The 57,671-nt window shown below is 43.8% G+C and carries 43 protein-coding genes, 1 tRNA gene and 1 riboswitch; of the genes, 8 read left to right on the forward strand and 36 right to left on the reverse strand.

What is annotated here, in order from left to right:
• Window positions 1-104: 104 nt before the first annotated feature.
• The 6 genes from H5993_RS01280 to H5993_RS01305 form a co-directional block, all read right to left on the reverse strand.
• Window positions 105-1,325: a CPBP family intramembrane glutamic endopeptidase gene (locus H5993_RS01280; protein ID WP_204775926.1), complete on the reverse strand. Its 1,221-nt coding sequence runs from the start codon at window positions 1,323-1,325 to the stop codon at window positions 105-107.
• Window positions 1,326-1,434: 109 nt separating this feature from the next.
• On the reverse strand, window positions 1,435-2,127 hold the full coding sequence (locus tag H5993_RS01285; protein ID WP_204775927.1) for a DUF554 domain-containing protein: 693 nt from the start codon (window positions 2,125-2,127) through the stop codon (window positions 1,435-1,437).
• A gap of 142 nt (window positions 2,128-2,269) precedes the next feature.
• The gene (locus tag H5993_RS01290; protein ID WP_204775928.1) at window positions 2,270-2,917 is read right to left on the reverse strand and encodes an NAD(P)H-binding protein; all 648 of its coding nucleotides are present in this window, start codon (window positions 2,915-2,917) and stop codon (window positions 2,270-2,272) included.
• Between the two features lie 99 nt (window positions 2,918-3,016).
• Complete coding sequence (gene rnjA, locus H5993_RS01295; RefSeq protein WP_204775929.1) at window positions 3,017-4,831, reverse strand: ribonuclease J1; 1,815 nt, start codon at window positions 4,829-4,831, stop codon at window positions 3,017-3,019.
• A gap of 373 nt (window positions 4,832-5,204) precedes the next feature.
• A complete protein-coding gene (locus H5993_RS01300) occupies window positions 5,205-5,534 on the reverse strand; it encodes a hypothetical protein (RefSeq protein ID WP_204775930.1) in 330 nt (109 codons plus the stop codon).
• Between the two features lie 60 nt (window positions 5,535-5,594).
• Window positions 5,595-6,038 carry a MerR family transcriptional regulator gene (locus tag H5993_RS01305; protein WP_204775931.1) on the reverse strand — a complete coding sequence of 148 codons (444 nt, stop codon included), beginning with the start codon at window positions 6,036-6,038 and terminating at the stop codon, window positions 5,595-5,597.
• 161 nt (window positions 6,039-6,199) lie between these two features.
• On the opposite strand from H5993_RS01305, the gene H5993_RS01310 reads away from it, so the two are divergent.
• The 3 genes from H5993_RS01310 (at window position 6,200) to H5993_RS01320 (ending at window position 9,370) form a co-directional block, all read left to right on the forward strand.
• A complete protein-coding gene (locus tag H5993_RS01310; protein ID WP_204775932.1) occupies window positions 6,200-7,684 on the forward strand; it encodes an MDR family MFS transporter in 1,485 nt (494 codons plus the stop codon).
• Window positions 7,685-7,687: 3 nt separating this feature from the next.
• Window positions 7,688-8,389, forward strand: coding sequence for a DUF4811 domain-containing protein (locus H5993_RS01315; protein ID WP_204775933.1), 702 nt, complete (start codon window positions 7,688-7,690; stop codon window positions 8,387-8,389).
• A gap of 129 nt (window positions 8,390-8,518) precedes the next feature.
• A complete protein-coding gene (locus H5993_RS01320) occupies window positions 8,519-9,370 on the forward strand; it encodes an aldo/keto reductase (protein ID WP_204775934.1) in 852 nt (283 codons plus the stop codon).
• 304 nt (window positions 9,371-9,674) lie between these two features.
• On the opposite strand, the gene H5993_RS01325 is transcribed toward H5993_RS01320, so the two are convergent.
• The 3 genes from H5993_RS01325 to H5993_RS01335 all read right to left on the reverse strand — a co-directional run bounded on the left by H5993_RS01325 (window position 9,675) and on the right by H5993_RS01335 (window position 11,504).
• A complete protein-coding gene (locus H5993_RS01325; protein ID WP_204775935.1) occupies window positions 9,675-10,316 on the reverse strand; it encodes a TenA family protein in 642 nt (213 codons plus the stop codon).
• Window positions 10,317-10,358: 42 nt separating this feature from the next.
• Window positions 10,359-10,465, reverse strand: a riboswitch (TPP riboswitch).
• Window positions 10,466-10,473: 8 nt separating this feature from the next.
• Window positions 10,474-11,358: an RluA family pseudouridine synthase gene (locus H5993_RS01330; RefSeq protein ID WP_204775936.1), complete on the reverse strand. Its 885-nt coding sequence runs from the start codon at window positions 11,356-11,358 to the stop codon at window positions 10,474-10,476.
• Between the two features lie 71 nt (window positions 11,359-11,429).
• Window positions 11,430-11,504, reverse strand: a tRNA-Asp gene (locus H5993_RS01335).
• Window positions 11,505-11,659: 155 nt separating this feature from the next.
• On the opposite strand from H5993_RS01335, the gene mprF reads away from it, so the two are divergent.
• The gene (mprF, locus tag H5993_RS01340; RefSeq protein WP_204775937.1) at window positions 11,660-14,254 is read left to right on the forward strand and encodes a bifunctional lysylphosphatidylglycerol flippase/synthetase MprF; all 2,595 of its coding nucleotides are present in this window, start codon (window positions 11,660-11,662) and stop codon (window positions 14,252-14,254) included.
• 56 nt (window positions 14,255-14,310) lie between these two features.
• Here the strand turns inward: mprF and H5993_RS01345 are convergent, their stop codons facing one another.
• The 6 genes from H5993_RS01345 to H5993_RS01370 form a co-directional block, all read right to left on the reverse strand.
• On the reverse strand, window positions 14,311-14,457 hold the full coding sequence (locus H5993_RS01345) for a hypothetical protein (RefSeq protein WP_180870627.1): 147 nt from the start codon (window positions 14,455-14,457) through the stop codon (window positions 14,311-14,313).
• Window positions 14,458-14,591: 134 nt separating this feature from the next.
• Window positions 14,592-15,164 carry a DJ-1 family glyoxalase III gene (locus tag H5993_RS01350; protein ID WP_204775938.1) on the reverse strand — a complete coding sequence of 191 codons (573 nt, stop codon included), beginning with the start codon at window positions 15,162-15,164 and terminating at the stop codon, window positions 14,592-14,594.
• The gene (locus tag H5993_RS01355; protein WP_204775939.1) at window positions 15,161-16,150 is read right to left on the reverse strand and encodes an alpha/beta hydrolase fold domain-containing protein; all 990 of its coding nucleotides are present in this window, start codon (window positions 16,148-16,150) and stop codon (window positions 15,161-15,163) included. The genes H5993_RS01350 and H5993_RS01355 overlap by 4 nt, the downstream gene beginning before the upstream one ends.
• A 28-nt stretch (window positions 16,151-16,178) precedes the next feature.
• Entirely contained in the window at window positions 16,179-17,666 is a 1,488-nt protein-coding gene (locus H5993_RS01360) for an MFS transporter (protein WP_204775940.1), read from the reverse strand.
• Entirely contained in the window at window positions 17,663-18,322 is a 660-nt protein-coding gene (locus H5993_RS01365; protein WP_180870634.1) for a uracil-DNA glycosylase, read from the reverse strand. Before H5993_RS01365 ends, H5993_RS01360 begins: the two co-directional genes overlap by 4 nt.
• Before the next feature lies 1 nt (window position 18,323).
• The gene (locus tag H5993_RS01370) at window positions 18,324-19,658 is read right to left on the reverse strand and encodes a threonine/serine exporter family protein (protein ID WP_180870635.1); all 1,335 of its coding nucleotides are present in this window, start codon (window positions 19,656-19,658) and stop codon (window positions 18,324-18,326) included.
• Window positions 19,659-19,938: 280 nt separating this feature from the next.
• Here H5993_RS01370 and adhP point away from each other — a divergent pair, with 280 nt between their 5' ends.
• A complete protein-coding gene (adhP, locus tag H5993_RS01375) occupies window positions 19,939-20,961 on the forward strand; it encodes an alcohol dehydrogenase AdhP (protein WP_180870637.1) in 1,023 nt (340 codons plus the stop codon).
• A 466-nt stretch (window positions 20,962-21,427) separates the two neighbouring features.
• On the opposite strand, the gene H5993_RS01380 is transcribed toward adhP, so the two are convergent.
• The 8 genes from H5993_RS01380 to H5993_RS01415 all read right to left on the reverse strand — a co-directional run bounded on the left by H5993_RS01380 (window position 21,428) and on the right by H5993_RS01415 (window position 29,707).
• Complete coding sequence (locus H5993_RS01380) at window positions 21,428-22,375, reverse strand: L-lactate dehydrogenase (protein WP_180870639.1); 948 nt, start codon at window positions 22,373-22,375, stop codon at window positions 21,428-21,430.
• A gap of 106 nt (window positions 22,376-22,481) precedes the next feature.
• Window positions 22,482-23,267 carry an alpha/beta fold hydrolase gene (locus H5993_RS01385; protein WP_180870641.1) on the reverse strand — a complete coding sequence of 262 codons (786 nt, stop codon included), beginning with the start codon at window positions 23,265-23,267 and terminating at the stop codon, window positions 22,482-22,484.
• Window positions 23,268-24,671: a triphosphoribosyl-dephospho-CoA synthase CitG gene (gene citG, locus H5993_RS01390; RefSeq protein ID WP_204775941.1), complete on the reverse strand. Its 1,404-nt coding sequence runs from the start codon at window positions 24,669-24,671 to the stop codon at window positions 23,268-23,270. It lies immediately after the preceding gene.
• Between the two features lie 123 nt (window positions 24,672-24,794).
• Window positions 24,795-26,327, reverse strand: a complete 1,533-nt coding sequence (citF, locus tag H5993_RS01395; RefSeq protein ID WP_204775942.1) for a citrate lyase subunit alpha — start codon at window positions 26,325-26,327, stop codon at window positions 24,795-24,797.
• On the reverse strand, window positions 26,317-27,222 hold the full coding sequence (gene citE / locus H5993_RS01400; protein WP_204775943.1) for a citrate (pro-3S)-lyase subunit beta: 906 nt from the start codon (window positions 27,220-27,222) through the stop codon (window positions 26,317-26,319). Before citE ends, citF begins: the two co-directional genes overlap by 11 nt.
• Window positions 27,223-27,224: 2 nt before the next feature.
• The gene (citD, locus tag H5993_RS01405; RefSeq protein WP_204775944.1) at window positions 27,225-27,518 is read right to left on the reverse strand and encodes a citrate lyase acyl carrier protein; all 294 of its coding nucleotides are present in this window, start codon (window positions 27,516-27,518) and stop codon (window positions 27,225-27,227) included.
• 6 nt (window positions 27,519-27,524) lie between these two features.
• On the reverse strand, window positions 27,525-28,529 hold the full coding sequence (gene citC / locus H5993_RS01410; RefSeq protein ID WP_338033117.1) for a [citrate (pro-3S)-lyase] ligase: 1,005 nt from the start codon (window positions 28,527-28,529) through the stop codon (window positions 27,525-27,527).
• Between the two features lie 26 nt (window positions 28,530-28,555).
• Window positions 28,556-29,707 (reverse strand): NAD(P)-dependent malic enzyme, encoded by a 1,152-nt coding sequence (locus tag H5993_RS01415; RefSeq protein ID WP_204775946.1) that lies wholly within the window; start codon window positions 29,705-29,707, stop codon window positions 28,556-28,558.
• 180 nt (window positions 29,708-29,887) lie between these two features.
• Here H5993_RS01415 and H5993_RS01420 point away from each other — a divergent pair, with 180 nt between their 5' ends.
• Entirely contained in the window at window positions 29,888-30,829 is a 942-nt protein-coding gene (locus H5993_RS01420; RefSeq protein WP_204775947.1) for a sugar-binding transcriptional regulator, read from the forward strand.
• Window positions 30,830-30,897: 68 nt separating this feature from the next.
• Here the strand turns inward: H5993_RS01420 and H5993_RS01425 are convergent, their stop codons facing one another.
• The 5 genes from H5993_RS01425 to H5993_RS01445 form a co-directional block, all read right to left on the reverse strand.
• Window positions 30,898-32,316 carry a DASS family sodium-coupled anion symporter gene (locus H5993_RS01425; protein ID WP_204775948.1) on the reverse strand — a complete coding sequence of 473 codons (1,419 nt, stop codon included), beginning with the start codon at window positions 32,314-32,316 and terminating at the stop codon, window positions 30,898-30,900.
• A 421-nt stretch (window positions 32,317-32,737) separates the two neighbouring features.
• Window positions 32,738-33,349: a L(+)-tartrate dehydratase subunit beta gene (gene ttdB, locus H5993_RS01430; RefSeq protein ID WP_204775949.1), complete on the reverse strand. Its 612-nt coding sequence runs from the start codon at window positions 33,347-33,349 to the stop codon at window positions 32,738-32,740.
• A complete protein-coding gene (gene ttdA, locus H5993_RS01435) occupies window positions 33,349-34,272 on the reverse strand; it encodes a L(+)-tartrate dehydratase subunit alpha (protein WP_204775950.1) in 924 nt (307 codons plus the stop codon). The genes ttdB and ttdA overlap by 1 nt, the downstream gene beginning before the upstream one ends.
• A gap of 235 nt (window positions 34,273-34,507) precedes the next feature.
• Window positions 34,508-35,509, reverse strand: coding sequence for an AraC family transcriptional regulator (locus tag H5993_RS01440; RefSeq protein ID WP_204775951.1), 1,002 nt, complete (start codon window positions 35,507-35,509; stop codon window positions 34,508-34,510).
• A gap of 240 nt (window positions 35,510-35,749) precedes the next feature.
• Complete coding sequence (locus H5993_RS01445) at window positions 35,750-37,375, reverse strand: malolactic enzyme (protein WP_204775952.1); 1,626 nt, start codon at window positions 37,373-37,375, stop codon at window positions 35,750-35,752.
• Between the two features lie 140 nt (window positions 37,376-37,515).
• Here H5993_RS01445 and H5993_RS01450 point away from each other — a divergent pair, with 140 nt between their 5' ends.
• The gene (locus H5993_RS01450) at window positions 37,516-38,409 is read left to right on the forward strand and encodes a LysR family transcriptional regulator (RefSeq protein WP_204775953.1); all 894 of its coding nucleotides are present in this window, start codon (window positions 37,516-37,518) and stop codon (window positions 38,407-38,409) included.
• 197 nt (window positions 38,410-38,606) lie between these two features.
• Here H5993_RS01450 and H5993_RS01455 read toward each other — a convergent pair whose 3' ends face one another.
• The 4 genes from H5993_RS01455 to H5993_RS01470 form a co-directional block, all read right to left on the reverse strand.
• Entirely contained in the window at window positions 38,607-39,191 is a 585-nt protein-coding gene (locus tag H5993_RS01455) for a peptidylprolyl isomerase (protein WP_204775954.1), read from the reverse strand.
• Window positions 39,192-39,246: 55 nt separating this feature from the next.
• Window positions 39,247-40,278 (reverse strand): zinc-dependent alcohol dehydrogenase family protein, encoded by a 1,032-nt coding sequence (locus tag H5993_RS01460; RefSeq protein WP_204775955.1) that lies wholly within the window; start codon window positions 40,276-40,278, stop codon window positions 39,247-39,249.
• A gap of 114 nt (window positions 40,279-40,392) precedes the next feature.
• A complete protein-coding gene (gene tkt, locus H5993_RS01465; RefSeq protein WP_204775956.1) occupies window positions 40,393-42,426 on the reverse strand; it encodes a transketolase in 2,034 nt (677 codons plus the stop codon).
• 2 nt (window positions 42,427-42,428) lie between these two features.
• Window positions 42,429-43,169, reverse strand: a complete 741-nt coding sequence (locus H5993_RS01470) for a transaldolase family protein (RefSeq protein WP_180872176.1) — start codon at window positions 43,167-43,169, stop codon at window positions 42,429-42,431.
• Between the two features lie 452 nt (window positions 43,170-43,621).
• Here H5993_RS01470 and H5993_RS01475 point away from each other — a divergent pair, with 452 nt between their 5' ends.
• Window positions 43,622-44,845, forward strand: a complete 1,224-nt coding sequence (locus tag H5993_RS01475; RefSeq protein WP_204775957.1) for an MFS transporter — start codon at window positions 43,622-43,624, stop codon at window positions 44,843-44,845.
• Between the two features lie 87 nt (window positions 44,846-44,932).
• Here H5993_RS01475 and H5993_RS01480 read toward each other — a convergent pair whose 3' ends face one another.
• The 4 genes from H5993_RS01480 to H5993_RS01495 all read right to left on the reverse strand — a co-directional run bounded on the left by H5993_RS01480 (window position 44,933) and on the right by H5993_RS01495 (window position 57,605).
• Window positions 44,933-45,331 (reverse strand): iron-sulfur cluster biosynthesis family protein, encoded by a 399-nt coding sequence (locus tag H5993_RS01480; RefSeq protein ID WP_204775958.1) that lies wholly within the window; start codon window positions 45,329-45,331, stop codon window positions 44,933-44,935.
• 138 nt (window positions 45,332-45,469) lie between these two features.
• A complete protein-coding gene (locus tag H5993_RS09635; RefSeq protein WP_338033118.1) occupies window positions 45,470-48,454 on the reverse strand; it encodes a mucin-binding protein in 2,985 nt (994 codons plus the stop codon).
• Window positions 48,455-56,566 (reverse strand): mucin-binding protein, encoded by an 8,112-nt coding sequence (locus tag H5993_RS01490; RefSeq protein WP_204775960.1) that lies wholly within the window; start codon window positions 56,564-56,566, stop codon window positions 48,455-48,457. It lies immediately after the preceding gene.
• A gap of 478 nt (window positions 56,567-57,044) precedes the next feature.
• A complete protein-coding gene (locus tag H5993_RS01495) occupies window positions 57,045-57,605 on the reverse strand; it encodes a KxYKxGKxW signal peptide domain-containing protein (RefSeq protein ID WP_204775961.1) in 561 nt (186 codons plus the stop codon).
• Between the last annotated feature and the right edge of the window lie 66 nt (window positions 57,606-57,671).

Below are 57,671 nucleotides of genomic sequence, written 5' to 3' on the forward strand. Positions count from 1 at the left end.
AAGAAGCCGGACGATGAACCAAGATTTGATTCATCGTCCGGCTTTCATTTTGGACTGAGAGTTTTTTCCCAGCCTCTCGCTTTTTATCCTTTTACTAGATACTACTAAAAATCCAACCGGAAATTAAAACGTTGCTCATCCCCAGCAAAGCGGCGAGCATGCCGATCAATTACTTGTCGACGATCACCAAACATCATCCATGCCGTTACGCCACCGAAGAAGAGAACTTCAACAGTAAGCAAGTACCAATCGGCAATCGTTGGTGAACCCGTCATAACAACCGAGCCACTCGCCGAAAAGGCCAGCCAATCTAACAAGAAATGCATTAACATCGACAACCATAATTGGCCGGTATATAGATAAACCACCGCAAAGTAAAGACCCAATGCCATTGCTGAAATAGCTTGTAAAAGGGTAATCATAAACGGTTGGACCAGGGCATTACCAAAATGTAAGAGCCCAAACAAAAACGAACTTACTAAAATTGCCCATAAAGCTTGGTTCCGGGAATTTCGGAAAACGGAGAGCAAGACCCCTAAGAATGCAAACCGACAAAGCGTTTCTTCTGCTACCCCGGCTTCAAAAGCCGTTAAGAGATACTCCCGTGTAGCATAGGGCAAATGTAGGTCATAACTAGTTAAAATATTGCTCCAACGATTGCCATTTGAGAACGAATTAATAAAAATAAAGAGACATCCAAGACCCAATAAAATAATTAAACTTAGCCAACTAAAGCTCCGGCCAAATTTGGGATTAATCCCAGGCCAGGATAAATGCCAAGCCCGCATTGAAGCAACTATCATCAAGAAGAAAGCCACTGCCCCTAGGGCTCCAGTAGTTAGAATGAGGGCAAAGGTCCGTGGGCCCGTAAACTTAGCAGGGTAAATACTCCCAACTAAAGTAACAACAATTACAAACCACCAGGCTGGATAAAGAATCCGGGCAACCGACGTCTTTAACTTACCGCCTACAATTCCCGCCATTGGGGTAAACATGACAATAAAGTAAGCCATCGTGATCACCATTACTCCCCGGGCTGGTAATTGAAGCCGGACAATTATTTCCCGGGTCATAATTGACCAAACCACGATCAAAATAATTGGTTGCACAATGCATTGAAGCCACCGGTTAATTGCTGTCAACCACGGTGGTAAATCCAAACCTTCATCCAGCCAGGCAAAGATGAGGACTAATGCCATCACTGCCAACCAACCAACATACGGCAATTGGTGATAAATTTCCCAACCGCCAATCACTAGCACACAGAAAAGGGCAATTGAAATCTGTGCCCGATACCAAATTTGGAGATAGTCTGTTCCAGACATCATGTTTCCTCCAGTCAATACTTATTCAATGTTTATGGTACCAAACTCCCGGGTTTGAAAAAAGGGATCCAGAAAATAAAGTCGGCACCAAAGCTTTCAGATCATTATCCTAGAAATACCTGATAAGGTCCTTAACTAAGAAAAATAAAACTGGCACTAAGAGGGACGGTAAAAAGTCTAAGGTCTTAATATCACGCAATTTTAGTAGCGAGATCCCAGTTGTTGCAATCAAAAAGCCCCCCACAATCGAAATTTCCGTAACTAAGGGAGCACTAAAAAAGTCAGCTGAGAAAAACTTAGCAACTAAGTAAATTCCACCCTGCCAACAGAATAAAACTGGGGCACAAAACAGCATCCCCCAACCAAAACTAGCCCCAAAGACCATTGAGCTAACCAAGTCGAGCGTCGCATTAGTAAAGAGCATCGTCTGATCACCCTTAACAGCCGCCATCACCGGCCCCACGATCGATAAAGCTCCAATACAATAGAGTAAAATACCAGTTACTAAGCCCTTACTCAGTTGTGATTTACCACCACGACTGGCAACCAATTGGTTAAAATGGGCATCAACTTGCCAGGAGGTCCCAAGAACAGCCCCGATTGCCAGGCTAACGATAAAAAGAACTGGATAATGGCTTTTAGGTAAATTATTAATCGCGTTTTCCAGTCCAATTCCAAGTGCCGCTAAACCCATTGCCGTAAAGAGAGCTCCCTCGTACTTTTTATTAATCCCCCCTTTTAGCAAACATCCAATTGAAGTCCCGATTAAAATTGCCCCGGCATTTACAAGCGTTCCAATCATAATCTTCCTCCTAGTCTAAAAGGCATAGCTGGATAATCATCTTATCCAACTATGCCCTTTTGCATAATCCTCTGATGTTTACTCATTATTTTATAATAAGGCTAGTAATTGTCAATGTTGGAACTTATCTAATCTTCCCAAGCTATGCCTTATTAACTACCGTAATCCGCCCGTGATGAGCTGGGGTCTTTATTTCACTAACAATCAATTTGGCCATTGTCCCAGCCGTAGTGACTGATTTATCCGGCGTTGTTCCTAATAAATCATCCTGACCAAGCTCATAATCTGTGGCCGGGCCAGCCTTAAAGGTTATCGATGGCGAAATGCCAAGCCAATCAACGTTATCAACGCCCTGTAAGAAATCAAGTTCTCGCTTTTGTTGCCGGGGCGTGTTAATCCAGGTTTCCGCATTTGGCGTCTTAGCCAAATCTTCCATTACTAGGTGGCGATCTTCACCAGTATGAAGACTTCCGGCCCCCAAAATAAAGATTAACTTGACTTGCGATTGGTGAGCGACTTCAACTAATTTCTTAGCTAAAGTAACTTGCTGGCCAGCATAAACTGGCGCTGTCCCGAAGGCATCCACAATGACATCAAACCCGGTTAATTGTTCGATGGGCATTGCCAAAACATCAGCAACAAACAAATGCGCAGTTTTGCCTAAAACTTTATGGGCTTTTTGATCATCCCGGACAATCCCCGTGACTATCCAGTCATTTTCTTGATCTGCTAGCCGATAAATTTCCCGACCAGCCATTCCAGAAGCACCAATAATTGCTACTTTTTTCATTAGTAAGTCCCCCTTCTTATCGTTATCGTTTCTATTATAGGATTTTCTCCCGATTAAGATAAGGAAAAACGAGGGTAGGAGGCCTTTTACCTAAACTTTTTACTTAGCCGTAACCGCTTCTTTAGGTGCCACCTTGTGCTTTCGGTGGTTATTTCGGCTCCGGTGAGCCCGATGTTCATTCTTAGGATGTTTATCGTGGTCATCATTCTTTGGTTGACTATTCGCATTTAAAATCGTCACCATTGGGATAATAACTGGCCGCCGCCCTGTCCGTTCATAGAGTAACCGTTGAAGTCGAGAAACAATCGTCCGGTTAATAGCGCGTCGATCAACTTTCTTGTGGTTTTTAAAGGTATTTAGAATAGCCCAGAAGACTTCGTGATTTGCGGCCTTAATTAATTCTTGGGATTCATGCATGTAAACAAAGCCCCGCGAAACAATGTCCGGCCCTGCAACGATCTGGAAATCCTTTAAGTCAACGACCGCAATTGCAGTTACCACCCCTTCTTCAGAAAGAAGGCGCCGTTCCCTAATTTCGGGGCTCCCAACGGCATCGTCAACATCGCGCCCATCAATGTAGACATCTCCCATGGAATCAATGTGGTCAGCAATCCGGCAAGTATCTTTAGTGAGTGCTAAAACATCTCCATTTGCCAAAATAAAGGAGTTTTCCCGCGGAACCCCCGTTAGTTCAGCTAACTTAGTATGAATCTTTTGCATTCGGTATTCACCGTGGACCGGTGCGAAGAATTTCGGCTTCATCAAGCGTAACATTAATTCTTCATCAATTTGGCCCCCGTGACCAGAAGTATGGATGTTGTTAACATAACCGTGAATAACTTCGGCGCCACCTTCTTCTAACTTGTTAATTAAAGCATTAACTGAGGTCGTATTTCCAGGAATTGGGTTGGAAGAGAAGACAACCGTATCACCAGGTTGAATACTAATTTGCCGGTGGGTACCGTTAGCAATCCGGGAGAGAGCCGCCATTGGTTCCCCCTGTGACCCAGTACACATAATCATTACTTGTTCTGGTGGATAGGAGTTAATTTCGTTTGGATCAATTAAGGAATCTTCTGGAATCTTCAAGTAACCAAGAGCTTGCCCAGCTGCAATGGCGTTTTCCATACTCCGCCCAAAGACGGCAATCTTCCGGCCTTGTTTAATAGCAGCGTCACTAGCTTCACGAAGCCGGTAAACATTGGAGGCAAAGGAAGCAAAGATGATTCGGCCCTTAATCCGTTCAAAGATCCGCCGAATATGAATATCAACCCACCGTTCTGACTTCGTAAATTGTGGTCGTTCGGCGTTTGTAGAGTCCGAAGTCAAAAGGAGAACCCCATCTTCACCTAACTTAGCCATTTGCTGGAAGTTTGGTGCTGGTAGGTTACCAACCGGAGTCAAGTCAAACTTGAAGTCTCCAGTTTGCACAATGGTCCCTTGTGGTGTGTGGACCGCTACCCCTAGAGTATCGGGAATCGAGTGTGTTGTCCGGAAAAAGCTAACCCAAAGTTTCTTAAAGTGCACCGTATCAAATTCGTTAATTTCGTGGAGTTCTGCATCCCGCAAAAGGTGCTTTTCATCGAGTTTGCCCTTGATTAAAGACATTGCAAATGGTCCCGCATAAATTGGTACATTTACCTTTTGTAAGAAGAAAGGCAACCCGCCAATGTGGTCTTCGTGACCGTGAGTGATAAAAATTGCCTTAATTTTATCCTTATTTTCAACTAAGTAATCATAGTTTTGGATTACATAATCCACTCCGAGAAGTTCATCTTCGGGGAAAAGTACCCCGCAATCAATAATTACAATTTCGTCTTGGAATTGAACACAGTACATATTCTTTCCAATTTCGCCAAGACCCCCCACTGCATAGAAGGCCACTTCGTTATTCTTAATATTTAGTTTTGTCATAAGTCCCTTTCTTTTCCTTTATTTTATTTCGATAACGGTCCTGTCACTCCCCAACAAAGTTAGTGATAATTTTGGGTTAAATATTATCTTTTTTGATAATCATGGTATCGATTATCAAGCTAACCCGCCGGTTTTGATAACCAATAGGGCTCGTTATTTTATACGTTCAGAGTAATCTGAGAATATTTTAGCACATTGTAAAAGGAATCGTCCATTAATCATGCGTGAGAATAGGAAAACGGGGCTGAGAAGAAACTCATGTTTCTTCCCAGCCCCGTTGGCATCTCCGCATGTTACTTAGAAACTATGGCCAAGGCAAGAACCAAGTAGATATTGCCTTCCTTGCGGTCATCGAGTTTTTTTCTTACCGCTTCTAGAACGTCCGTAAAACTGCGTGCCGCTTAGCCATCCAAGTTTCCCAACTTTCAGCTGGAACCCCGTTGGCATCAAATTCCATCTCTGTCTTTTCCAATAAGTTAATAAAAATAGCTTGCGTCAATCGTTGACTAATTTCCACCAAGCGATCAACCGTCAAAAAGTTGTACTTCCGTAAAACATGATTGATCATTGCCATCTCACTATCGGAACCCAATTCAGTTAAAATTTCCAAGTCATCACGTTTAAAGTGAGCAATGTAAAAAGTCATGAAACCTTGTTGTGCCCGATCCTGTGCTTCTGCAGATAATGATTGATATGCTACCATGAGTTTCTCCCATCCTCTTCATTTCTATAATTCTAGAATAGCACTCCGGGAGCGTTTTCGTTAATCTAAAGGTTGATGTTTTTTCAAAATTATTTTTACCGGCTGACCGACTTCGACTTTAGCCACTACAACCTTCGTTTCATCATTATCTAAAGGTCCTAAGTTAATCTCAACTGTCTTACCCTTTTCTTCGGTAGCGAGTAACCGCTCAGCAATAAACCGGTGAATACTCAGAGCAATATTTTTCCGCCCCTTTTGTTTTTCGACAGCTGCTTGAAGGGTAAAACCTTGGTCGAGATATTCTTTAATTTCCAAGACCTTGGTCAAAGTAAAAAAATTAAATTTATGGCTTTGATTTTTTTGCGCTTGGTGCGATGTCAAAAAACCCTTTGCTTCCCAATACCGTATTTGTCGCGGTGAAACCCCGGTAACCCGAGAAATCTCAGAGAGAGGTATTTGGATTTGGGCCATGGCTTCTTTAAAGATATTTGGTAATGCCCGCACAACGGCGCCTCCTTTGAAAAACATTCTACTAGATCTTTTTAGTTCACAATAGGTAGTGTTACATTTTTTGATATTTTTGTCAAATTATTTGACAAAAGAGTAAGAAAGAGTTACATTAGTCCCTGTTTGAATTTACTTATAAAAAGAAAGAAGGGGTCTAAATGTCGTCCAAAGACGCAATCTTGGACATTCACGGGAACCCTTATAACCGAACTTTACTGGTCACGGTTTTAACGATTGGTTCCTTCTTTACCATGTTAACCGGGACGTTTTTAGCAACGGCTTACCCGGCAATCATGAAGTCCTTTGACGTTTCCACTGCGACCGTTCAGTGGCTAACTACTTCCTTTATGTTAACTAACGGAATTATGATTCCAGTTTCCGCTTGGTTAATTAACAAGTTTAACTCACGGATGATGTACATCGGTGCCATGGCTGTTTTTCTATTAGGAACAGTGGTTTCATTCTTCGCCCCCACTTTTGCAATTCTAATTGTTGGACGGATTATCCAAGCCCTCGCGGTTGGGATTACAATGCCGCTTAACCAAACAATCATGCTCTCAGTCTTCCCGCCCGAACAACGGGGGAGCGCCATGGGGATGGTCGGGATCGCGATGGGGTTAGCCCCAGCGGTTGGTCCAACCCTTTCCGGAATTATCGTTGACAACTATTCCTGGCGTGATCTCTTTGGAATCATTATTCCATTTATTGCCATTATTTTAATTTTGGCCTTTATCGTGATGAAGCCTGTTTTGCATGTCCACCAACAACCAATGGATGTTTGGTCCATCATTACCTCAACGATTGGTTTTGGGGGCTTACTTTACGGGGTTTCTGAAGCATCTAGTCGGGGCTGGGGAGACACTTTGGTCCTTAGCTTTATAATCGTTGGGATTATCTTTATCATTTTATTTACCCACCGGCAATTGAAACTTGATGATCCTTTCTTGGATATCCGGGTCTTCAAGCATCCTGAATTCGCGATTGCGGCGGTTCTTTCATCCACGGTTAACTTAGCGATGATTGGGGTGGAAATGCTTTTGCCTACTTACATCCAAAATCTTCGGGGTGAAACAGCCTTCCATTCTGGGTTAATGCTTTTACCGGGGGCCCTTATGTTGGGATTTATGCAACCCCTCACTGGTCGGCTTTTTGATAAATACGGGGCCCGGCGGTTGGCCGTTGTTGGGTTGACCCTTCTCTTAATCGGGACGGTACCATTTTTAACCTTGACGCAACAAACTCCAATTCTGTCCATCGTTGTCTTTTATGCCATTCGACTTTTTGGGGTTTCAATGGTCTTCATGCCAGTCACGACTTCTGGGATGAACGTCTTACCACTTGACGAAATGTCTCACGGGACGGCGGTTAACAATACCTTCCGCCAAGTCATGAGTTCAATTGGGACAGCCATCATGACGACCGTCTTGACCAACGTCCAAGATGCTATGAAGCCAGCCCATCATCTCCTAACAACTAGTCCACTAGTTTACAAGGACCATGCAATTAACGCCGCTTTAGGTGGTTTCCACGCTGCTTTTGGGGTTTCCGCCCTCTTCGCCGTAATCGCCTTGGCTTTGACCTACTTCTTAAAGAAGGGTAACACCACCCGAACCGTAAACATTAACGCTGGAAAGGAGGACTAAGCGATGATTATCTTATTAGTAATTTTAAGTGCCGTTTGTTTCTACCTTTTCGGAGCAGTTTATGTAGAAAAGAAGGGCCATACCTTCTGGTCGATTATCTCGTTGATTGTGCTGATCCTTTCCGTAACAGTTTTCGCTTTACACGATGTTAACCACTTAGGAATGAAGGTTAAAACCCGAACCGAAACCATGTCGCTAGCTTCCACCAGCAACAAAGCTAACCTCTTATTATATAAGCAACTAGGCACGGGATCAGAAAAGATTTACATCTACAAAACTGATATTCACCAAACCAAGGCAAAGCATACTTGGATTGATTCCCAAGCCAAGTCCAAGGTGGTCACTACTAAATCACAACCAAAGCTGGTGATTAAAAAGCATCAATATGTTTACGACAGCGCTTTATCCAAAGCGATGTTTGGAATTTTAGGCGACAACAACGAAACTAAGTCCATTGATTACCGTTTCGAAATTAATCCAACTTGGTCCGTCTTAAGCACTAACCAAGCGGCAAAGTTACAAACCGCTTTAAAGCAACCCGCTACGCAAATGAAACTAAAGCAAATGGTTGCGAGTCAAGTTAAAACCGGATTAATGCAAGCGATGAAGAAGAACCCCCAGATGTCAACTGCTGACCAAGGTAAGCTCCAAATTCAATTAACGAATGAAGCTAAAGCCCGGGCAATTGAACAACTAGTTAAGTAGCATCGGGAGCAAAACTTTTTCACGGCCAATAAACAATATTTGAAAATCAAAAAGAGCTGAGTAACCAACATCTCAGCTCTTTTTCTATTGTTGTATACTAAAAGTATCAAATTAATTGGAGGAATTATAATGACAACCATTCAAGATCATTGGTTAACTCTTGCGGATGGTAATAAAATGCCACAGGAAGGGTTAGGAACATATAAGTTAACTGATCAAGCGGCTATGACTCAAGCGCTTCAAGGAGCCTACGAGACTGGCTACCGGCTAATTGATACGGCACAACTTTATGAAAATGAAACCGTCCTTGGTAATGCCATCAAGAGCTTAGGGGCTCCGCGGGATCAATACTTTATAACCACCAAGGTGGCGGAAAAGAATCAAGGCTATCAAACTGCCATTGACTCAGTTAAGGAATCTTTGAAAAAGCTGCAACTTGATTACGTTGATCTCCTTTTGGTTCACTGGCCAATTCAAAGTCACTTCTTTGAAACCTGGCGGGCTTTTGAAGATATGAAAAAACAAGGTTTGACCAAGTCAATTGGGGTTTCTAACTTTGGAATTGCCCATCTTGAACTTTTAACCACCCAAGCTAACGAACGCCCAGTTGTTAACCAAGTCGAACGGCACCCTGGCTTAAACCAACTCGCCCTCTTGAATTATCACCGAAACCACGGGATTATTACCCAAGCCTGGTCGCCATTAGCCCGGGGAAAATATCAAGATACCCCAGTCCTAAAGGCAATTGCTGAGCACCATCACAAATCGGTTGCTCAAGTCATCCTACGCTGGCACTTACAAGACGGTGTGGCAATCATCCCTAAATCATCCCATCTTGAACGAATTCAAGCAAATGCAGATCTTTATGACTTTGAACTTTCAAATGCCGAAATGAATCAAATTAACCAATTAAATCGCTTTGCCCGGACTGGTCGCGAACCAGAACTGGTCTTTGAAAACAACGAACAGTATCAACGATAGCCAAAAAGAACCTGAGATTGGGAAAAAAGCTCCTTGACGGCCTGGTTGGGATAAGAAGGACGAAGGTTGATTCATCAGAATCGACCTTTCGTTCGCGCTTATCCGCTAAGGCCGTGATTTGGAGCGAACCAGCCAACTGGTTTAGCGTTTGTGAGCCCATGCAAGGCTGAATAGGTTGGTGCGACCGTAGGGAAGCAACTGCCATTCAGCTACTGCTTTGACCTTAGTTACTGAGTAACATTCGGAGATGACAAAGAGGCCGGAAAGAAACATTAGTTTCTTCCCGGCTTCCCAACCTCTCTTATTACCAATTTTCCTTTGTCAAAGCCATTTGCCAGAAATGAACTTCATAGTAGCAAGACTTCGCAAAGGCTCCTCGCATCAAAGTTTGCGTTGGTTGATCAACTTGTAAGGCTAGCCGATCAACGATTTCCCGCATTTGGGTTGTACTCGTCGTAAAATCTTCTCCACCATAACTATCAAAGAAAGCCTGATAGAGTGGATCTGGACTTTGTTTTTGGGCAAGCCCTTTGCCGACCTCATTATAAAGCCAATAACACGGCAACAAGCCAGCTGTTGCCACTGCAACCCCAAACTTTGTTAATTGATAGTACATGTGAGTAATATAGGCATAGTTCGTTGGTGCCGGACTAGTTTGATCAAGTTCGGCTAAAGTAATCTGTAATGCTTGGTGCAATGCTTGACGGGCTTGATCTTCTCCGGCTCCCAAACTAAGCAATAACTTAGCATCATCAGCCGGTAAATGTTTGGCGACTAATTCATGGAGATGCTGGAAATTACGCAAGTATTGGTGATCTTGACATAAGTAATACCGAAAAGTTTCCTTAGGTAAACTCCCATCCACAAGCTGCTGAATAAAAGGATGGTGGACACTCTGGTCGTGACAAGCCATAATGGTTGTTTTAAGGGTATCAGTAAACTTCATTTTGCTTCCTTTCCGGACGAAAAAAGGCGCTATCCTCGCTGGATAACGCCTTCCGTAACGTCCCTACGCGAGTTCTAACTCACAGGTTCCAAGGATCCACGTGTTTGCACGCATCTCAGCCCGGCCCACGGGCACTCCAGTTACAATTTATCTGTCTTTAGTTTAGTTGATCCCATAATTCTTGTAAAGCTTGGGGTAAATCTGCCTTAAATGAAAGTTCTTTTTCCGTAAAAGGATCCCTAAATTCCAGCCTAGTTGCGTGTAAGGCCTGGTGTTCTACCCGGTCTAATTCACCACCATACAGGTGATCCCCCACTAAGGGGTTTCCTAACCAACTTAAATGAACCCGAATTTGGTGGGTCCGGCCAGAATGGAGGCGCAAGCGAACCAGACTATGGTTAGCCTTGGTTTCTTCCACCCAGTATTCCGTTTTAGCGGGTTGACCATCCGGACTTATTTCCCGGGAAATTTGATCCTTAATCCGGGCAATTGGTTGATTGATCATACCATGGTCAACTGGCAAATGACCACTGACGATTGCCAAGTATTCCTTCTTAACTTGGTGGGTTTGCACCTGTTGACTAATCATACTAGACGCCACCCGATGCTTTGCAACTAACATTAGGCCACTAGTAAAGCGATCGAGCCGGGTAATTAAATGGGGACGTTGGTCTTCAGCACCTTTTTGAATCAAGTTCCCTTTTACCCGATTAAGGACGGTGTCATTTTGTTCGGTTGGTCCAGGCACGGAGGATAGACCAGCTGGCTTATTAACTACCAACCAATTTGCGTCTTCATAGACAATCGTTAAAGGACCGTCAGACACCGCAACCGTTGGATCAACTGGTTCCGGATCGACCTTAATCGTTAAGGGTTGGTTAGGCAAGATCTTCGTCGTTGGCCGCACCTCACGATGGTCAACCATCAATATCCCAGCCCCATTTTTAATATCGTTAAATAACCGGTGCCCCATCCCCAAACTTTGGAGATACCGTTTAATCTTGACCGGCTCAGTCCCGTGGTAATACCAAGTATTTTCCATATTTTCCTCCATTTTCTGATACAAGAAAGCCCGGAAAGAAACAACTGCTTCCTTCCGGGCTCTTTAATTAGCGGTCCATGCGGGACTCGAACCCGCGATCTCATCCGTGACAGGGATGCGTCCTAAACCAACTAGACCAATGGACCAATAAAGCACAAATAATAATATACCGGAACTTACTTCAATCGTCAACTATTTTCACGATTTCTTGCTAAATTTTCGAAAAAAATGTAACTTAGAAGGGAATACATCGTTGTGAAGAAATCATTTTTCTTACTATATTTTCAAATTGGGGGTAGCTATGCAAACCTTTTGGCAAATTGCAGAACGTTTTTGGCAACATTATGCCCGGATCTTAAAGCTTATTTTTATTACCTCAGTCATCCTCTTCGTCGTGATTACGTTGGGAAACTTTTTTAAAACTGTTGATTGGGGAGCAGTTGATGCAGAACTAACTACCCTCCCCCTTAGTACGCTTCTCCTTTTAACTTTCGGAGGCCTAGTCGCGATCTTACCAATGACGGGTTATGACATTGCTATCACCCACCTCTTGCCAGGTAAATTTAACCGGTTTTACATTTTTCGGAGTGGTTGGATTACTAATACTCTAACCAACGTCGCTGGTTTTGGCGGCTTGTTAGGAGCAACTCTCCGAGCTCATTTTTATGGAAAACAAGCTAGTCGAAGCCAAATAATTGGAGCAATTGCTAAAATTGCAGTCTTCTTATTAGCTGGGCTTTCCTTGCTTTGTTGGTTAGCATTGATTATTATGTTTGGCTTCCACCAAGGTGGCCACTTTAATCGTTATGCAATCTGGCTTGTTGGGGGTGGTTTATACTTTCCGCTGGTACTTTGGTTAACTCACCGACAAGCAAGCAAACTTTTTAGTGAGATGTCCTTGCGATTTAAATTTTTCGTCTCTTTAACCTCAACCTTTGAATGGTTATTTGTGGCTGGCTTCTTCATCTTGGTCGGCATGGTAACTGGTATCCGTGCAAACTATTGGGCGGTTTTCCCCTTATATGTTGTTGCCCAGGTTCTTGGGGTCGTTTCGATGTTACCGGGAGCGATCGGCTCTTTTGATGTCATCATGCTTCTTGAACTCTCTTTGTTAGGGGTGCCTCGGTCATCGGCAATTGTTTGGCTCCTTTTATTCCGGGTATTCTACTATATCGTTCCCCTCTTTTTGGCCCTCGTCTTCTTCATTCACTATTTATTTGACCGGATCAATGATTTTTTTGACCACATTCCGGCCGCCATGATCCGGCAGGGCTCCCAAATTATTATCACCGTCTTCATGTACGTTTCTGGGATCTTTATGCTTCTTGCAGCTTCGGTTCCAGATTTAACTGAATCAAACCAGTTTTTACAACGTTTTTACCCCTTCACTTTTTTCTTCTTACATCAACTGACAACCATTCTCTTTGCGATTGCCATGTTAGCTTGTGCGCGGGGAATCCAAGCTAAAGTTAAAACAGCTTACTGGCCAACGGTGATCCTCTTGTTAATTGGGATTATTAACACCTTCATAAACCTTGGGACACCGTCATTGGCAATCTACCTAGTTGTTTTATTGCTATTGATGATTTTAATGCGGAACACAATTTACCGAGAAAAGCTTCAATACTCAATTGGTAAATTGATTTTTGACGGCTCTATCTATGCGGGAAGTCTGATCCTTTACTCCTTAGTTGGCCTTTTTAATTCTCCTAATTACGCTGGTAAGCACAGGGTCCCGACCTTTTTCTTCTTCCCGGGAGAAAAAATTTGGCTTTCTGGCTTCATTGGCATGCTGTTAGGTTTATTGCTCATGATTCTTATTATCCGCTACTTTATGCGCGGGAGCGATCCTTTTGGCATTCGACAACCCTTAGCTACTGATCGGGTGCAAGCAATTATTAATGAATATGGGGGTAACGAAACTTGCCATTTAGCCTTCTTAGGTGACAAAAATATTTACTACTACAAAGCCGATGGTAAAGATCAACTTTTCTTTATGTATCAAGCTAAAAATGGCCGGCTAGTGGTTATGGGCGACCCCGTGGGTAATCGGGAAGTTTGGCGCGATGCGGTCCACCAGTTTATGGTTGATGCTGATCGCTTTGGCTACCAACTTGTTTTCTATGAAGTTGGCGAAGAAATGACTCTCCTCCTTCACGAATACGGCTTTGACTTCTTAAAGACCGGAGAAGATGGAATGGTAAAATTAGCTGACTTTACCCTGGTCGGGAAGAAGCAACGTTCCCAACGGGCCTTAATGCATAAGTTTGATCGTGAAGGCTATACCTTTGAAATCCTCCAACCACCGTTCAATCAAGTAACGATGGCAAAGTTAAAAGCAATTTCAGATGAGTGGTTAGGGAACCAAGTTGAAAAAGGCTTCTCGCTAGGCTACTTTGATCCCGATTACCTAAACACCGCTCCCGTCGGGGTCGTTAAGGACGCTAATGGTGCGATGGTGGCCTTCGCAACCTTCATGCCAACAGGGGGGAAAGAGATTTTAACCATTGACCTGATGCGGCACACTAAGAATGCCCCCTCGGGGATCATGGATAAAATCTTTATCTCCATGTTTGAATATGGCCAAGCCAATGATTATCAGTATTTTGACCTTGGAATGGCGCCCCTCGCCAATGTTGGCCATTCTCAATATGCCTTCAACGCTGAAAAAATTGCCCATTTCATTTATGAATACGGTTCTGAACTCTATTCCTTCCAAGGTTTACGGCGGTACAAAGAAAAATACGCCTCCCTGTGGCGACCAAAGTACACCGTTTACTTTAAGCAAGGTTCCTTAATCGCCGCTATGATCGCTGTCGTTGCGGTTGTTAACCAACGGGTCGATCAAACTAAACCTAAGCCAGTCCTTGATTGGATGTTGTGGTGGAAAAAGTAAGCAGGCTCGCTTGATAATTTGAAGAGAGCGGATGAAAAAACTCCGTAACAGCCTGATTAGGATAAGCAGAAAGAAGGTTGGTTCATTAGCATTGGCCTTTCGTTCTTATCCGCTAAGGCCGTACTTTGGAGCACTTGTTTGGCGTTTGTGAGCCCATGCAAGGCTGAATCGGTTAGTGCAACCGCCAGGGAAGCAACTGCCATTCAGCTCCTACTTTGACCGTAGTTGCTGAGTAACATTCGGCGATGAAAATAAACTGACCGGCGTGAAAATTGGCTAAAGCCTGTTTTCACGCCGGTCTTGTTGATTATCACTAAATTTTAAACACAGCTTGTTATTATATTTCCTGCTTCAAATAAGTATAGAGCATGTCATCTTGCATATCGGTGGTGGCAACTCCGAGCACTTGGGCAATCTTAAAGGCGAAGGCCATTGCGGTTGCGGGACCACGGCTTGTAATTAAATGCCCCGCTTCATCCACCACTGTAATCGCTGGTGAGAAGATTGCAGTGGGGTTAGTATGAGCAATTTCTTTTTCAATCCCTGGGAAGCAAGTAAATTGATGACCATCTAAAAGGCCATACCGAGCAAAAGCTAATGGAGCTGCACACATTGCAGCATTCCACTGACCGTTCGCTTGTCGTTTTCGCATGATTTCCATCAATTCATTACTTTCTCGTAGATTGGCAGCGCCAGTTGAACCACCCGGAAAGACAACTGCATCATAATCTAGTAACGCTGGGCTAATCGTGGTCTGCATCTCCAACGGAATCTCATGGGCTCCCATAATATGGAGCTTGTCTAAACCCACCATCGTTACTTCGATCCCTAACCGCCGCATTACATCAACGGGAGTTAAAGCTTCAATTTCTTCACATCCATCAGCAAAAACAACAGCTACTTTTGTCATTTGCAAGCTCCTTTCACAACTTTGGTAATCTCTTCTAACGCCGCCTTCCCTTCCGGGGTTGAATAAAGTGGATAGGCATGGTATAAGCCCCGCCCAATCACTAAGTTTGCTGAGACCTTAGCTTGGGCAAGGCGATTAGCAAATTCAATCGTGTCTAAACACATCAATTCCTTAGTACCAACAAAAAGGTGCACATCTCGTAAACCTTTAACTGGCCCTTTTAGGGGGTTAGCCCGGTAATCATTCGTGTGTAAATCGCCAACAAACTGCTTGCCAAAGATTTGTAACCCGGCCCGATCTAAAACTAAATCTGCTTGATTATATGACTTTAAAGCCGGATTTTGTAAACTAAAGTCTAACCACGGCGAAAGTAAAACTAAGTGTCCCGGGACAGGTAGCCCCTGTTTAGTAAGCCCTTCAACCAGTGCCGTAGCCAATCCACCGCCAGCTGAATCCCCAAGAACGGTGATTTCACTGGCTGGTGTCTGGTTATACATACTCTCATAGACCTGCTGTAAGTAGGCCACTGCTTGGTCGACCGTCCCGGTTGGTAAATGAGGATAGTCCGGGATAATAATCTCCGCGCCACTACCTTGCGCAAGGCGGTCGTAAAACTGCCAATGTTCCTTTGATGGTGGTAAAACTAGGGCACCACCATATAACGCTAAGACCACTGTCCGTGGATTAGCCTGGGGATTCAATACTACTCCTTGGCGACCACTAAAGTTACGTTCTTGAACTTCGCTAACTAAAGTTACATTTTGCGGTACCATCAACTTCGTCTTCGAAGCGGCTTGTAATAAAGCTTCGCGCTTTTGCGGATCCGCTAATTGCCGCTTGAGGCCAGACAACTGCAGGCCTAAGCCAACCATGGTTGCTTGTCGTGACAAATGATCACCACACTGCGTTAGCTCAATCACGCTATTTTTTAAATTCTTAGCCATCGCCCGCAAAGTTTGCTGGTCAAATTGGTACGTTTTCTTCATAATTTACCATTCCTTTGCCAACATCGTATCACGTCCGGGCAACGGGTGCACTTTTCTTTCTCAACCACCCATGTTTGATCATCACAATTACCACTAAAATGAGCGCAATTACGATCAAAACAAAGGCGGCCACCATAATATTATGGTACCCATGATACAAAATTTGCCGCATTAGCGGTAATTGAGTCCTTGGTAAGTGCCAAGCAGTTTTAGCATTGCTTAACTGGTTTAACATTTTAAGCGTAATCTGATGATAGTGCCGCACCCCTTGGGTTAAAGCGAGGTTTAAGATAACCCCATAGATCGCCGACATCAAGGTTTGGCTTAAGATTCGAACTAGGTAGGCCAAGGAAGTCGCAATCGGGACATCACTTAGTTCCACATCGGTTTGGACGCTTACTTGCAAAACATTAAAGATCAAACCGACCCCAAAGCCTTCAAAGGATCCGAGAATTAATAAAACCCAGAATGGGGTCCTCTGGCCAAAGATTAAGAGGCCCGCAATGGCAATTAATATGGTTAATACCCCGATTGCGACCAAACCGTACTTACTAATCTTTTGTTGGACATACGGGACCATCTCAGAGCCCAAGAAATTAGTGATTGCTCCCGGAATTTGGGTTAAGCCTCCAACTAAGGCCGAGAGTCCTAAAATTCCCTGTGCCCACATGGGAATGTAGGTAATAAAAGCAATAAAGGAGCCCCAAATAATCACAAAAAGAATTAGATCGGTGACTAGTTCATGATTTTGAAAGAGTCGACTGGGAATGATTGGATCTTCAGCTACCCGATCAACCCGATACATCCAAATAATTAACAAGGCCCCCACCATAAAGAAGGCAAAGTCGAGCCAGCCGTTAACAATCCCAATTAATTGGATAGCAAACAGAATTAACCCTAAGCCGGCAATTAAAAGACTCCCCCCAAGATAATCAATTTGCCGCCCAGCCGCTACTTTGGGGCCACGATAGAAACCACCGATAATCACAATTGCGATTAAAGCAACTGGCAAGTTAACGTAAAAGACCCAGTGCCAAGTTAAATTATCAACGATCCACCCCCCAAGTAAGGGGCCGATGATCGAAGCCGTCCCAAAACAAGCACTGGCCAAGCCGACAACTTGAGAGCGTTGCTTTAAATCTGGATAGAGGTTGGCAAAAACAATGAAGGGAATCGTGTTCATCCCGCCGGCACCGATTCCCATCACCATCCGCGCGATAATAAACCAGATAATTGACGGGGCTAGAGCTTGGAAAAGGGCCCCAATTGCAAAGAGCGAAGTGGCCATCACATAGGCCACTCGATTACCTTTGTGTTCCCCATACTTACTCCAAAAAGGAGTTGCGACAGACATCCCAAATAAGAAGGTCGCAACAATCCACCCAGTATATTGCAAACCATGAAGGTCACTAGTAATGGCTGGTAAAGCGGTATTGACAATTGTTCCGTCCATCCCCGCCATAATATTAGAAAGAAGGAGCGCAAAGGTAATTAAAGGACGATGAGCTGTTTTCATAACGATTTCTCCTTCAAATTACGATTTAGCCACTGACCGAACCCTTGCCAATCTGCTTTGATCGTAGGTTCAAGTCGCCGGGCATAGAGGTAGGCGGCCGGATGATACATCGGGACAATGATATAGCATTTATTTCCCGGGGAATATTTTCCATTAATCATCGTTAAAACTGGTTGTTCGAGGATTTGACCGTGCAAATCACCAATTAAAGCGGTTTTCCCCAGCAGACGTTGTAAAGCTGTATTTCCCAAGGGAATGATTACTTCTGGATTAATGGTCGTTAATTCCCAGTCAAACAAAGGTGCAAAGGCGGCTACTTCCCGTTTAGTTGGAGTGCGATTGGGCCGTTTTTCAATCATTTGACCAGTCATTTTATCCATTACCTGGCGAATTGAAAAAGGCCGACTCCGGACAACGCTAGTAATATAAACCTCTTCCCTGGTTAATCCGGCAAGGGCCAACAGCTTCGTCAATTCTTTTCCGGAAGCCCCGACAAAGGGATGCCCCGTTTTAATTTCAGTCCGCCCGGGCGCTTCTCCGACCAACATGACTTGGGGATGAGCTGCCCCTTCCCCTGGAACAAAACCTTCCAGGCGCTTTTGTTTTGTGGCCGCTTGGACTTGGGCCACCAGTGTTTTTGGATATTGAATTTGCATCTTAACTCTTGTACCGCCACTTTGGATCGGCAATAATCCGGGCAGCGATTAGTCCTAATGGTAAGAAAACAACGATTAAAGCGGCTTTAGCAGCCCACATTCCCCCAACGCTGAGGGAATTAAGCCCGATATTGTAAACCGCCGAGTACATATACAAGCCTGGAACCATAATCACGATTGATGGGACCGTAATGGCAATCCGGGGGTACCCAACCCGATTCCGGGCAAGTGAGGCTAATAACCCCGCTAAAAGGGCTCCGGCAAAAGCAGCTGGACCAGCTGGAACATGCAAGAGGTCAACCATTTCCAAGCGCAAAGTATTAGCGAAGGCCCCAATAATGCCAGCTGTTGCGGCCATTTTAATACTACTATTAAACATGATTGAAAAGCCAAACACCCCACAGAAGGAAGCAATTAACCGGAGAACTAAGTACGTCATTGGTGATAGCGCCAACGGAATAAAGTCTTCTGGCTGAAGATTAACGACCATCGCTACGACCCATCCAACAAGCGTTGCCACGGTAATCACAACGAGGGCAAAGGCACCTCGTTCCAAGCCTGAACGCATATCAAGCTTCGATAAGTCCAATCCACTCGTGATAAATGGAAATCCCGGAATTACAAACAGCATCGCCCCAATATAGCCGGCTTCATGGTGCGAATTAACGTGGAATAAATAAATTACCACGTTAAATAAGAGGTCGTAACATAAACAGGCCACGGCAACTGCCACCGCGATCCCCGCAAACAAGGTAATTGATTTGTCACCCATCTTCCGGCGGACATAGTTCCCCATACCAGCGCCAAAAAAGGAACAAAGCATTTCCACTGGGCCCCCACCCAGCAAGAAAACGAAGGCGCTACAAGCTAAAGCTGCTGCTAACCCTACCATCCACGGAGCGTATAAGCCCCCGATGTGTTCGATTCGGTTTAATTCCTTATGAATCTCACCAGTCGTCCAGTTTTTCCCGTTCTTTTCAAATTTTTTCATATAGTTTTCTAAGGCATTCAAACGGGCCGTATTGACTCCCGTACTTGGGATCGAGAGCGCTTGGGTATAACTCCGGTGTTTATCCATACAGGTGTATTCAATCGAAACTAAACCAATATCAGCTGAACAAGTAATTCCTAAGGTTTGGGCCGCCACGTTCATGGAATTACGAACCCGCCAAGCTCCAGTTCCGCAAGCTAACATCATCAAACCTATCCGCCCAACAATGCTTGCTCGTTCTACTAAATTTGCATACCGGGCTGGAGTAACGTTATCATCGGTCACAAAGTCATGCCACGGAATTGCCATATGATGATGGTAATGATTCACTTCTTCATCCGCCATTTTTCTTTTTTCTCCCTTTCGTATAACTAGCCTCTATTATACTGAAATTTTCAAAAATGACTCAAAAAAATGAAAGAATAAGGTTTGAATTTCCAATTCGAATAAAGTTCTTTAATTACTACTTTCTTTAATTTATCAATCAAATCAAGTTTTAACCCGCTAACAAGAGAATTAATGCAAATTTCATTAAACTTTTCAGCAAATAAATAAAACATTAGTTATATTTAGTGGTATGCTAAGGGCGTAAAGTTGTTTTGTCTTTTTTGAAGGGGAGGATACTATGAAAGCAGCTGTTATGCATACGCCAGCTGACGGATACGTAGATGTTAAAGACGTAACACTTCGGGACCTCCGCCCTGGGGAAGCTTTAGTTGATATGGAATATTGTGGTCTCTGCCATACTGATCTGCACGTTGCTGCAGGCGAATTTGGGGAAGAACCCAATCGAATTATTGGTCACGAAGGCATCGGCCGGGTTTCAAAAGTTGCTCCAGGAGTAACGAGCTTAAAAGTTGGTGATCGGGTATCCATCGCTTGGTTCTACCAGGGATGCGGTCACTGTGAATACTGTTTGACCGGACGCGAAACCTTCTGTCGCCATGTCCTTAATGCTGGTTACAATGTTGACGGCGCAATGGCGGAACAATGCATTGTAAAGGCCGACTACGCCGTTAAAGTTCCCGAAGGCTTAGATCCAGTCGAAGCCTCCTCTCTTACATGTGCCGGGGTTACGGTTTACAAAGGCCTAAAGGTCGCCGGAATTAAACCTGGTCAATGGGTTTCAATTGTTGGGGCTGGTGGTTTAGGTAACCTCGCTGTCCAATTTGCCCACAATGTTTTCAACGCTCACGTTGCCGTTGTTGATGGCAAAGCAGATAAGCTACAAGCGGCTAAAGAAAATGGGGCCGAAGTGTTGGTCGACTGGCATGATGGTAACGTTGCTGAACAAATCCAGGCTAAAACTGGTGGAGTCCACGCTGCTTTGGTAACTGCCGTTGCCCCATCTGCCTTTAACCAAGCTGTCTATTCCCTCCGGCCAGGTGGCAAGTTAGTTGCAATTGCCTTACCTCAAGGTGATATGAAACTTAATATTGCTAAGACAGTCCTCGACGGAATTATCGTTGCTGGTTCACTTGTAGGGACCCGGGCTGACCTTGCCGAATGTTTCCAATTTGGGGCCGAAGGTAAAGTTCACCCAATTGTTCATACCCGGCGTTTAGATGAAATTAACGATATGATCCAAGAACTAAAAGATGGTCATGTAGTTGGACGGAACGTAGTCGACTTTGTTCATTCTGTATAATCTACTAATTCTCAGATTACTAATAATGTTTTAGTTAATAACTAAAACGTTCACATCTACCATTCATTATTAAGTAAAGAGGAAGAGGTTGGGAAAAAATCTCCTTGACGGCCTGGTTGGGATAAAAAAGACGAAGGTTGATTCATTAGAATCGACCTTTCGTTCGTACTTATCCGCTAAAGCCGTGATTTGGAGCGAACCAGCCAACTGGTTTGGCGTTTGTGAGCCCATGCAAGGCTGAATCGGTTGGTGCGACCGTTAGGGAAGCAACTGCCATTCAGCTACTGCTTTGACCTTAGTTACTGAGTAACATTCGGAGATAACAAAGAGGAAGCCGGGAAGAAACGCTTGTTTCTCCCCGGCCTTTCTTTAATCTCTGAATGTTACTCGGAAGCTACGATCGAAAATAGTTACCAAATGGTCATTCCCTTCTTTTAAGCTGTTGAGAAGGGAAAGCCGACTTTTTTTAGTTTTCACTTGACTCTAAGGAGTCTAAAACTTTTTGCATCTTAGTAGCTGATGCTTGGAATTGCGCTAATTCACTCTCGGAAAGCTTCGTCTCGATAACGTGTTGAATACCTGAACGATTAATGATTGCTGGTGTTCCAATATAAAGATTATTTTCAATCCCGTAGAAACCGGTAACTGGGGCAGAAACTGGTAAGGATAAATCTCGGTTTGTCAAAATTGCTTCACAAATCTGACTTAAGCAACGGGCTACCCCGTAATAAGTAGCCCCTTTGTGCTTGATAATCTCGCCACCCTTTTTCCGAACTGCCATCAAGATATTTTTCTTATCTTCTTCATCCATCGGCATTACTCGAGTGAGTTGCTTAGAGCCCAATTTAGCTTCTTCAAAGTTAACAAATGAGGTGTCACCATGTTCTCCCATCACGTAAGCATTAACTTCCGAAACTGGGACATGATTCTTTTGAGCTAAGAGGACTCGTAACCGTGCGGTATCTAAGGAAGTCCCAGTCCCAATGACACGTTTCTTTGGAAAGCCCGTGATCTTCTGGGTTAACGTAGTTAAGATGTCAACTGGATTAGCTGAAATGACAAAGATCCCATCAAATCCGGAAGCCATAATTGGTTCCAAAATCGACCGTAAAATCTTTTCGTTCTTGTTAATTAAGTCTAGACGAGTTTCCCCTTCTTTCCGGGGAACACCAGCTGTAATTACTACAATTGTTGCATCCCGAGCGTCAAAATAGGTTCCTGTATGCACATTGGTTGGATAATCGAAGCAAGTTACATCTTCCAAATCAAGTGAATCACCAATGGCTAGTTCTGGCTTTCGATCAACTATCACTAGTTCATCAAGGGTCGTTGTCCGTTGTAGTAAGGAGAAAGCAAAGGCTGACCCAACAGCTCCATCCCCAACCAATACAACTTTGTTATTTTGACGTATCATTATTTAATTCCATCCCTTTTTGTGATTTTAATAACTTTCTATTATTATACCATATTCAGAGTGTTTTATTTTAAAAACTGAAAAAATTCCACACTTTTTAAAATAATTAAAGATTTTCTAGATACGTTAACAAACATTGATTAAAGGCCATTGGCTGTTCCCCCATGATGACATGCCCTGTTTGATCAACTCGTTGTGTTTGAATTTTCGAATTTTCCTTTGCCAAGACTTCAGCAAACTCCGGGTTAAAGTATGGACTTTGATTGGCTGTGATTAGAAGCACCGGAACTTTAGTCGCTAAAAGTGTTTTTCGCCAATCCCGTTTAGCATGATCATAAAGTAACGGGAGATGTTCGGTGCGTATAAACGGAAATTGGTCCTTGACTGGATTTAATTCCCATAAAAGACGCTTATCTACCCCGTTGAGGGTTTCCCGCACGTTACCATGACTAGCAAGAACAGTCCGATAATTAGCACGGGTAATATCCATATAGCCAAAGTGCCAACTAGGGGTATTTAACATTTTTGGTGATTGGTCAACCCCTACCACTGCTTTAACTGGAATTTCAGGATGACGCTTTAAAAAGCCATAGCTAACACTAGCCCCCATCGAATGACCAATTAAAACTGGATCTTTAATTTTGAGTCTTTGGATAAAATCTGCCAAATCATCAATTAATGTGTCCATTGAGGTAAGCTGTTCATCCCTACTCGAAGCCCCATGGTCCCGTTGATCATAGGTCCAAACTTCAAATCCCTGTCTAACAAAGAAATCAATTTGCAAGTGCCAAATTTGCTGATAACCACCAAAACCATGGATAAAAATCAGCGGTTGTCCTTTACCATAATGATAGTAATTAAGTTCTTTTTGATCTCGCGTTTGAATATGCATTTACTTTTCCTCCATTAAACCCAGAAAAATCGTAATGATTAACAAATCCGCTGTCCCACCAAGACTTAAATGACGATTTGAAAAATCCGCTTGAATCTCTTGAAGTCGTTTTCTTCCTGTTGGTGTATTAACCCCTATTTTTTGAAGTTCACTGAATACTTGATCCTTTTCAGCTAAAATCTTCGGGGTGCCAGCCCGTTTAATTAAAGTGGTGTCTTCAGTATGCAAGGCTAAATTAACAAAAGTCGTTAAAATTCGCTCGTCCAATGTACCTTTTGCTTGCCGAAAAACCGAGAGCCCCCTTTCAAAAACGGTTGGGTAGGCCGCCATCGCTTCGCCCCGAATCCCAGCAACCCCATATTTTAAGTATTCTTTTTCTCCGGCTGTGAGGATTGCCTTTTGCTTTAGGTTGTTAAAGTCTTGTTTAACAAGATTTTGCAACATTTGACGAACCGTTGAACGAAGGGCTTCGTCCGTTATCGTTCCCTGCTTAGCCATGGTAGTTGCATAGGCTGCCGTAAGGATGCCAAGGGAAAAGATCGCCCCTTTATGAGTATTAACTCCCCTAGTTGCAGAAAACATGACTTGCTCGGCGGCAACCCCAAAGCGGCGAATTTCTTTAAATAATAATTCGAGCTGATCTCCCTTAAAATTGATCCCAGCCTGAGCGCACTGCTCTAAATAGGTCCGAAGCGCAACACTACTATCCATGAATAGGTAGGAATCCATATCCGGATGGGCAGCATGCTCAACCGGATCAACTAAGCCCGGTTTTGGCCAAGTAACTACTTCATACGTTAAAGCTCGTAAGCCATTAGTAACTAAGCGGTTTACGAGACGTTGCTTTTCTGCTTGCTGACTAGCTAAATTGATTAATTCAGCGACCCTCATTTGGAGCTCGTCAACCGTGTGAGCCCGGGCTCGCCCACATTCCTTCGCTGGTCGGCCACAAATTAAACAGGTCCGTACTGGGTAATCAATCTCAGTTCGGAATAAAGAACGTGGTTGCTCATTTTCTTGAACTAAAACATCAAGGTCAAATAATCGCCGAAAACTCGTAGATTCTTCAAACTCAGTCGTTACTTTTTTGACAGTTAACCCGGATGCAAAAACGAAATAAAAGCGTTCTGGACCAGTAACTGCGTCTAACCATTCAACTTTTACCAAAAAGTTAAGACCCCGTTCCAAAAGCCAGGCTTCAAAATTATTTAACTCAGTAGTAAAGAAAGCCTGAATTATTTCATTATTTTTTATTGGTCCCGGAATATTTAATTTAGCCGCTACTACGGCCGCATCAGGTATTTCCTTTAGTAGTTGATTTTGTATTGCTACCCGTCGATCACGATTCATCAATACTGTCGGAATATCAACCTGCTCGCCATTTGCAAAAATTTGGGCTGCCATATTATTACCTCACTCTTTTTTATAACTTAATTTTACGCATATGTATAAAATGAGGCTAGTCATGGTTCAAACTAGCCTCATTAATTCTATTTTGATCTGGTTTATTGAGAGGGTTATTTTTGCTTAATCCTTAACTTGCTTGATAACATCAATTAAACTACCGTCACGATAAGTTACTAAGGCAACTGTCCGATCAGTAAATTGAAGTGGTTGAGGCTTACCGACAATCTTTTCAGCCCGTTGTTGGAGTTCTTCAATTGATACTAATGGTAATCCAGGAACCTTCTTGAAGGCTTCAACTAAATCTTGCCGCTTTGGGTTAACTGCAATCCCGGCTTCCGTTACCAAGACATCAATTGAGTCCCCTGGGGTAACCACTGTACTTACCGCTGGAACCACCGTAGCAATCCGCCCCCGTGTTAATGGAGCGCAGATAATTGTCATCTTAGAGGTAGCAGCGTCTTGGTGACCACCAATAGCCCCCCGGATAACCCCGTTAGAACCTGTCATAACATTAACATTAAAGTTAGTGTCAATTTCAAGAGCAGAAAGGATGGCGATATCAAGTTGATCAACCATGGCTCCTTTGTTTTCAGGGTCAGCATACCATGAAGCATCGATTTCTTGTTGGTTCTTGTTTTCCTTCATGGAAGTAGCCGCACCCTTGTCAAAGTCTTGCACGTCCATCACTTTTTGAACAAGCCCTTCTTCAAGCAAGTCAACAATTGGCTTAGTAATTCCACCAAGAGCAAAGGAAGCAGTGATGTGGTTATCAATCATTGATTGCCGCAAGAAGCGAGCAACGGCCAAAGCAGAACCACCGGAACCAGTTTGGAAGGAGAAGCCTTGCTTAAAGTATGGTGAATGAATAATTACGTCGTTAACCATCTTGGCAATCTTCAAATCCTTTGGATTCTTTGTAAACCGGGTTGCCCCAGTTCCAATCCGGTCAGGGTCTCCAACTTGGTCAACCTTAACCACGTAGTCAACTTGAGTTTGCTTAATGGAAGCCGGCGTGTTTGGATAATCAACTAGGTTATCAGTTAAGAGAACCACCTTGTTAGCGTAGTTGGCATCCATCAAAGCGTAACCAAGAGATCCAAAGGCAGCATCCCCGGTCATCCCATTGGCGTTCCCTAAGCGGTCAGCATTTGGGACCCCTAAGAAAGCAACGTCAATCTTAATTTCACCATTTTCAATTGACCGGGCCCGATTACCGTGAGACCGGAAAATTACTGGGTTCTTAAGCAAGCCATGCGAAACAGCTTCCCCAAGACTTCCCCGCATCCCAGAAGAAGTAATATTAGTAATGGTTCCTGCCTTAATTGCTTCAACTACCTTATCATTCATTGTGTTGGTTAATGAAGATGGAGCCAAAGTTAAGTCCTTAATTCCTAAATTAATGATGCAATCCATCACCTTGTTAAAGATGAAGTCCCCTTCCCGTAAGTGGTGGTGGAAGGAAATCGTCATCCCATCTTTAACGGTTGACTTAACAACGTCTTCAATTGATTCAACTACCTTGTCATCCCCAGTGGAAACCCGAACTTTAGGGGCTGTCCGTTGAATTTCAGGATGTCCAATTTCTGTGCTTTCAAATGCTTTCCGATCGTTTAAGAATTCTTCGGGAATCTCCCGTCCTGCATTATTCTTCAATGTATTCACCATCCTCATTAATCAAACCTGATGCCTTAGCTAAGCGAATTACCCGTTGAGCACGGAGAACAACTGGCCGGTCAACCATTTGACCGTTCATGGAAATAACCCCTGAACCCTTTTCGTGAGCTTCTTCAATGGCTGCTTCAACATCCAAGGCATTTTCAATTTCCGCCTTGCTTGGTTCGTAAACCTTGTTAACCCAATCAATTTGCCGTGGGTTAACCAAGGACTTACCATCAAACCCAAGTTGGTGAATGTGTTCCGTTTCACGTTGGAAACCTTCAATATCGTTCATGTTAGTGAAGACCGTATCGAAGGCGGCAATTCCAGCGGCTCGAGCAGCATGCAAAATCATGTTCCGAGCAAATTCGAGCTCTGCTCCATCTGGATAACGGTGGGTCTTCATATCCGTTGTGTAGTCTTCAGCTGAAAGGGCTAACCCGATCATTCGGTCTGTACTTTCGGCAATTTCTAAGGCCTTCATTACTCCCCGTGCACTTTCAATGGCAGCCATAACATGAGTCGTCCCAACTGGAATGTTGAATTTCTTTTCGGCTTCTTCGACCACCTTTACTAAATCCAGCATCATTTGAGCGGATTCAACCTTTGGCAACCGGACAACTTGGATCCCAGCTTTAACCATAGCAAAGACATCATTCCGGAAATATGGGGTATCAATCCCGTTAACCCGGACAACAAGCTCAGCATCCCCATAATCTTGCGTTTGCAAAGCTTCGTAAACCAACATCCGTGCTGCATCTTTTTGGTCCATTGAAACCGAATCTTCAAGGTCGAACATAATTGAATCGGCCCCGTAAATTCCGGCATCCTTAACCATCCCAGCGTTGTTACCTGGGACAAACATCATTGTCCGCCGTAAACGTTCTTCCATGATTACAATACCTCCCAGTTTGGTTTATCAACCGTCCCAAGTGCCCGTTGAGCGGCTGCCATCGTACGCGCCTTAATTACACAATCAAGAGCACCTTTGTCAACCGCCTTAACCTTGGCATTTTCAATATCATATGCCGCTAAGGTATCGGTAATTACTTTCTTGATTTGAGGTCCATAAAGGGCTTCAACAGAAGAATCCAGATCAATTTGGATTCCCTCATTTCCTTGACTTAAGGTAATTTGGATATCTGAAGATTCCAAAGTTCCTGCCAAGGCAGTTTGCTTAATTTCCATGCTTACTTACTTCCCTTCTGTTGAAATACGATTCTTCAATTCTGTGAAATGAGCTTTCACAAATTCAGCGGTGGACACTGGAAGAAACTGCTCAATGAGTTCCTGGCGACCTTCAGTGATTGCCTGCCGCACCTTCGTTGCTGAAATAACTTCACCATTAAATGTTTTCCGTGACATAATTTCGACGGTAACTTTGGGGGGTAAAACGGCTTGTAACATTTGATTGTAACTGGCTGTCGTTTTGGAATTTGGTTCTTCACCTAAATAACGACGCGTGATATTGAGAGGAACGGCAATTGATTTTAAGAAAATTGACGCATCCAGTTTTGCTTGATACTGACCAATATCTTGGTCTGACTTTAAGAAATAGGCCGGGAAAGTGGCCGAAGAAACCATGTATTCACCACCCGGTACCACGACAACATTCGTTAGATCCTTAACACCGGCTTTAACTAAGGCAAACCGCTCTTGGAATGTAAAAAGTGATCGTTCTGCTTGCACCACGAATAAATAAACGTGATCACATTCCTGACTAGCCCTTTCCACTAAAGCCCGATGCCCTTTAGTAAAGGGGTTAGCATTCATCACAATTGCTCCAGTTATCCCAGAATCAAACTTCGGCAATTGCTGTAAAAAGTCTTGAATTCCTGGAGTGCCGGTTTCTAGTAAGGCTGCTTGATCAGTTTGTCCTAGTGGCTTAAACCCCACATAACCAAAACTATTAACATACTTTGGCTTGGTAAAGACGAAGAGGTGGAAACGTCCCCGACTTGCTTCTTCACTTACTAAATGGGAAACAACTTCATTAAATAAAGATCCGCCATTTTTGTATTTACTGCAAACTGCGACATACTTTAAAACGTTACCAGCAATTGAACCGCTCGCGGCTATATCACCATCATCGGCAAACCAGACATAGGTTTTCTCAACCGCTCCTACGTCAGACGGTGCAAAACCAGTAATACCGTTTTTCTCCATAAAACTTTGCCACCGTTTCCGATAGCGTGGCATACGAATGTTAAACTCCTTAATTTGCATTACTTTTTCCCTTGAGCAAATTTTTGAACCGATTTGGCAACGATATCAACAACCCCGTCATCAAAGACTCCTGGTACAATCCTATCAGCCGTTGGTTGCTTAACCATTGATGCTAACCCTTCAGCAACGGCTTTTTCTAAAGCTAAATCAACCCGCTTTAAGCCTGTAGCTAGCAAGCCTTTAAAGAGACCAGGGAAAGCTAATATATTGTTAACTTGGTTTGGATACTGGCTTGATCCGGTCGCAATCACTTTTGCGCCAGCTGTTTTAGCTATTTCTGGATCAATTTCTGGTTTTGGATTAGCCAAAGCAAAGATAATTGGATTAGAAGCCATCTTCTTGACTTGATCACCATTAAGTACATCCGCATCTGACAAGCCAATAAAGACATCCTTACCGACAATTGCTTCATCCAAAGAAGCATATCGCGTTTGATCTGCTGATTGAGCAGCTAGGTCTGTTTGGTAATGATTGTAATTCTTAGAGTCAGGGTAAACCGGACCGTCAATGTCAATCAAAGTTAGATTTTTAATTCCAACGCTAAGTAATAACCGGGCAGTTGCAACCCCAGAGGCACCAACCCCATTTAAAACAAACTTTAAGTCAGTTAATGATTTACCTACCAGTTTAGCAGCATTAATTAATCCAGCAAGAACGACAATGGCGGTTCCTTCTTGATCATCATGGTAGACCGGAATATTAACGGCCTTGGCCAGCTTTTCTTCGATTTCGAAGCACCGTGGAGCTGCAATATCTTCCAAATGGAAACCAGCAAAAGATTGACTAACATTTTTAAGCGTTTCAACCAACTCATCTGGCGAGACTTGATTAACAGTTAGTGGTAAAGCGTCGACTCCAGCTAAATCTTTGTAGAGTAGAGCTTTACCTTCAACAACGGGAAGGCCACCACCAGGTCCAATATTCCCCAAACCAAGGACTGCTGAGCCATCAGTAACTAAAGCAACAAGCTTACCACTCATCGTATACTTAGCGCGTAGTTCTGGATACTTTTCAATTAACTTGGAAATCACTGCCACACCAGGGGTATAAGCTTCTCCAAGTTCTTCCTTATTTTTCACTTCTAATTTAGGCGAAATTCCTAACACACCACGATTATTAGCATGTAAAGAAAGTATCGTTTCCTGTTCCATTTTATTACCTCCAAATCTCTCCTTGTTAACTATAGCACTTTTTTGAATAAATTAAAATAATTGACGAATTTTTTAAATTATTCAAAAAATAATTCACTTGTCTAGCTCTGCGAAAATCGATACAATTAAAACTAATAAACCTAAAAATCATACTTATTTCTCTAAAAAGGAGTACATAGAATGAACGCTGAACATTCTTTATTACTTGGAAATCTGGCTCAAGATTATTATTTCAGTAAGATGCCAATTAATAAGATGGTTGAAAAGTATTCGCTAAGTCGCTACCTCATCCTTAAATATTTAGATGAAGCGCTAACAAATGGAATTGTCGAAATTACAATTCATTCAAATTATGAACGTAGCGTTGAACTTGAACAGAAATTAAAAGAAAAGTTTAATATTGATCATCTTTATGTAATCCAAGATCCTGAAAATTTGGCTAAACGTGATGATCGGATCGCTGCATTTGCTGCTACTCAAGTCCAAGCAATCATTCAGCACTGTAAATTCGTTGCCTTAGCTTGGGGAGAAACGGTTTTTGAGGTAATCGATCATTTTGTTAAAGTCGAGCGTGACGACTTACGTTTTGTTCAATTTATGGGTGAAAATATGAAGTACCGTTCTTCAACTGGTTCAATGCGAATGGTTCAACGGGCCGCCTCTAAATACAACGCCCAATACTATACGATCCCCGGACCGTTATATATTATTAATGATGAAGTTAGAGAAGGCTTTATCAAGGAACCTTCTATTAGTCGGGCTTTACGAGTCGCCGAAAGGACCGACTTACTGTTGTGCGGAATTGGCACCATTGAATCAGTTCATTCCATCCCTCTTTGGCATGAACACGAAACAGCTATTTTTCCAAACGTTGATTTAGAAAAAGTTGCTGGTATGATTTTTGGTCGTCCCTATGACATTAATGGGAATTTTTTGAATCAAGCTTCTGACAAAACCCTTTCGCTATCATTGGAAAAAATAAAAAACATTCCACGAAGATTTGGAATTGTCCAGGGAAAAAGTAAGTACAAGGCTACTTTAGGAGCCTTGCGAGGCGGTTTTTTTACCGATCTTGTAATCAATGAAGCAACCGCGATTCGAATTTTAAACGAGTTAAAGTAGTTAAAATAACAAAGGCGTTATCAACCGGACAAAGTTGGTAACGCCTTTTGAGATTCATGATGTTTTGTTTAGTTTAATCCAATTAGCTTTAGCCATAAAATTCCGATAACACTAATTACTAAAATGTAAAAGATCCCTAAAATAAAGTTCAACTTCCACCAAGTTCCCTGCTTAACATAACCGGAAGTAGCTAAAATTGAAGCAGGACCATTTGCGTAGTGAGTAGTTGAAGCCATTACTGCTGAGATCATGGCTAAAAACATTGCTGCTAAATAGTGTGGTGCCCCAGCAGAAATGGCTACCCCAAGGAAAGGAGCAAACATTGCTGTAACATGGGCAGTTGCACTAGCGAAGAAGTAGTGGGTATAAAATAGTACAATTCCTAGGACAATTAGAACTGTTAACCAACCAATTCCATGCATTTCGTGAGCAATAGCATCGGAAAGCCATTTGATTAAACCAAACTGGGTGAGTAGTCCGGCCATGTAAACCAAGACTGACAACCAGATCAACACGTTCCAAGCACCTTTTTCCTTCAAAACGTCTTGAACAGATAAAACCCCCGTAACTAACAAAATGTCAATCGCCATCAAGGCAATAAAGGTTGCATCCATGCCAGTAATACTAGTTAGCATCCAGAGAACCAACGTTAAGATAAAGGCAAATGACATGATCTTTTCGGACAGTTTCATCTTCCCCATCTTTGCTAATTCACTATCAGCCCATTCCTTAGCATTTGGTGTTTCCTTAATCTTTGGTGGGAACATCTTATAAATTAGCCACGGAACTATAATGAAGGATAAAATACTAGGAACTGATGCCGCAATAAACCAGCCAATCCACGTAATGTGGACACCTAATTTATCAGCCATTTGAACCGCTACCAGATTCGGAGCCATCGCCGTCATGAAGAGAGCAGACGTGATTGTATTGGCGTGAAATTCAGTGAATACTAGATAAGAACCAATCTTATCCTGGGTCCCCTTTTCCGGTGTTGATTTAAATGTTTCGGCCAGGGATTGGATTAGTGGGAAAACGATCCCTCCTGCCCGGGCCGTATTACTTGGCGTCGCAGGAGCGGTGATCAAATCAATCCCCGCAATCGCATAGGCTAAGCCAAGAGTTTTTTTACCAAACCAACGAACAAACAGTAAAGCAATCCGTTGTCCGAGACCAGTTTTAATAATTCCTCGAGAAAGTAAGAAGGCCATAGCAATTAGCCAAGCAGCTGAATTGCTAAAAGCCGTTAAGGCAACCTTCATTGGCACGAAGCCCAAACCAACCGTTAAAGCAAAACCAATTAAGGTTACCCCAGCAATTCCTAAAGGTTGGGTAATACAGCCAACGATTGTCGCCACAAATAAGGCTAGCATTTGCCAGGCTTGTGTCGAAACCCCACTTGGACGAATTGGGGTGGTGAACCAGAGAATTAACCCAATTACTACTGGCCATATGAATTTCTTATAGTCTATTTTTTCAAGTTCCATATTTTTCTCCAAATTAAAACTAACTAAATAAATAGAATAAGCGCGTGTAAATATTCACATTAATCCCTAAAAGGACAATGTCTGGTTGACAAAGTTAATCATTTCCCGCGGTAAAGCCAGCTTGTGAATAACCTCATTAATTTACACCGACCATTATAGCCCAAATTAGTTTTAAATTCTTTAAAATATATCGAATATTTTCAATTAATTAAAAAATTAAGTTTAATTAGAACATTCCCTATTTCCATTCATATTTTTCATAATTTTAAAAAGTTAGCCACTTATTTCAATTAATTAAAATAAGTGATACCTTTTGCTTGATAAAAAATGTATTCTAGACGCACTTAAATCATATTTATACCTTCAAAAGAGATACTTAATAAGTTTTAACTCAAAAAAATAACTTGGAACATTTTTATACTCACTTAATGAACCTAACTTGTTCATTAATTCGCTTGATGATAACTTCCTTACGTTTGTTGAATTCCCTCTTCTTAGCATCAAAGAAATTAGCACCAGTGGTATCAATAGTGACAACCAATGGGCCAAAGTCTTTAACCTTGCATACCCAAAGTGCTTCTGGCATCCCCAAGTCTGGCCATTTCTCATCTGTGATTTTTTCAACGTGTTTAGCTGCGTAAACTGCATTACCAGCTGGGTAAACTAGCTGTAAAGCTCCATATTCCTTGCATGCTCTGGCCGTTTTAATGCCCATACTTCCCTTACCGATAATCAGCTTTACCCCGGTTTTGTGAACGAACTCTTCTTCAAACATTTCCATCCGTATACTCGTTGTTGGACCAACCGCAATCATTTGGTGTTCTCCATTGTCCAAAGTCTTAACTATTGGACCAGCATGTAAAATAGCCTTGTTCTTAATATCAACTGGTAACTCCAGTTTTTCCTCAACAACTCGCCGGTGAGCTTCATCACGAGCTGTTACCATTGTTCCACTGAGGTAGACGATATCCCCAATACGGATATTCTTAATATCTTTATCTTTAATTGGCGTCGTTAAATGAAATTCACGCATTATAGTTCAACCCCTTTGTTCAATGGCAATTCGTATTTCAACTGGTTATCAAACTTGATTAATCCTCGCCGATGAGACCAACAACCTGTACTGATGGCTACTCCAATCGTTGATGGGTGCCGTGCAGTATTAATAATGTTAACCCCTAGAACGGACTTTTTGCCTCCAAACCCTTGTGGTCCCAAGCCTAAGTCATTAATTCCATCTTCAAGCAAATGTTCCATCTTAGCAGCCCGTGGATTCTTATTGTAGGAATCAATCCGCCGTAACAAAGCATATTTAGATTGGATAGCAGCCGTTTCAACGGAAGTTGCGATTCCGATCCCAACTAACAATGGTGGACAAGCGTTAACTCCATAAGTTGTCATCCGATCCATGACAAACCGAACAACCCCTTCATAGCCTTCACCTGGCATTAAGACCTTAGCGGCACCTGGTAAGGTACAACCACCACCAGCTAAGTAAACATAAACTTGTAACTTATCAGAATGTGGTACTAATTCCGTAAAGATTGCTGGAATCCCAGTCCCCACGTTTTGATTAGTGTTATATTCATCAAAAGTTTGGACCGCATTGTGTCGCAATGGGATCGTCTTAGTAGCCCGGTAAGTAGCACTAACCAAAACATCCGACAATTCATCCAAAAGGGGAAATTTAGTTCCAACCTTAATAAAAAATTGCATTGTCCCGGTATCCTGACAACTTGGCCGGTTCAAGTCCGCTGCCAATTGTTGGTTTTCCATCATCGTTTCATAAACCAAGTGTTGTAATGGATCAACTTCGAACTTCGACAATTCTTGGAGTTTGCCAGCGACGTCATCTGGTAAACGACGGCTAACCATCTGAATATATTTAACCATTAAGTCCCGGAGCTCAGTGGCTTGCTCGCTAAATTGTGGTTCAACATACTTAAATTTTTCCATCTTTAGATCCCCCTTTACGATTCTTATTATCGATTTTTTCACCCCAGTTGGCATTGCAAAAATTGGGAGGTTTATGACTATGATCACAAAACTAGTTTCCCAGCAAATAAAAAAGCCTCCAATTACTAGTAAAAATAATTCCACTAGTAATCAGCGACTTTACAGAATAATAGAGACAAATTTTAAAATATTGACTTTAAAAAGTTAAATTATTAACCATCTAGTTTTTTGCTATTCAGCGGTAATTTGATAATAAATCACTAAGTTGATGTTTCAGCTTTTGATAGTTATCGGCATTTTGGCGAAAATCACAATTGATGCAGGTCAATTGTGATTGCTGTTTTTCCTTTAAGATTGCTTTGAGATGGACTTTAACCGCTTGAAACTGTGTTGATGAAAGGGCACTTTGAAAAGTAATATCAACATCGGCTTGCTTACTCGTTAATTGATGTCGATATTCTGAAGGTGTGATTCCAAAGTGCTTTTTAAAGGCTACATTAAAAGCTTTAACATCGTTAAACCCATTTTGTAAGGCAACATCTAAAATTCGTAAGTCATCATCCTTTAGACTAACTATCGCATGTTGCAAGCGAAGCCGGGTTAAGTACTCATGAAAACCAACTTGATATTGGACTTTAAACCGCCGCGATAAATAGGCCGTTGAATAACCGCATTTTTGGGCAATCTGGGTTAAGGTAATTTTCTTTTGATAATGGTCCGCCAAAAAGCGAGTCGCTTGCTGCAAGGCTTCATCCTGGCTCGTTGTCGTTAGACTTTGATCCTGATGCCCCTCTTGGTAGCAATTAGAATACATGTAATCGGCCAATTCAAAAGTTAGGGCTGTCCGGCGAAATTGGTTTTGCGGGCCTTCTAAGTAAAGTTGGGCTAATAGACGCCGAATCTGCGGATAAACTAGTCCCCTAGGAAAGAGACTTGAATTCAGAATAAACTGACCATTCTCGACTTTTAAACCATTAGCGAAGTAGATTTGCGGATCCAATTGGGTCCGTAAAACAATACTCGGAACCTGTTGAGCAAAAGTCGCGTGTCCTTGGTTGGAATTTACCAGAATTAGATCGTCTGGTTTTAAGGAGGATTTTTGTCCATCAACATTCACCATTACTTGTCCACTTAAAACCCAAATTAATTCTAGAGCAGGATGCCAATTATAGTGGTAGCTACCGACCAAATATGCTTTCTGATCAACCGCCGTCAATGGATTAAATTTGCTTTTCAAGTCATCACTTTCTTTCCGCTATTTAATCATGATTATAACATTTAAGAAAAACTACATAATAAAAAACGTAAACCACCTGGATAAATTCCAAAGTTGATTTACGTTTTCTGGTTTCATTAGTGTCTAGAATGTCTACGGCATGTCTCGCACAATCTAGCTATGCAAAAATTCTCTTCAAAATAAATTGCCGGTATTTTTGCTAAAGCTAACTTATCATCACAGAATTTTCGGCAAAGCCGCTTAATAACGCGCTACCCACTTCAAATCAGCGACGGCCTGCTTGGCGTCGGTAATGGATGGATCGGCGAGGCCTTGATCGATAGCCGATTGAGCAACCACTTCAGCAACCTTCGTGGTAAAGTCTTGTAACTTAGCCACTGGTGGTAAGACCGCTGCGCCTGGTTGGTCTGGATCAACAATCCCACCTAAAGCGTGAGCAGCAGCGGCAAGCATCTTTTCGTTAACGGTCTTAGCCTTAGCAGCGATGGCCCCAAAGCCAACCCCTGGGTAAACCAAAGCATTGTTAGCTTGGCCAATTTGGTAGTGAACGCCATCAAGATCAACGTCAGCTACTGGAATCCCGGCAGCGGTTAAGGCCTTCCCGTTCGTCCACTTCAAAATATCAGCTGGCATGGCTTCAATTAACTTCGTTGGGTTAGAAATTGGGAAGATAATTGGCCTTTCCGTGTGGGCAGCCATTTCCTTAACAACCGCTTCGGTAAAGGCACCCGGTTGCTTAGAAGTCCCAATCATCACCGTTGGTTGAACGGCTTTAACGATCCTCAACAAGTCCGTTAATTCATCGGCATTAGCAAATTTACTCCGTTGATGCGTAAATTGCTTTTGTTCCGGCGTCAAGCCTTCAGTGTCATCAAAGAGCAACCCTTGGACATCAACCAAGTAGAAGTGCTTCTTGGCTTCAGCCGGTTCCACCCCTTGCCGAACCATTTCATCATACAACATCTTGGCAATTCCCATCCCGGCAGTTCCGGCCCCAAAGGTCAAGAACTTTTGGTCAGCTAACTTTTGTTTGGAGATATTCAATGCTCCCAGGACCCCAGCTAAGCAGATGATCCCCGTTCCTTGGATATCATCGTTAAAGATTGCCATGTCATCCTTATACTTGTTTAAAATGTTAGCAGCGTTACTCCGTCCAAAGTCTTCAAAATGTAGTAAAGCATCGGGGAAGAGGTCTTTGGCAGCCTTCACAAAATTATCAACCAAATCATAGTACTTGTCCCCAGTAACCCGCTTGTGCTTGAGTCCAAGGTATTCCGGATCATTCAAAAGAGCTTCGTTATTCGTACCAGCATCAATGCCAACTGGCAAAACTTGGGCCGGATTAATTCCCGCAGCGGCAGTGTAAACCATTAACTTTCCAACCGCAATGTCAACCCCATTGACTCCCCAATCACCAATGCCGAGGATTCCTTCCCCGTCAGTAACCACAATCAACTTAATATCCCGCCCATCAGCAGCATTAGCGAGACGTTCCTTAACATCCGTTGGATCGTCAATGGAAAGGAAAGCCGCTTGTTGCGGTTGGATGAAAAGTTTGCTGTAGTTTTCGATTGAATCAGCAATGACTGGATCATAGACAATTGGCATAAATTCCACAATGTGTTGGCCCATCAAGTAGAAGAACAGCGTCCGGTTGGTGTTGAAGACTTCCATCAAGAATTCTCGTTGTTCAATTCCCTTGGCCTTGGTCTTAAATTGGTCGTAGGTTTCTTCAGCTTGTTGTTCCAACGTCCGCACTTTTGGTGGCAAAGCCCCGATCAAACCGAGTTCTTTCCGTTCATCCAAGGTAAAAGCCGTTCCTTTATTTACATATGGATTATTTAAAATTTCAATTGCTTTTGACATCAGAAATCCCCCTTTTCAAATCTCACAAGTTTAAAAATACCTTTAGTCTAGTGCCAAAATATAATGATAGTCAAACATTAAGGGGAGTATAATTAGAATTAATATGAGGATTCAAAAATCGATTAGAAAGGCATTTTACAATGAATATCAAAGACATTAAATATTATTGCTCGCTAGTAGAAGAAAAAAATTTTTCTAAAGTTGCCGAACTTTTTAATGTTAGCCAACCCACCATTACCATGGCCATTAAACGGTTAGAAAAAGAATTTAACGCTCCCTTCTTTATTCGTGACCAATCTCACCGGGAGCTACGGATTACTACGGCCGGCGAACAGTTTTATATGCACGCCCAAGCAATTTTAACTGAAATCGAAGTTGCCCGAAAAGAAATTATTTCATCTCAAGAAGGAAAAATTCGCTTTGGCTTACCCCCAATTATCGGTAATTACTATTTTCCGCCGCTCTCACCAGGGTTAATGAAAAAGGGAATTATGCAACAGTTGGAAACCTATGAATACGGGTCCGCCCACTTACTTAAAATGGTGCAACGAGGCGACCTTGATATGGCCCTTCTCGGTTCAATCAAACCGATCAACTATCCCCGCCTCCGGTCACAAATTTTAGCCACTTTCCCAATTAATATTATCGTTTCCAAACATCATCCCCTTGCCGCTAAAAAAGCCATTGGGGTTACCTTTGCGGATCTTAAAAACGAAGCCTTCCTTGCCCTCGCTAAGGAAGCTGAATTCATCCATCAACAAGCCTTCCGCACCCTAACCCAGCAAAACCATTTCCGCCCCCAAATTAGTTATCAAACCAATGATGTCCATATTCTCAAGTCAATGGTCGCTGATAACCTCGGGATCGCCTATTTGACAGACTTAGCCGTCCTTGACTCTGATGATGTCGTCCGGGTTCCTTTAACCGACCCTGACGCCCCGGTTTTTATGGTTTCTTCCGTTAGCCGGACAACCACCCCAATGAATTCAACTAAACAAGCCTTATGGGATGAACTCTTGAAGGCGGCAAAGTAAGCGGTTGGGAGAAAATCTTCGCATCGGCCTGTCGGCAAAACCGGAAGTCAATTTAATTAGCTAGTAAAAAAGCCACCAATCAAGGTTTAACGTCCGAATCATCGTTATCCGGCTACGGTCTAACCTTTTAGATTGGTGGCTTAAGTATTTACTGCTTAACCTTTATTTATCAAGAACCAACCTTCGCTAGTCAGCCCTTATTCATTAATTTCAATTGTGTTGATCGTTACATCTACTTCTGGCCGATCTTGGTTATTTCGTTTTACTTTGCTAATTGCAACTGCAACCTCCAAGCCGTTCGTAACTTGGCCAAAAACGGTGTGATGGAAATCCAACCAAGGTGTTCCCCCTTGCTTGTAAGCTTCAATTATCTCAGCAGGGTAACCGGCGGCTTGCATTTGGCCGACCAAGTTAGTGGTTAAATTCCGGTTAGTAACTATGAAAAATTGGCTTCCGTTGGTATTAGGACCAGCATTGGCCATTGAAACAGCCCCTTTGATGTTAAAAAGTTCTTTCGAAAATTCATCTTCAAAAGGATGGCCATAGATACTTTCACCACCAGCCCCGGTTGCCGTTGGATCCCCCGTTTGGACCATAAAATCCGGAATTACCCGATGGAAAGTAACATTGTTGTAGTAACCCTTCTTGGCTAATTCCACGAAGTTCTTTACCGTCTTAGGGGCTTGGGTTGGAAAGAGTTGGATTTCAATTTCCCCCATTGAAGTTTTAATGATTGCTTTAGGACCCTTAACTTGGTCCAAAGTTAATTGCGGATATGCCATCTTAATTGCTCCTCTGCTTGTTAGTTTGTCTTTTTATTTTAGCATGGTCCACTAACTAATCAAAAGTCAATACACAGGCCCCATCCAGGTTACCTTGCTTTACCCGTCTTAGTGCCGTTAAAGCTTCTTCAAAGGGGTAAGTCGTGACTTGTGCTTTGATGCCAAGCCGAGCTGCTAAAGTTAAAAATTCTTCTCCATCTCGCCGGGTGTTGCTTTCCACGCTAGTAACAACCTTTTCGTGGAAAAGATGTTGCTGGTAGTTAAGCACCGGCACATCAGATAAGTGAATCCCGGCTAAAGCTAAAGTCCCGCCAGGTGCTAGGTTGGCTAAAGCATTGGGAACCATTTGCCCTGCCGGCGCAAAGAGAATCGAAGAATCTAATGGGACTGGTGACTGATCATAAGCCCCCTGCGCCGAAGTACAGCCCAACGCTAAGGCAAATTTTTGGGCATCCTTTCCCCGGGTAAAGACGTGGACTTCAATTCCTTGCTTAATGGCTAACTGGGCCGCTAAATGAGCGGATCCCCCAAAGCCATAAAGGCCAAGGGTTCCACCAGCCGGAATATTAGCCCGGCAATAGGATCGGTAGCCGATAATGCCGGCGCAAAGTAATGGGGCGGCCGTGACGGCATCAAATTGATCCGGTAACCGGTAGGCAAAGCCTTCCGGGACGGTCGTGTATTCAGCGTAACCGCCATCGTAATCCCAACCCGTGTAAACCGAATGGGGACAAAGATTCTCTTTTCCGGACCGGCAGAAGCGACAAACCCCACAAGCATGGCGAAACCACGGGATTCCGATCCGGTCCCCTAACCGAAACCGGTGCGCACCTTCACCAATTTTGACGACCTGACCAACAATTTCATGACCTGGAGTAACATGTTCACGGTGAACCGGTAAGTCCCCTTCCGTCACGTGTAAGTCAGTATGGCACACTCCACAAGCTAAAACTTTAACTAAAATTTCTCCCATTTTTGGTGCCGGAGTTGGTTTAGTAACTAAGGACAATGGCGCTGGATTATTTTCGACTGGTCCCGGCGTTGTTACCTGCCAAGCCCGCATAGTTGCTGGAATTGTTTCACTCATCTTGTCCGCTTCCTTTCATCACTTCTCATTATAAACAGAAATAAACCAGTGAACCAACAAACTTCGGAATCACTGGTTTTTTCGCGTTAAAGTCTAATCAAATGGCAAGAAGCGTTAAATAAAACTGGCAAGGTATCGTGGATGGTCAAAGTCACGGACGTCGCCACCCCCTTGGGTAAGCATGCCTGGCAATTCACGAACGGTGGCCACAATTTTCTCGATGGTAAAACCATAGGCCTTGGTCAATTCAGTTCCATCCCCACTGAGGCCGAAGCGATCAACCCCTAATATCTTCCCTTTTAACCCAACGTATTTATCCCAGGCTTGACTTGCTCCCATTTCAATTGCCACCCGGTTTTCAATTTGTGATGGTAAGATCTGCTCTCGATAGGCCAACGGCTGTTCATCAAAACGGTTTTGGCAGGGCATCGAAACCACTCGGACATCGATGTTATCTTTCATTAACTCCCGTTTCGCCGCTAAAGCTAAATGCACCTCAGAACCAGCCGCAAGCAAAATCCCGTCTGGTATTTGTTTTTTTGCCTCCGCTAAGATGTACCCGCCCCGCTCAATGGGGGCCTCAATGGTTTCATTCAAAACTGGCAAAGCCTGCCGGGAGGTCACCAAAAGCGATGGCCGATGCTTCGTCTTTGCCATCATCCGCCAAGCTGCAGCGGTTTCATTGGCATCTGCTGGGCGGATCACATCCAAGTTTGGCATAGCGCGGAAACTAGCCAGCTGTTCCACTGGCTCATGGGTGGGACCGTCTTCACCAACCGCAATTGAATCATGACTCCCAATAAAAATTGTTGGCAATTTCATTAAAGCGGCTAACCGCACCGCCGCCCGGAAATAGTCACTAAAAACTAAAAAGGTGCTTCCGAAGGCGCGACCACCACCATGAAGATTGATTCCATTAAGGGCCGTTGCCATGCCAAATTCCCGGACCCCAAAGCTAACGTTTTTTCCTTGCGGAGTGGCTGCGGTAAAATGGCCCCCTGTGGTAAGTTTAGTTTTATTCGAACTTGCCAAATCAGCTGCCCCACCCCAGAATTGGGGATTAGCACTGGCAACTTGTTGTAAGTTTTCAGCACTAGCTTGGCGGGTCGCTACCCATTCACCAGGTTGGTAGTTACTTTGCACCCCATTAATGGCTAACGTAGCTTGGGTTAACTCACGCGCTGCTTGGGGGAAGCGACGTTGATACTTCGCAAACAAGTGTTGCCACTTTTCGTAGCTAGCTTGTTTTTTCGCCACGGCTTCCGCAAAAGTTTGGCGAACAGTTGCCGGAATTTCAAAAGGTTGCCCCGGCCAATCAAGAAACTTTGCTAACGCCTCACGATCGGTCGTGTTTAGCGGTGCCCCATGGACCCGGTGATCACCTGCCAGGGGTGATCCATAACCCAGGGTGGTTTGAACGGCAATTAAAGTTGGTTTAGCCGTTGTTTGCGCTTTTTTAATCGCTTGTTCAATCCCCAGGAGATTAGTATCGCCAGCCTCAACTTCTAAGTAATCCCAACCCGCAGCACAAAAGCGTTGGGCTTGATTTTCGCAACTAGCATCACTTAACGGCCCATCTAAGGAAATATGATTGGCATCGTGCAAAACAATTAGTTTTCCGAGTTGGTAATTACCAGCCAAATTAATTGCTTCTTGACTCACCCCTTCCATCAGGTCACCATCCCCAACCAAGGCATAGGTGTGATGATCAATCAAAGAATATCCAGGCCGATTATAAAGTGCTGCTAGGTGGCGTTCAGCCATTGCCATGCCAACGGCCATCCCAATTCCTTGCCCCAAAGGTCCAGTGGAAGCATCTACCCCGGGCGTCCAACCAGTTTCGGGATGACCCGGAGTTTTGGAACCTAATTGCCGGAAAGCCTTTAAATCATCCAGCGATAATTGAAATTCGTTAAGGTGTAACAAAGCATATAGTAAAGCCGACCCGTACCCAGCCGATAAAACAAAGCGGTCCCGGTTAAACCAGGCGGGATCAGCCGGATTAAACTGCATCACCTTTTCAAAAAGGGTGTAAGCGATTGGCGCCGCTCCTAGGGTAATCCCCGGATGACCACTCTTAGCCCGGCTAATCATATCCACCCCTAACATCCGTAAAGCATTGACGGCAATTTGATCTTGGTTAACCATCTTTAGGCCTCCTTTCGCTTTGCTGGGAGTACTTGGTATCCTAATTGGGCAATATCAGCTGCAAAACCACGAACGGTGTCCAAAGCAACATCAGCCGCACTAAGATCTCGCCGTGCATACCACTTCTTTAAAATCGCTGGCGGAACGGTAATAATATCCAGACCCAATTGTTGGGCCTGACGAATATTATCCACTTCCCGTGTTGAAGCCCATAGTAATTGGACATTGGGATAACGAAAGGCCATCGTTGAGCTGCAAACGACAAAGTCCGTTGGATCTTCTCCAATATCGGCTACTCGCCCCACAAAAAGTGAAATAATCGCTGGGGTTTTCGCATCTAGCGCGTTTAGGGCCCAGCGAACTTGTTCCTTCGTTGTTACTGCGGTGATATTAAGTTTGACCCCGGCTGCGGATAACGAGCGAATTAGATTCAAATGGGGCGTCCCATCTAAACTCAAAATTGGCACCTTGACATAGACGTTTGGGCCTAACTGGCTAAGAAATTTAGCTTCTGCGGCCATCCCCGCCTCATCTGCCGCAAAGACTTCAAATGAGACCGGCATGGTAGGAAACTCCGTTAAGACCGTTTGGGCAAAACTTAAATAATCCGTTACCCCCGCCCGTTTCATCAAGGTCGGGTTAGTCGTAAAACCTGTAACTTCAGGTAATTTTGCCATTTCTCGCATCGCGGTTAAGTCCGCCCCATCAGCGTAAATTTGAATTTGATTTTGTTTCACAAAAATTACTCCTTTTTCATTATTTTTAATTCTTTATTTTAACTATACCAATTTGTAATGGTTTAATAATCATGGTTAATATCATGCTTGAATAAAGTCACGCGGTCAATTATCTTTTGGGCTTTTTCACTTTAAAATCTGACTATACCAATGCGAAAACAAAACCATCTATTCTAGATAATAATTCAATAACCTAACTAGTTTATAGTTTTACTATTATCTATACGAATTAGAGATAAAGTGATTAAAACTTGTGCAACCGCTAGCACAAAAAAGTTATTGATTTATTTTTTATATGTTTTTATTTTCATATCATCTTAGTAGACCAATTTTAAAGATAGCTTTAGATTAATCGGAATAGTTGATCGCTTGGCTTGCATTTTCGTTCTCAATCTGCCATAATCACCCCTAACAAAATAAAGAAAGCCCGTGAGCCTTCATTTTGGAGGAATTAAATAATGGAACAGACAAGTAGTCAACGTTTAACGCAAACGAACAATGAGCACTGGGTGATCGCTTCAACAGCGGCTGGTTTCTCATTGGAAAACATGGATATTATGTTTCTCTCGTTTGCCCTAGCCCCAATGATCGCAGACTTGCACATTTCAAGCGCTGCGGCTGGTTGGATTGGTTCAATTACTAACCTGGGAATGTTAGCGGGCGGTGCGGTGTTTGGCCTTGTTGGTGATCGTATCGGTCGTGTTAAGACATTCTCTTACACGATTTTTATTTTTGCCTTCGCCACAGCCGCCATGTTTTTCGCTCACTCTTTGCCACTGGTTTACCTTTTCCGCTTCTTAGCGGGTATCGGAGCCGGCGGTGAGTACGGTGTTGGGATAGCGCTAATTGCTGAAAACTTTGCCGCTAATCGAATTGGGCGCTTAACTTCAGTCGCCGCAATCGGTGGTCAAGTCGGTGCGATCTTTGCCGCCCTCGCCGCTGCCGTGATTATTCCAAAATTTGGTTGGAACGCTCTCTTCTTACTCGGGGTGATTCCAGTAATTTTGACTTACTTTATCCGCCGGCATCTAAGTGAAAGTGCGACCTTCATCAACGCCCATGCTAAAGCTAAGGTGAACCACGAAAAGATTTCGATTAGTCGTCTCTTCGCCAGCCCAAAGTTAGCGATTCAAACTCTCGGGTTAATGGTGATGACAATTGTCCAAATCGCCGGCTACTTTGGGTTAATGAACTGGTTGCCATCCATCGTCCAAAAGCAACAAGGGCTTTCTGTTTCCGGGTCCTCGCTTTGGATGATCGCCACGATTTTGGGAATGAGTTTGGGAATGGTCGTCTTTGGAACGGTGATGGATCAATTTGGTCCCCGTTGGGCCTTCGGTATTTTCTTACCTGGTTCGGCCTTAGTAATGTTCTCAATCTTGTTTGCTAAGACTTCCCTAACCTTAATCTTAGCTGGAGCTTTAATCGGCTTCTTCTCCAACGGGATGTTCGGTGGTTACGGTGCAGTTATTAGTCGCCTTTACCCAACTGCCATTCGGTCAACAGCTAATAGTATGATTATGAACGTTGGTCGGGCCATCGGGGGCTTCTCCTCCGTTGTAATCGGCTTGCTGATGGACCACTACACACTCGCCGTTACCATGGGTTGCCTAGCCGCCCTCTACTTGCTAAGCTTTATTATCATGCTGAGTCTACCGGGCATTCGGCAATTGAAAAACTAACTTAACTTTACCAAAGCAAAACACCGTATTACCAAATTTAAGGTAATACGGTGTTTTTATCATGGAACAGAAAAGCTATCCATTCACCTAACAGTCATGCGTCCCAGCGGGGGCATGCGTGAGCTCGCGGGTAGTTAGGTCAACGACTTCAACATTGTCACATAACGTTTCAAAATCGGACTTGAGGGGCATCGTAAAGTAGTTAGGCTCAAAATCTAGTTTCATGTGTTCGGCGTATTGGGACTTAGTGTAACCCTTATAGTACACATCCCCCAAATTGGAAGCAAAGTGGGCATCAAAATCCTTTGGCAACTCCTTGTCGGCATCTAACAAAATCAGCTTGAAGTTAACACCGAGGGAACAGTCACCAATATCAGAAAAAGGACCAACCCCATCGTCAAAATCTAAGATTAAGCGCTTGAGACTACCAGCATCAAGATACTTAGCTAACCGCTTTTGCGCAGCTGGCGTAACTGTTAATTTCATCTAATCGCTCCCTTCTTTTACTATCTTGATTATACTTTTTGCTTACTAAAAGTAACAAAATATTTGCTCAAAAAAATCAGGGCCAAGCTGAAGCATTCCCTTCTACTTAACCCTGATTTTTATTTTTAAGCGTAAAAACTATTTCTGATCTTCGCGTTTCTTCGCAATTACTAACCCAAGGGTTGCTACTAAGGATGCAAATCCAAGGCTCAGCATAGCCATTGAATTATCATTCCCCGTTTGTGGTAACCGGGCCATTTTAGTAGTTGCTGCTGGATCATTATTAGTAGCCGCAGTTGGCCTTAAAGCACCTTGTGCTGATTGACCACTGCTGTTTGGCTTAACTGGTGCGCCACTCGTTGGCTGACTTGGTGTCGGATTAACCGTTGGCTGATCCGGCTTGTTTGGTGTGGCTTGCTTGATGTAAGTGATCGTCACCACTTGATCAGCTGTTGTCGCATCCACCGTCACAGCTTCAACCGCCCCATCGACTTTTGCGGTGTAACCCTCCAGTGTTGGAACATTGAAGGCTGGCCATTTAGCCGTTGTCCAGTCAGTTGCAGTTTGCTCCCCGGTGACTTGATCCGTTGTGACTTGACGAGTAATCGTCGCCGTTTGGGTAACCGTCTTGGTCGTTCCATCTGGGTTAATCACCGTGATCGTCCGGGTAACTGTCTTGGTTTCTGGCATAGTACTCTTGTGGTGCTTTAAATGAATAATGATTGGTTGATTACCGCTGGCCTTAAAGGTGTAGCTTGTGACCGCTTGGCTTGGGTCAACGAGATCATAACCACTTGGCGTTTGGTAACTTGGGGTAACCGTTTCACCAGTTTTGCCTGACAAGTTGGTAGTTTGAACGACCTTCCCCGTTTCATCATCCACGTATTGAATAGTTGTACTTTGGGTTTGACCAACATAGACAATCTGAGTTTGGGTATCTTCGGTTGCGCCATCGACCATTACGTGCGCGGTTGAACCCTTAACCACCATCGGTGTATAGCCTGGAATTACCGCTAAGTTGGTCAAATTAAACACTGGCCACTCAGCCGTGCTCCACGGCGTGAAGGTTTGTCCCCCGGTAACGTGGTCGGTCGTTACTCGCCGTGTGATCGTCGCCGTTTGGGTAACCGTTTGACTGGTACCATCCGGCTTTATGATCGTAATCGTCCGGGTAACCGTCTTTTCCTCTGGTACCGTGGTCATTTGGTGAGTTAAGTGGACGGTAATCGTCTGCCCATCATCGGACGTTAAGGTGTACTTCCCTGGTAGTTGCCCGACAACTTGATAACCACTTGGCACATCGTCCGGGATTGTAACCGTTTGACCGGCGACGCCTTGAACTGACGTGGTCTTAACTGTGGCTCCAGTGGTGTCATCAACGTACTTAACCGTGACCGTTTGGGGGTTAGCCGTGTAATTGATCGTTACCGTTTGGTCAGTTGTCGACCCGTCAACAGTCACTGCTGGCACCGTAGTTTGACTTGGCGTGTAACCAGAAATTGTTGGTACCTTAAATTCAGTCCAGTTTGCGGAACTCCAGCCACTAGCCGTTTGCTTACCCGTGACCTTATCGGTTGTGATTTGGCGGCCAATCGTCACGGCTTGCGTAATCGTCTTGGTCGTACCGTCTGGGTTATTAACCTTGATCGTCCGGGTAACCGTCTTCTTTTCCGAGGTCGCCACGGTCTGGTGCTTGAGGTAAACGTAGAAGGTCTGAATCGTCTTCGGATCGGTATCAAACTTATCCTGGGTTGGGTAAGTTGACTTTTGATCGTCAAGCAAGTAGCCCTTCGCTTGCAAGTCTGCTAAGGTCTGGGCATAGTTTGGATCGGTAATCGGTCCATTGAAGTTCCCACTCAAGTAACCACTCGTAGCTACTTGGCTTGGTTGCCCCTTGGCATCCAATTGATCTTCATCTAAGAAGTAAACAATTGCGGCCGGATCGGTAGCATACGTGATCGTCACCGTTTCATCTTGGCTATTGCCATCGACCGTGACCGGCGCAACCGTAAGCTGACTTGGCGTGTAACCCTTGAAGGTTGGCACTTCAAACTTCGCCCAGAGCGCTGTCGTCCACGGCGTGAAGGTTTGGTTGCCATTAACCGCATCGGTCGTAACTTGACGACTAATCGTAGCCTTTTGAGTGATCGTGGTGGTCGTCCCATCCGGATTTTGTAACTTGATGGTCCGAGTAACCGTCTTCGTCTCTGGTACCGTACTCTTGTGGTGGGTCAAGTGAATGGTTAACCCTTGTTGACTAGCACTGGTAAAGGTGTAGTTACTTGGGAAGGTACCAACCAAATCATAACCAGCTGGCACTTCGTTTGGCACCGAAACCGTTGTAGCCGTGTCCCCATGGAGGTTCGTCACGTGGACGGTCTTACCGGTTTCATCGTCGACGTAGGTTACCGTGGCGGTTTGGGGGTTAGCGCTGTAAGTGATGTTGATCTGTTCATCTGGCGTATCGCCCGTGACCGTCTTGGCCGCTACTTGACTGACCGTTGGCACGTAGCCATCAATCGTTGGGGTGGTAAATTTGTCCCAGGTTGCTGGTTGCCATGCGCCTGGGGTTTGCTTACCGGTAACTTCATCGGTATCAATCGTTCGCGTACTCGTGGCCGTTTGGGTCGTGGTTGTCTGCTTACCATCTGGCGTCGTGACCGTAATCGTCCGGGTAACCGTCTTTTGGTCCGGTGTCGTCGTGTGATGGTGCTTCAAGTGAACCACGATTGGTTGATTACCACTAGCCTTAAAGGTGTAACTAGCTTCCTTCCCGCTGACATATTCATAGTTAGCCGGAATATTGTATTCTGGCGTAACGGTTTGGTCCGTCTTCCCGCGTAAGGTGGTTAGCTCACCCACTTGTTGGCCACCATTATCGTCGTCGACATATTGGATCGTGGTCGATTGCGGGTTAGCCGTGTAGGTAATCGTAACTTGGCTGTCCTTAGTATCAGGAGTAATTGATCCTGCATCAACCGTCTTAACACTAGCCGTGTAACCTGGAATAACCGGGGCGTCATACTTTGACCAGTTTGCCACACTCCAATCACCATACTTCGTCGTCTTAGTAACTTCATCGGTATCAGTTGACCGCTTAATCGTCCCGGTTTGGGTAATTATTTAGCTCTTGCCGTCCGGTGTTGTAACCGTGATTGTCCGTGTTGCTTGGTGGGTTTCACTCCCTTGATCGTGCTTGTGAACTAAGTGTACGGTGATTGTGTCCGGCCCACCCGGTGTAAAGGTATGGCTATCAGGAACGGTACTTCCGTCAGCTAATTGGTAACCAGCTGGAATTTCGTTTGTAACTGGGACCGTCTGATCGGTCTTCCCACTTAATGGTGTCGTATGGACAATTTTACCGTGATCGTCATCATCAACATAGTTAATCGTAGCCTTTTGCGAGTTAGCCGTGTAGGTGATATCAACGGTTTGATCCGTATCGCTACCCGTAACCGTTGCCTCACCAACGCTAGCTTGACTTGGCGTGTAGCCAGGTATGTTAGCTGGCGTATATGCATTCCATGTTCCGGTTGTCCAGTTACTGTAAGTTACTTTACCAGTTACTTCATCGACCGTCGCCGTTCGGGTTAAGTGGACCGTTTGTGTCTTAGTCGTCTTTGTACCATCCGGTTTCGTGACGTTAATCGTCCGGGTAATCGTCTTATTCAAGTCACTTTCACTAACTCCACTTGGGAAGTTCTTCCCTGGGTTATCTGGTAACTTGTCGCTTGGCGTCTTGGGATCATCTGGTTGGACTGTAACTTGACCGTGTTGAACCTTTACCGTAACCGTTGGAATTCCATCGGCAGTGGCCGTGGTCGTTGTTGGAATCGTTTGTCCTAGCACTTCGACCCAACCGGCTGGGATTTGTGGCGTCACATTCACGGTACTATCCGTCTTCCCGTTTAATGGCGTATTACCAATTTCGCTGCCGTCTGGATCAACGTAGCTAATCTTCCCAGTTTGGTCATTTGGCGTGTAGGTGATATCAACGGTTTGATCCGTATCGCTATCCTTAACCGTTGCTTCATCAACGCTAGCTTGACTTGGCGTGTAGCCTGGTACTTTTGGTACTGAAACTTCATCCCAAGTACCCGTATTCCATTCGCCATTAGTCGTCTTGTTGGTTACCAAGTCCGTATCCGTTGACCGGGTTAAGTTAACCTGCTGACTCGTCGTAGTTGTCTTCCCTGTCTTCGGATCAGTAATGTTGACCGTCCGGGTGATTGTCTTCGTTTCCGTACCAGTCTTATGCTGGTGCTTCAAGTGAACCACGATTGGTTGGTTACCGCTAGCCTTAAAGGTGTAACTAGCTTCCTTCCCACTGACATATTCATAATTAGCCGGAATATTGTATTCAGGTGTAACGGTTTGGTTGGTTACCCCATTTAGGTCAGTTGTGGTAACTATCTTGCCATTATCGTCATCATCCACGTATTGGACTTGAATAGTTTGCTTATCCGGAGTGTAGGTAACCGTTACTATTGTATTCTGCTGCTCCGGACGCGTTACTTCAGCTACCGTAGCAGTATCTGGAGTGTAACCCGCTACCGTTGGACTAGTAACTGCCGGATAAGTGTTAGTTGTCGTCCAATCAGTATTGTTAACGACTTCGCCAGTGACCTTGTCGGCCGTCAATTCTCGGGTCCAGTGAGCATTTTGAGTTTGAGTACTTAGACCTAGGCTCGTCCCATCACTAGCTACATAGTTAATTGTCCGCGTGAAATCAGCGCTAACAATACCGTTCTCATCCGTCCAAACTGGGGCGTCATCCCGATCATCGTTTTCATTGATCTTAGTCTTGCCATCAACCTGCTGGTTCGTTGTTACCTTTTCCGTTCCGTGGTGCAAGGTAACGATGTAAGTCTTCCCATCGTTTTCTACGGTGTATTGTGTTTGGTTAGCAGAGGTGAATTCGTCATCGCTATCTTGCCTAAGGACGTAGCCTTCGTTGAAAAGTTTAGCTATTTCATCCTTAGTAGAGTAGTTAATATCTGTTCCAAAATTACCACTCAAGGTATCCGTCTTCAACGTAGCTTTACTTGGATCCTTAGCATCAGCGTCGACATACCTTACCGTAATCGTCTCCGCATTTGGTGCGTAGATAACCTCCGTATCGGTTGTGGCATTCGTTGGCGTAATGATTCCGGTCGTATTATTACCAGTTCCACTCGTTGTGACTCCATCCCCACTGACTACGTGGTAACCCGGAATCGTTGGTAAAGTTTCGTTTTTGGCAACCTTAGTTGGATCAGCCGAATCATTCTTGTAGTTTTGTGGATCCACAAGATGCTTACCATTAGCGTCAACCGGAATAATCCGGCCGACAGCAGTGTAGGTCACCGTTTGGCTAACCGCCTTTGGGTTCCCATTTTCATCTAGATTATCAGCATCAGCGCTTGCTGTGATCGCTGGGACAGTTGCTTTATCAGCCACGTAGCCAGTTACCGGTGTTACCGGTACGCTAGCAAAGTCATGACTTCCAGTCCATGGACCAACATTCTGAACTTTGCCCGTTACAGCATCAACTGTCAATTGGCGCGTAAAGGCCCCTGAAACTGTTTCAGACTTTTCTGCCGGTGTTTGATCTCCAGCGCCTTGGTAGGTAATCGTCCGTTTTGCATCGTAGGTAAGCTGGTATTGTTGCTTATTCGTTGGATCTGTATAGATGGTATCAGTTGGGGTAACAGTGATCGTCTTAGTTCCATGCTTCAAGTGAATATCAACATATTGAACCCCTCTATCCGCATCACCTGTGTTATCTGTTTTATCGTAGTTCTTCGGGATATCCCCGGTTGAAACTAGGACGTAACCCTTACCTTTATAGTATTTAATTAAAGCATCAACATTTGCCTTAACATCATCAGGAACAGTTTCATCCGTCTTTCCTGAGAAGTTAGTCTGATCACCAGACTGACCGGCACCAAGGTCGGTCTTACTATCTGGATCAGTTGTGTCATCAAAGACCCGGATTTGGAGCTTTTGTGAGTCAGCTTGGTAAGTGATGTTAATAGTTTGATTCGAATCACTTTCACTGACTTGATCATTGGCACTAATCGTTGCACTATCAGCTACTTTACCATCAATAACCGGCGTGTAACCAGCATGGGTTGGCCCGGTGTAGTTTGGCCAAGTTCCGTGAGTCGTATTAGTTCCCTTTACCACCCATGGAGTATACGTGACTTTTCCCGTCACAGCATCAACCGTAGCTGTCCGGGTAAACTTCACTTCTTGTTCAGTCGTCGTAGTTGCCCCATCCGGATTCGTGACCTTAATCGTCCGCGTCACCGTGTGGTTCAAGTCAGTTTCTGTTACCCCAGCTGGGTACTTTTGGTTCGTCCCATCAATCGTATCAGCAGTTGTCTTTGGATCGTTTGGCGTAACCGTGACCTTCTTGTGGGTAACCACAATCGTTACCGTTTGACCTTTACTATCATCATGGTCATAGTTTTCTGGAATGGTCCCTTTATCAATGACGTCGTAACCCTTGTCCTTCAATTGTTGGATAAGCTTATCCCGGTTGATAGCAACGTCCGTTGATACGTTTTCATCGGAGACCCCAGAGAAGCTAGTTTCGTCTCCGTAATCAGAAACATCGACGTCCGTATTCGTGGTATCGTCGTGAACCACAATGGTTAAATCTTGTTTGTTAGGCGTGTAGGTCACCGTTTCAGGGTGCTCACTCGTCACCTTATCTAAAGTTACGGTGTAAGTTTGATCACCTTTAGCAGTCGCAGCACTTGCTGGGTCAGCCGTGTAACCTGCCTTCTTTGGTAAGGTCGTTTGACCCGGAAGCGTAACCGTGTACTGGTTGCTACCACCGTTAGTAACGGTTGAAATCCTAGTGACCGTATAACTCTTGCCATTACTGTCCATAGCGGTGTAATCACTTGCATCCTTTGTTACGTCATCGATCGTTGCTGTGACCGTAACTGTTACTGTGGTTGGTTTTTCTACTTGAATTGGGTTGCCATCGGCATCCTTAGTCTTTGTGACATAGTTAATCGTCCGGGTAACAGTTTGACTTTGTTGGTGAGTATTGTGAATTAAATGAATATCAATGTATTGGACATCATTGTCATCGGTATTGTACGTCCCCGTTGTCGTAGGCTTTGGGTACTTCGGATCAAGAATATATCCTTTGCCTTCATAGTACTTTTCGAGCGCACTAACCGAGGTAGATTCATCAAAACTGGTATTTGTCTTTCCAGTGTAGTCAACTTTTTGTCCGGAATCTCCTGCCCCGATGTTCTTAGTTGCATCTACCGTGTCATCGAAGACTCGGATTTGGAGCTTTTGATCATTAGGCGTGTAATTTACCGTTTCACTTAAACTTACTGAAGTTGTACTAAAAGTTTGGTTAGTGACGGTCTCTGCTTTTTGAGCAGTCGCCACTTGATCACTATTAGCAGTGTAACCAGCTTTACTTGGAACGGTAGTATTCCCGGCAACATCAAGGGAGTAAGTGTTATTTTTACCCTTCGTTACTGAAACGGTATTTCCTTGAGCGTCCTTAGCAGTATAACTCAAAACATCCCCCGTAACCTTATCAATAACAGCATTAACCGTCACCGTATTAGTATAAGGATCACTAACTGAATTATGCGTCCCATCTGCTTCGGTCGTTTGGTAATTAATCGTCCGGGTTATCGTCTGGGTTTGGGTTTCAGTATCATGGATTAACCGGATGGTGATAATCTGCGGAGTACTATCCGTAGTTCCGGTATTAATTGTAGTATCGTACTTAGTTGGTACGATTGGTTGAATTTCCTTTCCGGAACTATCAACTTGTAGCTTATAACCAAGACTTTGATAGTACTTAATCAAGTTTTGAACGCTATCATTAACCGTTGTTGGCACATCTTGATCGTAGCTCCCCATAAAGTCAGTCTTCTGCTTAGTTGCACTAGTATCTAACGGACTTTGATCGTTTGGATCAATAGTTTCATCAAAGACTTGGATCTTGATTTCTTCTGGGTCCAAAGCATAGTAAATCGTATTTTGGATATTAGATTCAATATGAGTTGATCCGTCACTATTGAAGTGCAATTTTACTGGAACGCTCTCTTCAGCATTAGCTACTTCATCCGCAGACTTAGCGTTCCAGTGATACCCTGTCTCTGTCGGGATTTTATCTGCTGAGATTCCAGGGAAATGCAGCGTTGCTACCCCATCAGAATCAATTGTCACAATATCAGTATTATCAGTAGATATGACTTTTCCTGTTACCTTATCAATTGTGGCAGTCACACCATATGAGGTATATTGCAAGTCTGCAAAAGTACTCTCATCGGTCTTCTTAAAGTACCAATCCCTAGTAACATAGTCAGTTGCCTGATAAGTTCCGTGTTCCAGGTACAGATAAAAAGTATTACTACTATCACTATCTTGGTAAGTAACCCCGTTTTTATACGGTTGCTTCTCATACTTGGAAAGTACATAGCCTAAGCCCTCATAGTACTTTACGATGGCATCAACCGAATCACCATTAGCGGACATAAAGTTAATTTCACTACCAAAGTCCCCATGGCTAGTAACGGTTTCTAAAGTAGTGTAATTATTTGTCACATCCACAAAATTAATGTTAGCGTTTTCGGTCTTTGGACTATAGGTAACAGTACCCTCAATCGACTCACTTCCATCTGCTGTGAAGGTGATCTTTTCAGTAGTCGCTGCTTTAGCCTTCGTAACATCATCAGAATTAGCCATATATCCCGTAACGTCTGGAACACTGGTTACACCAGGAATTGTGAGAGAAATGGTTCCATCATCATTCACAGTAACATCATAGGTCTTAGTTGAATCACTACTATCAGTTGCCGTATAAGTTGCCTTTCCAGTAACCTTATCAGTCTTCTTTACTATATTAATGGTACTGGTCGTATCATCTGCAAGCTTAGTTCCATCAGCTTTTTGATAATGGGTCGTCCGCGTAATTGTTTCAGTCTGCGTTTCCGTCTTGTGGCCAAGAACGTAAGTTACAGTAAGACCATCCTCACTAACACTCATCGGACTATCGGTACTTACCTTACCCATCGAAACTGACTCTGGCATCGTATAATTTTGATCCAACAGTTTTTGTAACGTTGCCCGGTCGCTCTCGTTTAGGCTAGCTAAATCAACTGGAAAGTCTCTCTCACTCGGAGTATCGACCCCGTCGTTGTAAGTTTTGGTCCCAGTTAAAGCGATTGTCTGAACCTTACCATTGGCATCTGTATATTGAACCTGAGTTTTTAGGGTACTTTGCCCGGCAACTTTCAAAGTCCCCTTTCCGGAAATACCAGTGGTACTGTTATTGGTATCGAAATACCGAGCATTAAAAGTAAAGGTCTTATTCGCTTGGTTTTGAACATCAACCACCTTTACCGGGATCGATACTAACCCCATATTTTGCCCAGCTGGTAAACCAGTCCCGAATAAGGCCAAGCCCTTCACTTTTGACCAATCCGTGATTTGACTAGCATCTACGTAATTATCAGTCTCATTACTTGCCAAATCAGGGTCCTGCAAAGTATATTTCACCGTTACACCATTTGGCAAGCCGGTTACTGCACCAGTCATGATAATGCCATCAGGGATTTTGCCCTTATATACAAAGCTACCCATAGCACCTACTTTTTGATCATTAGTAATGTTCATCCCCAAGGTAGCCGTTCCATCGCCATGGTCATTTAAGGTATCATCAGCGACCACAAAACCATTTTCAACTACCCCGGCACTTGGCTTAATCATACTTAAAGACGTAATTGTCCACGTACGAGCTCCTTCGTAACCCCAGTGACTATCAAGTTGGGTGGCACTATCTTGCCCAAGGTATTGATTATCACTAGTAGCTACTGTCATCCCATCAAATTGGACTCCTGGACTATAAATATATCCTTTAACCGTATAAGTCCCGGCAGGTGTATCTTGACCAGCTGAGGCCACAATCGCAGTATTAGCACCCCACTTTGGGTTAAGAATAAAACCAGTTCCGGTAAAGTCTAATTTAACAACTTGTTGCCCATTTACCATTGACGTTGTAATTTTTGGGGTATAGTTTGCGTCACCATCCGTCCATTTTGCTTGATAATTTTTATAGAAGAATCCCTTTGGCAAAACATAGTAAATCACTGGATCCGTAATATCGGCTTGGGCTCCACGATTTGTATATTGACCAATTCTAAATTCATTAATGGACTGATACGAATAAGCATAAACCCCTTCTTTAGTCGTTGGGGTAGTGTCAATAATCTGTTGAGCTAGAGATAAACTACCTTCACCACCATCCATCGTTTTAATTTCACCGCTAATTGAAGTTTCATCCCCAGCCTTAGCGGTACTATTAACTTGACCCGGCAAACTAAACTTATAAGTTTCACCTGGATTTAACGTTGGTAGCGTAAAGATAATCTTACTGATATTTTTAGCCGGCAAACTACTAATCGGTGTCGTTGCGTAGTCATAGGTTGCTTCAGAACCATCCGCGTAAGTAATGGTGTACTTCAGGTTATCTGGGAGCTTTGCGTCATCGCCGAAAGTTTCCCGACTTACAATTAAAGTATTGGCAGGTACGTCAAACTGACTCGGAATCGTAATCGTAAAAGTTGGATTATCGACTTCCGCTACCCCTTGATTATTAATTCCAAACGATCCCAGCGTTTTATGTTTATCGTTGTGTAGTTGGATTGTATGTTCAGTCGTCCCGTTGTCAACATACCCTCCAGAGATCACTAAATCACCAGCTTGAGCCTTTTCGCTCGTCGCAAACGTTTCACTTACAGGTTGACTAGTAGCCGTACTGTAGCTTTCTTGATTTGAACCAAATTTCGCATTGAAGGAAGTATTTGCACTAGCCGTAACCGTCCCGGTTTGACCGACATAATGTCCCACAAAGTCAAAAGCTAATGGATTCCTCGTAAAGTATTTAGTGACAAAGGTAGTCGATGGATTATTAAAGGTAACTTTAATCGTCTGCCCATCAGTTGTATAGGAGTAATTACCACTCCCCCAAAGGCTATCCATTTTAGCCTTCGTCAGCGAATCATTTAAGACAAAGCCAGCTGGCATTGGAATATCGACCGTAATTGGGTTTGTCCCCGCAAGGGAGAGGAAACGACTATCATTGCTTCCCGGTAAGCCTTTAATTTGGGCTTGATATTCATAGTCAACATTATTAACAATTGAAGTTTTTGACGAAGCCGTTACCCGTTTAACCTCAACTGTAGGATGGATTGTATTGTCAACCGTCACGGTCTGGGTGATTTCACCAAGTGAATTACCATCGGCATCTACTCCTGATAAGCTCAGAGTTAAGTCTTGCTTACCATAATAAAAACCACTTTGATTCGGTGTATTCGATCCCGATTGAAAAAGGTAGGTTAAGTTTACAGAATAGTCACTTAATTGAGCGGATTCGTTGAAAGTAATGGTAATTATCGTTCCATTGAATGGGTTACTAGTAGTGGCATTGTTAGTAATCGTAATCTCCGCATCCCCAGTATCACCTTCTATTGTGACAACTGGCTTACCAGATTATCTCCGGTTATCTTTAGGGTATAAACATCACCTTTTTCGCCGATAATGTCTAATGTACCACTAGTTGCATTAGTACTCCCCTCACTGGAAAAATTAATTGGTGAAGTAAAGGTCCAATTACCACTAGCAACTTGTTTCTTACTAGTGGCTATCTGAGCAGCATTGCCACTTAATAGGTCACTCGTATTGACCGTTATCCGATCACTACTGCTTGCTGAAGAGGCCGCACTTTGGCTCGCACTGCTAGAAGTTGCGGAACTATTGGCAGATGAGTTAGCCGTGCTGGTGGCACTTGAGGCCGCACTACTCCCTTCACTTTTGCGCTTGACTTGGCACTAGCAGCAGGCGTGGCACTACTGGACGCCGCACTTTGGCTCACACTGCTAGAAGTTGCGGAACTATTGGCGGATGAGGTGGCCGAACTGGTGGCACTTGAGGCCGTACTACCCCCTTCACTTGTGCTTGACTTGGCACTAGCAACGGGCGTAGCACTACTGGACGCCGCACTTTGGCTCGCACTGCTAGAAGTTGCGGAACTATTGGCGGATGAGGTGGCCGTGCTGGTGGCACTTGAGGCCGCACTACCCCCTTCACTTGCACTACTGGTTGAAGTTATCGATTGATCAGTTGATGTTGCTGCATGTACTGGATCAGTTGCGACCGAAGTACCGATAAAAATCCCAGTCGCGAGCATCGCTGTTACCCAGAGCTTCTTTGCTTTATAAAGCTTATAGTGTTCTTTCCGTTCAGTCATTTTATTCTCTCCATTTATTTACTAAATAAGTAATTCTTAATTTTATATCAACTCCAAAAATAATTC

This window comes from Limosilactobacillus alvi, assembly GCF_016900115.1.
In the GTDB taxonomy this organism is placed as follows: Bacteria; Bacillota; Bacilli; order Lactobacillales; family Lactobacillaceae; genus Limosilactobacillus; species Limosilactobacillus alvi.

What these genes read in the sequence shown, in the direction of transcription:
- H5993_RS01280 (WP_204775926.1), bottom strand. Translation starts at nt 1,325, where the DNA reads ATGTCTGGAACAGACTATCTCCAAATTTGGTATCGGGCACAGATTTCA.
- H5993_RS01285 (WP_204775927.1), bottom strand. Translation starts at nt 2,127, where the DNA reads ATGATTGGAACGCTTGTAAATGCCGGGGCAATTTTAATCGGGACTTCA.
- H5993_RS01290 (WP_204775928.1), bottom strand. Translation starts at nt 2,917, where the DNA reads ATGAAAAAAGTAGCAATTATTGGTGCTTCTGGAATGGCTGGTCGGGAA.
- rnjA (WP_204775929.1), bottom strand. Translation starts at nt 4,831, where the DNA reads ATGACAAAACTAAATATTAAGAATAACGAAGTGGCCTTCTATGCAGTG.
- H5993_RS01300 (WP_204775930.1), bottom strand. Translation starts at nt 5,534, where the DNA reads ATGGTAGCATATCAATCATTATCTGCAGAAGCACAGGATCGGGCACAA.
- H5993_RS01310 (WP_204775932.1), top strand. Translation starts at nt 6,200, where the DNA reads ATGTCGTCCAAAGACGCAATCTTGGACATTCACGGGAACCCTTATAAC.
- H5993_RS01315 (WP_204775933.1), top strand. Translation starts at nt 7,688, where the DNA reads ATGATTATCTTATTAGTAATTTTAAGTGCCGTTTGTTTCTACCTTTTC.
- H5993_RS01320 (WP_204775934.1), top strand. Translation starts at nt 8,519, where the DNA reads ATGACAACCATTCAAGATCATTGGTTAACTCTTGCGGATGGTAATAAA.
- H5993_RS01325 (WP_204775935.1), bottom strand. Translation starts at nt 10,316, where the DNA reads ATGAAGTTTACTGATACCCTTAAAACAACCATTATGGCTTGTCACGAC.
- H5993_RS01330 (WP_204775936.1), bottom strand. Translation starts at nt 11,358, where the DNA reads ATGGAAAATACTTGGTATTACCACGGGACTGAGCCGGTCAAGATTAAA.
- mprF (WP_204775937.1), top strand. Translation starts at nt 11,660, where the DNA reads ATGCAAACCTTTTGGCAAATTGCAGAACGTTTTTGGCAACATTATGCC.
- H5993_RS01345 (WP_180870627.1), bottom strand. Translation starts at nt 14,457, where the DNA reads ATGGCAGTTGCTTCCCTGGCGGTTGCACTAACCGATTCAGCCTTGCAT.
- H5993_RS01350 (WP_204775938.1), bottom strand. Translation starts at nt 15,164, where the DNA reads ATGACAAAAGTAGCTGTTGTTTTTGCTGATGGATGTGAAGAAATTGAA.
- H5993_RS01355 (WP_204775939.1), bottom strand. Translation starts at nt 16,150, where the DNA reads ATGAAGAAAACGTACCAATTTGACCAGCAAACTTTGCGGGCGATGGCT.
- H5993_RS01360 (WP_204775940.1), bottom strand. Translation starts at nt 17,666, where the DNA reads ATGAAAACAGCTCATCGTCCTTTAATTACCTTTGCGCTCCTTCTTTCT.
- H5993_RS01365 (WP_180870634.1), bottom strand. Translation starts at nt 18,322, where the DNA reads ATGCAAATTCAATATCCAAAAACACTGGTGGCCCAAGTCCAAGCGGCC.
- H5993_RS01370 (WP_180870635.1), bottom strand. Translation starts at nt 19,658, where the DNA reads ATGGCGGATGAAGAAGTGAATCATTACCATCATCATATGGCAATTCCG.
- adhP (WP_180870637.1), top strand. Translation starts at nt 19,939, where the DNA reads ATGAAAGCAGCTGTTATGCATACGCCAGCTGACGGATACGTAGATGTT.
- H5993_RS01380 (WP_180870639.1), bottom strand. Translation starts at nt 22,375, where the DNA reads ATGATACGTCAAAATAACAAAGTTGTATTGGTTGGGGATGGAGCTGTT.
- H5993_RS01385 (WP_180870641.1), bottom strand. Translation starts at nt 23,267, where the DNA reads ATGCATATTCAAACGCGAGATCAAAAAGAACTTAATTACTATCATTAT.
- citG (WP_204775941.1), bottom strand. Translation starts at nt 24,671, where the DNA reads ATGGCAGCCCAAATTTTTGCAAATGGCGAGCAGGTTGATATTCCGACA.
- citE (WP_204775943.1), bottom strand. Translation starts at nt 27,222, where the DNA reads ATGGAAGAACGTTTACGGCGGACAATGATGTTTGTCCCAGGTAACAAC.
- citD (WP_204775944.1), bottom strand. Translation starts at nt 27,518, where the DNA reads ATGGAAATTAAGCAAACTGCCTTGGCAGGAACTTTGGAATCTTCAGAT.
- citC (WP_338033117.1), bottom strand. Translation starts at nt 28,529, where the DNA reads ATGCCACGCTATCGGAAACGGTGGCAAAGTTTTATGGAGAAAAACGGT.
- H5993_RS01415 (WP_204775946.1), bottom strand. Translation starts at nt 29,707, where the DNA reads ATGGAACAGGAAACGATACTTTCTTTACATGCTAATAATCGTGGTGTG.
- H5993_RS01420 (WP_204775947.1), top strand. Translation starts at nt 29,888, where the DNA reads ATGAACGCTGAACATTCTTTATTACTTGGAAATCTGGCTCAAGATTAT.
- H5993_RS01425 (WP_204775948.1), bottom strand. Translation starts at nt 32,316, where the DNA reads ATGGAACTTGAAAAAATAGACTATAAGAAATTCATATGGCCAGTAGTA.
- ttdB (WP_204775949.1), bottom strand. Translation starts at nt 33,349, where the DNA reads ATGCGTGAATTTCATTTAACGACGCCAATTAAAGATAAAGATATTAAG.
- ttdA (WP_204775950.1), bottom strand. Translation starts at nt 34,272, where the DNA reads ATGGAAAAATTTAAGTATGTTGAACCACAATTTAGCGAGCAAGCCACT.
- H5993_RS01445 (WP_204775952.1), bottom strand. Translation starts at nt 37,375, where the DNA reads ATGTCAAAAGCAATTGAAATTTTAAATAATCCATATGTAAATAAAGGA.
- H5993_RS01450 (WP_204775953.1), top strand. Translation starts at nt 37,516, where the DNA reads ATGAATATCAAAGACATTAAATATTATTGCTCGCTAGTAGAAGAAAAA.
- H5993_RS01455 (WP_204775954.1), bottom strand. Translation starts at nt 39,191, where the DNA reads ATGGCATATCCGCAATTAACTTTGGACCAAGTTAAGGGTCCTAAAGCA.
- H5993_RS01460 (WP_204775955.1), bottom strand. Translation starts at nt 40,278, where the DNA reads ATGAGTGAAACAATTCCAGCAACTATGCGGGCTTGGCAGGTAACAACG.
- tkt (WP_204775956.1), bottom strand. Translation starts at nt 42,426, where the DNA reads ATGGTTAACCAAGATCAAATTGCCGTCAATGCTTTACGGATGTTAGGG.
- H5993_RS01475 (WP_204775957.1), top strand. Translation starts at nt 43,622, where the DNA reads ATGGAACAGACAAGTAGTCAACGTTTAACGCAAACGAACAATGAGCAC.
- H5993_RS01480 (WP_204775958.1), bottom strand. Translation starts at nt 45,331, where the DNA reads ATGAAATTAACAGTTACGCCAGCTGCGCAAAAGCGGTTAGCTAAGTAT.
- H5993_RS01495 (WP_204775961.1), bottom strand. Translation starts at nt 57,605, where the DNA reads ATGACTGAACGGAAAGAACACTATAAGCTTTATAAAGCAAAGAAGCTC.